This window comes from Nocardioides salsibiostraticola, assembly GCF_054783655.1.
This window is the reverse complement of the sequence record NZ_BAAGQD010000026.1, coordinates 657204-713266: the sequence shown is the minus strand read 5'-3', so window position 1 is coordinate 713266 and position 56063 is coordinate 657204. Positions and strand designations below refer to the sequence as shown.

Below are 56063 nucleotides of genomic sequence, written 5' to 3'. Positions count from 1 at the left end.
AACCCGGACGCACCGATTCCGCCCCTAGGCGCCCGCAGATAGAATCATCGCGTCGCTCCAGACCAGGGCAGGCCCGCGCCGTCCCACTGGATCGGGCCCCCGTCGATCATCGGTGACGACGGGTGCCGCCAGCACCGCTCCCAACTGCCGTACGAACCCGCGTCACGAACCCGAAGGAACCCCCTCATGACCGTCCCCCTCTGGGTGTGGGCACTGACCATCACGACCATCGCAGCCATGCTGCTCTACGACTTCGTCTTCCACACCCGCAAGGCGCACGTCCCGACGCTGCGCGAGGCGTCGGTGTGGTCCGCGGCGTACGTCGGCATCGCACTGGTCTTCGGGTTGCTCGTCCTGATCTTCGGCGGTGGCACCGCCGGCGGGGAGTACTTCGCGGGCTACATCACCGAGAAGGCCCTCTCGGTCGACAACCTGTTTGTCTTCCTGATCATCATGGGCAGCTTCCGGGTGCCCCGCGAGGACCAGCAGAAGGTCCTGCTGTTCGGCATCATCTTCGCCCTGATCGCGCGCACCGTGTTCATCTTCATCGGTGCGGGTCTGATCGAGGCGTTCTCCTGGGTCTTCTACATCTTCGGGCTGATCCTGATCCTCACCGCCGGCAACCTGCTCAAGGGTGAGGTGACCGAGGGCGAGGGCGATGAGGCCGACAACCTGATGATCAAGCTGGCCCGAAGGTTCATCAAGACCTCACCGGAGTACGACGGCGACAAGATGGTCACGACCGTCGACGGCAAGCGCATGCTCACCCCGATGCTCCTGGTCATGGTCGCGATCGGCGGCACCGACATCCTATTCGCCCTCGACTCGATCCCCGCGATCTTCGGACTGACCCAGAGCACCTTCATCGTGTTCACCGCGACCGCGTTCTCGCTGCTCGGGCTGCGTCAGCTGTTCTTCCTCATCGAGGGCCTGCTGGAACGACTGGTGTATCTGTCCTACGGTCTGGCCGCGGTGCTCGCCTTCATCGGGGTCAAGCTGATCCTGCACGCCCTGCACGAGAACGAGCTGCCGTTCATCAACAACGGCGAGCATGTCGAGGTCAGCGAGATCGGCACCGGGTTGTCCCTGACGTTCATCATCGGCATCCTCACGATCACCACCCTCGCCTCGCTGTACAGCAAGAAGGGCCGGGCCAAGACCGCGATCGGCAACGCCCGCCGGCACGTACGTGACTACCTCGACCTCGACTACACCGCCGATCAGGCCGAGCGGGAACGCATCTACGCCGCCCTGGTCTCCGAGGGTGAGCAGATCACCGCGCTTGGGGACAAGTACCGGCAGATGGTGCGCGACGAACCCGAGCTGATGGCCCAGGTCCAGCAGGCCCGTCGTCTTCACGCGGAGTCACGCGAGCGGGCGGCCGACCAGCCCTAGCGAACTAGACGGTCGGCTGGACCAGTGCCGATGACTCCTCGGCCTCCTGGTCCACCGGATGCTCCGCGACCCGGTACCGAAACAGAGGGTCGCCGTACAGCCCGGCGCCCTGCAGATCGAGTTCGTCGAGGAACGCCTCCGGGAAGCCTGCTGGCTGGCAATCGAGTTCGTCGAGGTCGTGGGCTCCATGGAACGAGCGGGCATCGACATGCCGTACCAGCGGACAGTGGTGGAGGTAGCCCCTACGTGAGCGTCACTGCAACGACGAGGTCAGCCGCATGACGTTGTCGACGTACCGAGCCCGGCGGGAGCGTTGCGACCATTCCTCGATGAGGAGTTCGCGTGAGAGCGAGCGGTAGTCGTCCTCGACCTCACGGACCCGCGCGACGACCTCGGGCCCGAGCAGCATCAGGGAGATCTCGTAGTTGAGCAGGAACGAGCGCATGTCCATGTTGCTCGACCCGATGACGGTCACGTCGTCGTCGATGGTGAAGTGCTTGGCGTGAAGCACGTCCGGCGCCGGGTAGAGGTAGATGCGCACTCCGGCCTCCAAAAGCGCCCGGTAGTAGGACGCCTGGGCGTGGCCGACCATGAACTGGTCGGCCTCCTCGCCGACGAAGAGTTCCACCTCGACACCTCGTTGTGCAGCGGTGGTCACCGCGTAGAGCAGTGATTCGTCGGGCACGAAGTAGGGACTGGTCAGCGAGATGCGGCGGGTGGCGGAGTAGATCAGGGTGGTGAACAACCGCAAGTTGTTCTCGTCCGGATACCCGGGCCCGCTCGGCACCAGTTGGGCGGTCACCCCGTGAGCCGGTTCGTCTCCCCGTCCGATCCCCGCGGACGCCTCGTTGACCTGGACGCCGAGGATCTCGCCGGTCTCGGCATACCAATCGCCTGCGAACACCCCCTCCAGCGCCGCCACGATGGGGCCCCGCACCTGGACCATCAGTTCGACCCATTCGCGGCCCATCGCGTGGTTCTTGGGCTTGTTGTAGCCCGGTTCGGTCAGGTTCTGCGAACCCATGAAGCCGACCCGACCGTCGACGACGAGGAGTTTGCGGTGATTGCGCAGATCCGGTCGCCGGAAGCGCAGGTGTCGCAGGCTGACCGGCAGCATCGCCCGCCACTGGATGCCACTGATCTCCAGGCGCTTCACCATGTCCCGATAGCCCGGTATGCCCCGGGATCCGAGATGGTCGAAGAGGAGGCGAACGGTGACCCCGCGCTCGGCCGCGGCGACACAGGCGTCGAACAACGGACCGGTCACCTCGTCCCAGGCGGTGATGTAGAACTCGACGTGGACGTAATCCTCGGCGTCGCACACCGCTGCGGTCATCCGCTCGATCGAACCGCGATAGCCGGCCTCGATCTCGATGTCGTTGCCCGACAACGCCGGCAGCGATCCGAGCCGGCGGTTCAGGGCGACCACAGACGCGGCGTACGGCGGTGCGTCCGGGCCCAGAGGCAACGGCACGATCCCCTGGGTGCGGGCGCGGATGGCGGCCAACGCCTCGCGTTGCCGCTCGTCGCGGCTTCTGCCCAGTTTGGTCCGACCGAGGAAGAGGAAGACCACGAAGCCCGAGATCGGGGCGGCCAAGATGAGTAGCAGCCACGCCATACCCGAACTGGGACGCCGGTTCCCCGGGATGACCCCGAGCGCCACGACCCGCAGGGCGAAGCCGATGAGCAGCACCGCGCCACCCGCCAACGCCGGCCAGGAGATGTCAGGCATGCCGGCTGCTCATCCTCAGATCAGCTCGTGGCGTACGACGCTCTGCTCGCGCTCCGGGCCGACTCCGACGACCGAGATCCGGGCTCCGGACATGGCCTCGACGGCCTCGACGTACGCGCGTGCGTTGGCCGGCAGATCGTCCATGGTCCGGGCACCGGTGATGTCCTCGGTCCACCCGGGGAGGAACTCATAGATCGGCACCGCGTGGTGGAAGTCGGATTGGTTGACCGGCATCTCGTCGTGCCGGACGCCGTTGACGTCGTAGGCCACGCACACCGGGACCTGCTCCAGGCCGGTGAGGACGTCGAGTTTGGTGAGCACGAAGTCGGTGACGCCGTTGACGCGGGCGGCGTAGCGGGCGATGACCGCGTCGTACCACCCACAGCGGCGGGGGCGACCGGTGGTCGTGCCGAACTCCGCGCCGACCGTGCGCAGGTGCTCACCGGACTCGTCCTCGAGCTCGGTCGGGAACGGACCCTCGCCGACGCGGGTGGTGTAGGCCTTGACGATCCCGATGACCTGGTCCAGGCGCATCGGCGGGATCCCCGAACCGGTGCAGGCTCCGCCCGCGGTCGCCGAGGACGAGGTGACGAAGGGGTAGGTGCCGTGGTCGACGTCCAGCAGCGTGGCCTGACCGGCCTCGAGCAGCACGATGTCGTTGCGATCCAGCGCCTGGTTGAGCAGCAGGCCGGTGTCACAGACCATGGGGGCCAGGCGCTCGGCGTACTCCAGCAACTCCTCGACCGTCGCCTCAACCGTGGCGGCGCGGCGGTTGTAGACCTTGGTGAGGATCTGGTTCTTCAGGTCCAGGGCGCCCTCCACCTTGGCGGTGAGGATCTTCTCGTCGAAGAGGTCCTGGACCCGGATGCCGATGCGGTTCATCTTGTCGGCGTACGTCGGCCCGATGCCGCGGCCGGTGGTCCCGATCTTCCGGCTGCCGAGGAAGCGCTCGGTGACCTTGTCCATGCTGCGGTTGTAGTCGGCGATGACGTGGGCGCTGGCGCTGACCTTGAGCTTGCTGGTGTCGACGCCGCGCTTCTCGAGTCCGTCGATCTCCTCGAAGAGGACGCCGAGGTCGATCACCACACCGTTGGCGATCACCGGGGTGCAGTTGGCCGAGAGGATGCCGCTGGGCAGCAGGTGCAGGGCGTACTTCTCCTGCTTGTCCCCCTGACCGATCACCACGGTGTGGCCGGCGTTGTTGCCGCCGTTGAACTTCACGACGTAGTCGACGCGGCTGCCGAGGAGGTCAGTCGCCTTTCCCTTGCCCTCGTCGCCCCATTGGGCTCCGATGATGGCGATCGCCGGCATGGGTTGCTCCTTCGCTTGACGTCTGAGGACCTGGTCGCACCGGCTGTTTCTCGTGCGAGCAGCACAAAGCCCCGGACAAGCGCGACCGGGGCTCTTGCGACGCCACGCTACCAAAAGGTGCTTCCGATCACCGCTTCGCTCATCTGCTGTCATCCGCGGGTTAAGGTCCCGGTGATGGACCCCCTACTCGTCATCACCAACGACAGCGCCGGCTCCTCCGATGAGGAGACCCTCGGGCGCGCTGTGGCGATCCTGCGCGAGGGCACCTCGGTGGAGGTCGCCTCGACCGGCGACCCGGGTGAACTCGACGGGGTCCTGCACCGGGCCGGGTCACGGCGCATCGTCATCGCCGGTGGCGACGGAAGCGTCCACGCCATCATCTCGGCGCTGCACAAGCGGAACGACCTCGGCCGACACGTTCTGGGTCTGCTGCCCATGGGCACCGGCAACGACTTCGCGCGCGGGATCGGATTGCCACTCGACATCGAGGAGGCCGCCCGCGTCCTGCTCACCGGTTCCCCGACCCCGATGGACCTGATCGTCGACGAGGTGGGCCAGGTGGTGGTCAACAACGTGCACGTCGGAGCCGGCGCCCAGGCCAGCCGTCGAGCGAGCCGGTGGAAGTCGCGACTGGGCAAGATCGGGATCGGGAAGGTCAATCTGGGCCGGCTCGGCTACCCGATCGGCACCGCGATCACGGCCTGGAACCCCCCGTTGGTTCGCCTGCGGGTCGAGGTCGACGGCGAGGTGGTCTCGGACCTCGACGAACCCATCCTGATGGTGGCGGTCGGCAACGGGTCCTCGGTCGGCGGCGGCGCCCGGATCAGTCCGGAGGCCGACCCCGAGGACGGCATGCTCGACGTGATGATCTCCCGATCCACCGGGCCCCTCGAACGAGTGGTGTACGCCGCCCACGTGGCGATGCGCAGGCACCAAGAACGCGATGACGTCATCCACCTCAAGGCCAAGCAGATCTCCGTCAGCGGCGAGGCGTTCTACTGCAGCAGCGACGGCGAGATCTACGGCCCCGAACGGCAGCGATCCTGGCGGATCGAGCCCGCGGCGTACTCCATGGTGCTGCCGCCGCGATAACCTCCGCTGCGGAAGACAGACAAGCGGACCAGCGGAGGGCCCAGAGTGATGGCGCGCAACAAACGCGGATCGACCGGGGATTCCGGCGAACCCCACGACTGGGTGACCCGGGCCGCCGACGACGCGATCCGGCACGCCCGGGCCGGGAACCCGGACGAGACGGCGATGATCACCTGCGCGTCGGGAGCAAGCCCGTCGGGGCCGGTGCACCTGGGCAACCTGCGCGAGTTCCTGACCGTGCACTTCGTGGCCGAGGAGATCCGGCGCCGCGGACTGCCGGTGCGCCACCTGCACAGCTGGGACGACTACGACCGGTTCCGCAAGGTTCCGGCGGGGGTCCCGGCGTCCTGGTCGGAGCACATCGGGCGACCGCTCTCCGCGGTCCCGGACCCATGGGAGTGCCATGACTCCTGGGCCGACCACTTCAAGGAGCCCCTGGTCTCGGCGCTACGCGAGATGGGCGTGGAGATGGTCGAGGTCTCCCAGACCGAGGCCTATCGGGCCGGCACCTACCGCGAGCAGATCCTCACCGCCGTCCGCCAGCGCGACCACATCGAGACCGTGCTGGCTCGCTACCGAACCAAGGCCGTCCCCGAGGGCGAGTCCGCCGAGGAAGCCGCGGCCCTGGCCGACTCGGTTGCGAACGAGGAAGACGCTGACGGTTCCGCGGAGGACGATCTGGCGCGCTTCCCGTTCAAGCCCTATTGCCGTGTCTGCGGGCGCGACACGACGACCCTGACCTCCTATGACGACGACACGACGGTGCTGTCCTACACCTGCACGGCCTGCGACTACTCCGGCTCGACGAACCTGTCGGTCGACAGCGAGGGCAAGCTGGTGTGGAAGGTCGACTGGCCGATGCGGTGGGTCTTCGAGGGCGTCGACTTCGAACCCGGCGGGGTGGACCACGCGAGTCCCGGGTCCTCGTACACCGTGGGTAAGGACGTCGTGAAGGACATCTACGGCGGACGGGCCCCATCGTTCGTCGGGTACTCCTTCGTGGGGGCCGGCGGGCAGACGAAGATGTCGTCGTCCTCGGGCGGCGTACCGACCGCGACCGATGCCCTGCAGATCCTCGAGGCGCCGATCCTGCGCTGGCTCTATGTCCGCCGCGCGCCCAAGCAGGCGTTCAACGTGGACTTCGGCCCCGACGTCGTGCGGTTGTACGACGAGTGGGATGCGCTGACCAAGAAGGCCGCGGATCCCGAGCGACGTGACGCCCAGGTGCTGGCCTTCGAGCGGGCCTCGGCCACCGGTGTCGCCGGTGTACTGCGGACCCCTGCCGTCGTGGTGCCCTTCCGGCTGCTCTCCTCGGTGGCCGACGTCACCGCCGGGAGCGCCGAGCTGGTCAGCCGGATCGCCGCCTCCGTGGGCCACGCCCACGACGCGATCGCGGACCTCGAGCCGCGGTTGTCGAAGGCGATGACCTGGATGACCGACTACGTGCCCGCCGAGGACCGGACCACGGTGCGTGAGTCGCCGGATGTGGAGCGGTTGGCCGCGCTGAGCGAGGACGAGGCGTCGTGGCTGCGGCACCTGCTGGACCGGATGCCGGCCGAGCTCGACCTCGAGGCGACCACGTCGCTGATCTACGGCGTACCCAAGTTGGCCCGTGGTCTCGGCCTGGACGACGCCCCCACCGACGAGGTCAAGGCCGACCAGAAGGCGTTCTTCAAGCTGCTCTACAACCTGCTCGTCGACGCCGACCGCGGCCCCCGCCTCCCCACGCTCTTCCTGGCCCTCGGCGCCGACACCGTCCGCCCCCTCCTCACTCCGGCGTGAGGGACCTTGTTACTGACCGTCGTTACTACTACCGGACCGTTGTAACAGTCCGGTAGTAGTAACGACGGTCAGTAACAAGCGAGGACAGGGCTCAAGCGCCACGTCCCACTACGCGGTCTCGCCAACCCAGACGCGAGCGAATATCAGCGGCCGACCGAGCAAGATGATCGGCGAGGTCGGGGCCGAATCGATCGGTGCTCAACTGCCACTCCTTACGTAAACGGACTTTGGCGGCACTGCGCTGGGGCTCCCAGTAGTCCTCCCAGAAGATGCGCGATACACCGAGTCCCTCGGCTTGAATCAGGCGTTCGCGCTTCTTCTCCTCCCAGATAATTTCCTCAATGGAGCCATGGGCGACACCGCCTGACTCCACGCCGCGGTACTTGATCCGGCCGTCGATCTCGAAGATGTGATTGCCGACCCGGATATCGCCCCACACGACGCCACTACTCAAGCGAATCGGGAACTGCGGATCGGGCTTCCCGATGCCCAGATCGTCCACGAGGATGCGGCCCAACGACTCTGCCGGATTCTCCGCTCGCCCGTCGGCGAAGTCGACGCCACTGCGCACTCCAGTGATGTGTGGCCAGTAGGACATCGGCAAGTAAGCCTCGATCAAGGCGGCGCGTGAGACTCCGCGTCGTATGGCGGCGTCCGCGGCCAAGATGCAGGCCACCTCGCCGTGCTCGCGGCCAATATCGACAACGGTTCGCGCCATGTTGAGCACAGACAGGTCGTCGATGCGCTCGACCTGACTTGATTGATAGTGGGCGTAATGGTGCTTCACGTCAAAGCGGGTCCACGCACTCGAGTACCCCGGCCGAGTGATGTGCACGAACTTCGGTGGTCGCCGTAGCAACGGGAGCCCCCACTCCAGTGCCGCCGAGTCGTGGCTCAGCACCCACCCGCGCTCCATCTTCATGACCGCCGCGCGAGCTTCGAGCCTGGGCCGACCTCGATACGCATCGAGGCCACCCCAAGCAGCCGCGTCGGCGTACACCCCACGTCTGACGGTGACCAAGTCGCCGGAGCGCAACAAGATCGTCAGCCGTGAAGGAGTGATGCCGCAGTCGAGGACGTCCCGGCGGCTAACCAGACCACCCTGAGAGGCCAGCTTGGCAATGAGTCGTGTGTTCACACCTCATCGTCAGTGCCCGCGGCGCACAGGATCGCCCACGGTGGCGGAGCCTGTGGAGAAGCTCCCGAGTGGGCCGACCTGTGCGTTGTTACTGACCGTCGTTACTACTAGGTGACAGTTACAACGGTCCGGTAGTAGTAACGACGGTCAGTAACAAACCGCGTCCAGCGCTCAGTCGAGGAGGGCGTCGAAGGCGGTGGGGCTGGAGTCGCGCAGGAACTCCGAGCAGCGGTCCCACTCCTCGGTCTCGCCGATGGCCTTCGCGGTCTTGGCCAGCAGGGCCAGGCAGGTCAGGAAGCCGCGGTTGGGCTCGTGCTCCCACGGAACGGGACCGAAGCCCTTCCACCCGTTGCGGCGCAGCATGTCCAGCGAACGGTGGTACCCGACGCGGGAGTAGGCGTAGACGGTCACATCGTCGGCACCCCCATCGGCGGCCTCGGTGGCCAGCGCAGCCCACGCGGCGGGCGAGGCCGGGTGGCGGCGTACGACGTCCGCGGGCGTCGCGGAGTCCAGCTCGGCTTGGGCGGGGTCGACGGGCAGGTGGGTGGCGGGCGGACCGGCCATTAGATCAACGTGGCTCATGTCGCCCAGTGTGCCCCGCCCGCGCCCCTCGAGCACCGGCGGGCCGGTCGCGGGTCGTGTGCCCCAGAACGACATAGACGTCGTTCACGGGCACACGACCCACACTCCGGTCAGCCACCCACCCCAGAGGCGGCCGCCAGCGGTGACTCCTAGATGGCCTTGCCGGCCGAACGCAGGTTCTCGCACGCCTCGACGATGCGGGCGGACATCCCGGCCTCGCCGGCCTTGCCCCAGGCGCGGGGGTCGTACTGCTTCTTGTTGCCGACCTCCCCGTCGACCTTCAGCACCGCGTCGTAGTTGCGCAGCATGTGGTCGGCCACCGGCCGGGTGAAGGCGTACTGCGTGTCGGTGTCGACGTTCATCTTGATGACACCGAAGTCCACGGCGTCGCCGATGTCCTGCGCCGATGAACCCGAACCGCCGTGGAAGACGAGGTCGAAGGGCTTGGCACCGGTCTCGAGGCCGAGCTTTGCGACCACGGCCTCCTGAGCGGCCTTGAGGATCTCCGGGCGGAGCTTGACGTTGCCGGGCTTGTAGACGCCGTGCACGTTGCCGAAGGTCAACGCGGCCATGTAGCGGCCGTGCTCGCCGATCCCGAGCGCCTCCACGGTCGCCAGGGCGTCCTCGGGGGTCGTGTAGAGCTGGTCGTTGATCTCGTTGGCGACACCGTCCTCCTCGCCGCCGACGACGCCGATCTCGACCTCGAGGATGATCTTGGCCTCGGCGCATTTCGCGAGCAGGTCGCGGGCGATCTCGAGGTTCTCCTCCAGGGGTACGGCGGACCCGTCCCACATGTGCGACTGGAACAACGGGTCCAGACCACGGGAGACCCGCTCACGGGAGATCTCCACCAGCGGCCGGACGAAGTCGTCCAGCTTGTCCTTGGGGCAGTGGTCGGTGTGCAGGGCGATGTTCACCGGGTAGTGCTTGGCCACCTCGGCGGCGTACGCCGCGAACGCGACCGATCCGGCGACCATGTTCTTCACCGAGGGGCCGGAGAGGTACTCCGCACCGCCGGTCGAGACTTGGATGATCCCGTCGGACCCCGCGTCGGCGAAGCCCTTCAGGGCGGCGTTCAGGGTCTGGGAACTAGAAACGTTGATGGCAGGGAAGGCGAAGGCTCCGGCCTTGGCGGCGTCGAGCATCCGCGCATAGGTCTCCGGGGTTGCGATGGGCACGATGGACTCCTCGGGGTGACGTCGTATGACACCAATCACCCTAGACCTCAATCCGCTCAACCGGCTGCGCGTGTCGACGATGCGACCTACGGTCGTTCTTTTGTTCTCGTCAGGTGATCTCCAAACGGCCCCCGTGTCACACCAAAGCAAACCCCTCGACGAGGTGGACCGAGTGACACGGCGCCGGCCATCACTGCCACCGCTGGTCCAGACCTGCCGTGACCTTCTGACTCCGGGGGCGTTGTCATACAAAACCCGCCCTCGAATATCAGGAGCCACCTCGGTCATGCTTCACACCACACGTCGCGGCACGCCGCGCTCCGCTACGGCGCGGGCAGGCCTTGCTGCTGCCGCGCTGTCCCTCGCCGTTCTCGGCACCACCCTGGCCCCCGGCAGCACCAGCGTCGCCTCGTCCTCGGCGGGCAACGTCGCCGAGGCCTTCGCACCGCAACTCGTGCTGGTCCAGACGCCGACGCGCGCGGACAAGGACCGCCTCCAGACCCTGGGCCTGGACCTGACCGAGCACGCCGGACAGGACTACATCGAGGTCGTGGCCCACACCGCCAGCGACGTCGCCACCCTGGTCGACAACGCCTTCGACTACACCGTCACCATCCCCGACCTGGTCGCCCGAGACATCGAGATCGGCGAGATCAACAAGCGGTACGCCGCCAGCGTGAACAACAAGAGCCCGCTGCCCTCCGGTCGGGTCGCCTACCGCACGCTGCCGGAGTACAACTCCGACCTGGCGAAGCTCCAGAAGAAGAACCGCAACATCGCCCGCACCTTCCGGCTGCCCCACAAGAGCCTGGACGGTCGCGACGTCATGGGCGTCGAGATCGGCAAGGACATCCGCAAGCCCAACAAGGGCCAGCCGACCTTCCTGCTGATGGGCGTCCACCACGCCCGCGAATGGCCCTCCGGTGAGTTGGCGATGGAGTTCGCGACCGATCTGGTCAACAAGTACGGCAAGAACAAGCGAATCACCGATCTGCTGAGTCGGGCCCGCGTCATCGTGGTGCCCGTGGTCAACGTGGACGGGTTCAACCTCTCCCGCACCGACGGCGACTACATCGACCTGCGGGACCTCAACGACGTGGACCCGCTGGACGGAACCACCAGCATCCTGGCCACCCCCGGCCGCGCCTACATGCGCAAGAACTGCCGGATCGTCGACGGTCAGGACACCCCGGACAACACTTGCCAGGCCCAGCTCTCCACCCCTGGAGGGTTCGGAGCCGGCACCGACCTGAACCGCAACTACGGCGGGCTGTGGGGCGGCCCCGGCGCCGCCGGTGGCACCCCCGACGCCCGCGTCGACCCGACCTACCGCGGAGCCGGCCCGTTCTCGGAGCCCGAGACGCAGAACGTGCAGCGGATCGTGCAGTCGCGTCAGGTCACCATGTTGATCTCGAACCACACGTTCTCCAACCTGGTGCTGCGGCCCAACGGCGTCTCCCCCACCACGCTCTACAGCGACGGGCTGCCCGTCGGTGACGCACCGGACGAGGAAGCCCTGAAGGACCTCGGCGCCCGGATGACGGCCAACAACGGTTACCAGAACATCCACGGTTGGCAGCTCTACGACACCACAGGCACCACCGAGGACTGGTCCTACAACGCCACCGGTGGTTTCGGTTACACCTTCGAGATCGGCCCGGACGAGTTCCACCCGCCGTTCCCCGACGTCGTCAACGAGTACCGCGGCGCGGGCAAGTACGCCGGCAAGGGCAACCGCGAGGCCTACCTCGTCGCTCTCGAGCACGCGGTCGACAAGGAGTTCTCCGGGTCCATCAAGGGCAAGGCCCCCAAGGGCGCCATCCTGCGCCTGAAGAAGTCGTTCGACACCCCCACTTGGGAGTCGTCCTTCAAGGACTACGTCAACACCCCCATCAAGGTGTCGGGTCGCCAGCAGAACGCGAAGAAGTGGACGCGCAAGGGCAAGAAGTACCCCATGCGCAGTTACAGCTGGATCATGAACCCCTCCACGCGACCGGCCGTCCAGCCGCGCAGTTACCAGGTGCTCGACACCAAGCCGTTCAAGACCCAGACCGACGAGGGCACCCTGACGCCCGCCACCTCCAGCGTCGATCACGAGTTCGTGCTCAACAAGACCGCGAACAACCTCGACATCGAGCTCGACTGGAACACCCCGGACGACCTCGACCTCGAGGTCTACCGACGGGTCAACGACGAGCTGGTCCAGGTCGCCACCTCGGGCAACTCGCCGGGCGAGAAGGAGTCCGCGCAGGTCGTGGACGCCCCTCGTGGGACCTACGTGCTGCGCGTGGTCAACTTCGCGTCGGTCTCACCGACGTACACGCTGACCACCCAGGCCTTCGGCGCGACGATCAAGTCGACCCCGGGCAAGCGCGAGAGGTACACCCTGACCTGCGAGCGCAAGAACGGGAAGGTGTTGCAGTCCCGCAAGTTGTTCATCGACCGCGGTGACGTCAAGACCGTCAACTTCGGCAAGTGCCGTCGCAAATGGTGACCGACTGACCGATCCACTCGATCAGATCCACTCGATCAGATCCACTTGATCCGGGCCCGGCTCATCCTCTCCAGGGTGAGCCGGGTTCGGCCGTTCCCGGGGTCCCTGCCCCGTCCAGGTCTGCGACGTCCGTCAGGTTCGCGTGGGTGCGGATCCAACTGTGCATCGTGATCGCCGCGGCGGCGGAGGCGTTGATCGAGCGCGTCGATCCGAACTGCGCGATGGAGAAGGTCCCATCACACGCCTCCCGCGCCGACTCCGAGAGCCCCGGCCCCTCCTGGCCGAACAGGAAGCACACCTCACGAGGCAGGGCCATCGTCTCCAGCGGCCTACTGCCCGGGAGGTTGTCGATCCCCAGCAGCGGTACGCCGCCACCCCCGGCCGCGCTCGAACCCGTCTGGGCCAGGTGCTCGACCAGGTCCTCGGGAGTCGGGTGGTGGTGGATGTGTTGGTACCGGTCGGTGACCATGGCGCCGCGTCGGTTCCAGCGGCGATTGCCGACGATATGCACCTGCGCGGCCAGGAACGCGTTGGCCGAACGAACGATGGTGCCGATGTTGAAGTCGTGCTGCCAGTTCTCGATCGCGACATGAAAGCCGTGTCGCCGGCTGTCCAGGTCGGCCACGATGGCGGTCATCGTCCAGTAGCGGTAGCGGTCGACCACATTGCGCCGGTCCCCCTGGGCAAGCAACTCCGCGTCGTACCGCTCACTGCCGGGCCCCTCGGGCCACGGGCCGGGCCACGGACCGACCCCGACCTCGGGTGGGCCGTGCGGCATCGGATCGTACGGCGCCCGCGAGTCGGCCAGCGAGTCACGGGGGGAAGAATCGTCAGCCACGCGCGTGAGACTACTGCGCCTGATAGGCGCCGACCGGTACGGTTGCGGCGTGACGTTGTTGGCGCTGCTTCCGGATCTGCACGCCCTCGTCGTGGACCCCCTTCTGCTCGGCATCAAGTGGCTCGATCCGCAGTGGCTGCTCGACCAGTTCGGGGAGACCTTCTTCTGGGTCAGCCTGGCCATCATCTTCGTCGAGTGCGGGTTGTTCTTCCCGTTCCTCCCCGGTGACACCCTGCTGTTCGCGATGGGCCTGTTCATCTCCGGCGGCAGCATCGACATCTTCCCCGGCAGCCCGCTGCTGGAACTGGGGGTCGCCTTCCTCCTGATGACCGCCGCGGCCATCGGCGGCAACATCGCCGGCTACGAGATCGGCCGCGCCATCGGTCCCCCGCTCTACGAGCGTGAGGGGCGCATCCTCAAGCGCAAGTACTTCGACCAGACCCAGGCCTTCTTCGACCTCCACGGCAACAAGGCACTGGTGATCGGTCGGTTCATCCCGTTCGTCCGCACCTACATCACCGTGGTCGCCGGCGTGACCCGGATGGACCGTCAGCGGTTCATCCGCTGGAGCTTCATCGGGGCCGTCCTGTGGGTGGCCAGCATCCTGGCCCTGGGGTACTTCCTCGGCCAGACCTTCCCCACCCTCGGGGAGAACATCGACAAGGCGATCCTGGTCATCCTGGCCTTTTCGATCATTCCGATCGCCTACGAGTGGCTCAAGCACAAGCGGGCGGCCAAGAAGGGCATCGACCACGAGGTGCCCGGTCCCACGACCCCCTCGGACATGAAGGTCGAACCCGAGAACTGATCCCGGACCGCCTCAGATCGTGGCGGTCGCCTCGCGCGCGGCGTCCAGATCCGCCTTGGTCAGCACCGCACGCACCTCGAGGTCGACGTCGGCCAAGGGGTTGTCCTCGCCCACGCTCCGGTCGATGGCGCACAGCACCACCTCGACGATCGCGCCCGCGGCACGCAGTTCGCCGACGGCGTCGCGGACCGCTCCACCGGTGGTGATGACGTCCTCGACGATGGCGATCCGCTTGCCCGCGAAGGGCGGGCCCTCGGCGAGTTTGGCGGTGCCGTAGGCCTTGGCCTCCTTGCGCACGAAGAGGGTCGGCATCCCCAGGATGCCGCTCACCGCGGTGGCGATGGGCACCCCACCGAGCTCGAGCCCAGCCAGCATCTCGGTCCCCGGCGGCACCAGCTGGATCATCTCGCGGGCAACCCGGGCCAACAACAACGGATCGGCCTCGAAGAGGTACTTGTCGAAGTACTCGCTCGCGACCTGTCCCGAGCGGAGGGTGAACTCTCCGGTCAGGCGGCAGCTGGCGTCGATGTCGGCGGCGAGGGAGTCGTCAGTGGTGGTCACCGCAGAAGGCTAGCCGCTCACGACTACCCTGCGAACATGCTCTCCCAACGTCTCCAGGGGATCGACCCGACCATCTTCAGCCAGATGTCCTCACTGGCGGTCCAGACCCAGTCGATCAACCTCGGCCAGGGGTTCCCCGACGTGGACGGGCCACCGGAGGTCATCGAGGAGGCCGTCAAGGCGCTGCACACCGGCGCCAACCAGTACGCCCCCGGCCGGGGGGTCGCCTCCCTGCGCGCCGCCATCGCCGCTCACCAGAGGCGTCACTACGGGATCGAACTCGATCAGGACACCCAGGTCGTGGTCACCACCGGCGCCACCGAAGGCATCGCCGCGGCGCTGCTGGGGCTGGTCAACCCGGGCGACGAGGTGGTGCTGCTGGAGCCGTACTACGACTCCTACCCCGCGATGATCCAGATGGCCGGGGGGGTACGCCGCCCGGTCACCCTGCGGGCCCCGGACTTCCGCCTCGACGCGGACGCTTTCCGGGCCGCGATCACTCCCGCCACGCGGATGATCCTGCTGAACACCCCGCACAACCCGACCGGCACGGTGCTGACCCGCGAGGAACTCACGGTCGTGGCGGAGGTCGCCATCGAGCACGACCTCATCGTGGTCACCGACGAGGTCTACGAGCACCTCGTCTACGGCGTCGAGCACATCCCGTTGGCTACCCTGCCCGGGATGGCCGAGCGCACCCTGACCCTGTCCAGCGCCGGCAAGTCCTACTCGTTCACGGGCTGGAAGGTCGGCTGGGCCACCGGTCCGGCCCACCTGGTCGATGCGCTGATGGCGGCCAAGCAGTGGCTCACCTTCACCTCCGGCTCACCGCTCCAACCCGCGATCTCGCGGGCCCTCAACGACCACCCCGACTTCCCCATCGAGCTGGCCGCGGAACTGCGAGGGCGACGCGATCTGCTCGCCGAGGGCCTCCGGGCAGCCGGACTCGAGCCGACCATCAGCGACGGGACGTACTTCCTCTCCACCGACGTCGAACACCTCGGCTGGAAGGACGGCAACGCGTTCTGCCTCGGGCTGCCGGACCGTGCCGGGGTCGTCGCCATCCCCGCGCAGGGGTTCTACGACAACGCCGACGCCGGCCGCCACCTGGTTCGCTGGGCGTTCTGCAAGCAGCCCGAGATCATCGAGCAGGGCCTGGCACGACTCGCCGAGGCCCGGCTCACCTACTAGCGGGGTCCCCGCCAGGGGACAGTTAGACGGTAGGACCTGAGGAGCGCTTGAACCACTGGTTCGCTCCGCCGGTGAAGTAGAGGACCACCACCGCCACCGAGGCGACCAGGGTGATCAGCGAGACGCCGGACAAGATGGCCAGCAGGCTGAACAGCGCCGTGACCACCGAAGAGATGACCACCAGCACCCTGGCCCAGTTCTTCCCCTTCATGGCCCAGACCGCGAAGATCATCGTCGCCAGGGTCCACGCGATCAGGACCACGAACGCGACCACCAGGAACACCGCGATGCCGTCGCCGGTGAGGCCCTCCATGCCCTGCTGGTTCTGGATCTCGTTGTTGATCTCCCGCACCATGTCGTCGCGCGCCACCAGAACCGCGATCAGGCCGAAGGTGAACAGGACGAAGCCGAGGCCGGAGAAGATCAGGGTGATGACCGAGGCCGCGGTCACCGTGCCGGGGCGCTTGTTCGGGTCCGTGGTGCCGTACGCCGGGGGTCCGCCGTACTGCTGCGGGGAGGCCTGCTGGCCGTAGGGTGACTGGCCGTAACTGCCCTGTCCGGAGGGCGCCTGGCCGTACTGCTGGCCCGCGGGCTGGGGGCCGCCGTGCTGGGGCGCGGTGTACTCCGGTGGTTGCCCCTCAGAGGGCGACGGAGCGGGTGGCTGGCCGTAGGGGTTCGTGGGCGGCTGTCCGCCGTCGTTGGGGCCGTACGGGTTCTGGGGGTCGCTCATGGGTCAACTGAATCACGGAACAGGTCGGAACCACGACACCGTCTGCGGCCGGACCAGCAGGGCGACGGTCACCACGGACAGTGCCAGGGGGACCAGCAGCACCGCGCTGGCCAGCACCCCCACCAGGCAGAGCGCCGCGGAGCCGGCCGCGGACGCCATCAGGGCGATCCGGGCCCACCGAGCGCGCTGGAAGGCGAAGACAGCGAAGGTGATGGACACCAGACACCAGACCAGCAGGATGCTCGACGACACGATGCTGGCCGAGGCGACCTCCCCATCGCTGAGACCTGCGGCGGCGAAGTTCGGGTCCTGGGCCCGCAACTCGTCGAACAGCGCCTCGGGGACGGTGGCCATCACGAGGATGACCGCACCGAGGAGGAGCACCGCCAGGCCACAGACCCCCCAGGTGATCGAGCAGGCCCACACCAATGGGGCCGGTCGCGCAGCGGGTGGAGAAGCCTGGGACAGGTTCCCCGATGGCGTACCGGTCTGGGTGAGGGTCGCCGATGAGCTCGACCCGGCCGACCCACCACTCAACCCGCGACTCGACCCGCCACCGGGGGAACGGCCGAAGCCGACCATCGGCCGCGGCCCACCCTGAGCGGCGGCCTCGACCTGGGGTGCCGTGGGCCGCGCGATGCCGTCGAACCAGTCGCGGGCGGGCTGGAGATAGAGCCACACGACGGCGGCCGCCACGAGCGAGGCCATGAACCCTCCGGCGGCCAGACCGCCGATGAACAGCGGGACAGCCAGGATCGCCAGGATCAGCCGGGCACTCTTCGATCGCTGCATGGCCTGATAGCCCAGGATCGCGGTCGCAGCCGCAGTGGCCCCTGCCAGCATCGTCAGCACCTTGATGAGGTCCAGCGCTCGGTCGACGCTCAGCCCCAGGCCCTGGCCCGGCGGCTCCGCGAGGAACTCCTCCACCCCACTGCGCGCCTCCAAGGTGTGCAGTCCGGCGATCCGATCGAACGCCGTGAGCACGACCACCACTGACCCGGCGATGATCAACCAGGAGGCCCAGGTCACCTCGCGCGGGCGTGGCAGCGTCTTGGAGGACCCATCGGTTGGGCGTTTCGGTGGTTCGGGCTTGTCTGACATCCCCCTCATTCCACCAGAGCGGACCCAACGCTGATCCGCAGACCCGGCAAGTCGTCGCCTGCCTGCTCGACCAGCACCCGTCCTCCGTCGACCACCTCGCCGCCGATGAGCATCCGCGCGAGCGGGTCACCGATCGCGGTCTGGATGAGTCGGCGCAGCGGCCGAGCGCCGTACGCCGGGTCGTAGCCGGTCTGGGCCAACCATTCTCGGGCGCCCTCGCTGACCTCGATGGTGATCCGACGGACCGCCAACCGCTGTTCCAGCAGGTCGAGTTGGAGGTCGACGATGCGAGCCAGGGCGTCACGCCCGAGGGTCTCGAACTGGACGATCTCGTCGAGCCGGTTGAGGAACTCGGGCTTGAAGTTCGCTCGCACCGCGGCCATCACGGCCTCGCGCTTTTTCTCCGCATCCAGGCTCTGGTCCACCAGGAAGGAGGACCCGAGGTTGCTGGTCAGGATCAGCAGGGTGTTGCGGAAGTCGACGGTGCGTCCCTGCCCGTCGGTGAGCCGACCGTCATCGAGGACCTGGAGGAGCACGTCGAACACCTCGGGGTGGGCCTTCTCGACCTCGTCGAGCAGCACCACGGAGTAGGGGCGGCGACGGACCGCCTCGGTGAGCTGCCCGCCCTCGTCGTACCCGACGTAGCCGGGAGGCGCCCCGACCAACCGGGCCACGGAGTGCTTCTCGGCGTACTCGCTCATGTCGATGCGGACGATCGCCCGCTCGTCGTCGAAGAGGAAGTCGGCCAGGGACTTGGCCAGTTCGGTCTTTCCGGTGCCGGTGGGGCCCAGGAACAGGAAGGACCCGGTGGGTCGGTTGGGGTCGGCGATGCCGGCGCGCGAGCGGCGTACGGCGTCGCTGACCGCCTCGACCGCGTCGTGCTGGCCGATCAGGCGCTGCCCGATGACCTCTTCCATCTTCAACAGCTTGGCCGTCTCGCCCTCGAGCATCCGGCCGACAGGGATCCCGGTCCAGGCCTCGACCACCTCGGCGATCTGGGTGGCGCCGACCTCCTCGCCGACGAGCTTCTCGGCCGGCGAGGACTGCTCGGCCGCGGCGGCCTGCTCGATCTGCTTCTCCAAGGCCGGGATCTGGCCGTAGAGGATCTCGCTGGCCTTCTCGAAGTCACCCTCACGCTGGAGTCGTTCGCTCTCGACCCGCAGGTGATCAAGCTGGCGGCGCAACTCGCCCTCCCCCTCGAGCAGGGCCTTCTCCTGCTCCCAGCGTGCGTCGAGGCCACGCAGTTCCTCCTCGCGGTCGGCCAGGTCGGCCCGCAGCACGGCGAGCCGCTCCACCGAGGCGTCGTCGCTCTCCTTGGCGAGCGCGAACTCCTCCATCTTCAGGCGGTCCACGATCCGGCGCAGCTGGTCGATCTCCTCCGGGGAGGACTCGATCTCCATCCGCAGCCGTGAGGCGGACTCGTCGATCAGGTCGATGGCCTTGTCGGGGAGTTGGCGACCGGTGATGTAGCGGTCGGACAGGGTGGCCGCGGCGACCAGGGCGGCGTCGGTGATCCGGACCCCGTGGTGGGCTTCGTACTTCTCCTGGATGCCGCGCAGGATCTGGATGGTGTCCTCCACGGTCGGCTCACCGACGAAGACCTGCTGGAAGCGTCGCTCGAGGGCAGGGTCCTTCTCGATGCGTTCGCGGTACTCGTCCAGGGTCGTGGCGCCGATCATGTGCAGTTCCCCGCGGGCCAGCATCGGCTTGAGCATGTTGCCGGCGTCCATCGCGGAGTCACCGCCGGCTCCGGCCCCGACGACGGTGTGCAACTCGTCGATGAAGGTGATCACCTGACCACCGGCGTCCTTGATCTCCTCGAGGACGGCCTTGAGGCGCTCCTCGAACTCCCCGCGGTACTTCGCCCCGGCGACCATGGCGGCCAGGTCCAAGGAGAGCACCCGGCGACCCTTCAACGAATCGGGCACGTCGCCCGCCACCACGCGCTGGGCCAGGCCCTCCACGACGGCGGTCTTGCCCACCCCGGGCTCTCCGATCAGGACGGGGTTGTTCTTGGTGCGGCGACTGAGCACCTGCACCACGCGACGGATCTCGGAGTCGCGCCCGATGACCGGGTCGAGTCGTCCGTCCTCGGCGGCCCGGGTCAGGTCGATGCTGTACTTCTCGAGCGCTTCGAAGGTCGACTCGGCCTCCGGGCTGGTGACCCGGCGGTTGCCGCGGACGGCCGTGAGGCTCTCGCGCAGGCCCGATTCGGTCAGGCCCGCGGTCTTCAGCACCCGGGCGGCGGAGGAGTCGGTGCCGGCCAGGGCGATGAGGAGGTGCTCGGTGGCGACGTACTCGTCCTTCATCGAGGTGGCCAGATCGAGGGCGGCGGCGAGAACTCGGGTCAGGGCAGCGGAACCGGAGGGTTGCTGCACGGTCGCCCCACTGGCCGTGGGCAGCACCCGCAGGGCCTGTTCGGCCTGGGCGGTCAGGTCGTCGGCGCCCACGCCGGTCTTGGCGACCAACGCCCGCGCGGTCCCCTCCGCCTGCTGCAGCAGCGCGACCAGCAGATGGATGGGCTCGGTGTGGCTGTTCCCTGCCGTGGTGGCGGCGAGTTGAGCAGCCTCGATGGCCTCGCGACTCCGGGTGGTGAACTTCTCCGCGCCGAACTGGCTCATGGGTTCTTCCTCTCTACCGATCTGTATCTGGTGCGGGCGACGCCCATCCCACGACTGACTTGATACTTCCAACCTTGGGAAAGTTGAGTCTATTCCACTCAAGTCTCGACATCACCGTCGGACCTCATCATTCTCGGCCGGTGATGCCCGTTCGCTGTTGCTCGCGGCGATTTGGAACTACTGTCTGACATGACAGACAGGGCCCCCGCCCTGACTGTTCAGCAGCCCGGTTTCTTCCCCCCCACGAAGGAGCGTCATGACCTGGCAGATCGGAATCGTCGCCAACGGCGGCATCGGCATCACCTTCCTCCTCATCGCCCTCGCCATCATCACCCCCCTGGTGCGGAGCCACCAGGTGCGCTCCCACCCCCTCGGCGCGACCACGGCGGCGATCTTCCTCACCGGTGCGTTCCACCACGGCATCCTGGCGACCTACCTCCTCCTCCCGCAGGTCGGCTTCGCCAGCACGAGCGGGATGGACCTGCGACTGGGCTGGGGGTGGCCGTTGGTCCTGTGGGACGTCCTCGGCCTGTTGGTCGGCGTGCACTACTACAAACTGCGCCACCACCTCTCGCCCGACCTGGATCAGGCCCGACTGATGGAGGACATCCGCGCCCGCGATCAGCAGGCCATGGAGAGTCACGACACGATGCTGCAGAGCCTCGTGGTGGCCAAGATGGCCTTGGACCTCGACGACCCGCAGCAAGCGAAAACCGTGTTGGAGGCCTCGATCAACTCCGCCAGTGGGATGATGACCGAACTCTTGGGTACTGGGCCGACAGCAGGCACGCTGCGACGCCATTCACCAGCAGATGTGATGCTGTCCAAGCGCAGAACCCGCCTCCCACGATGAAAGGCATCCTCCGTGACGACCCAGCCGTCGGGCACCGCCTCGAAACGAGTCGTGATCATCGATGACACCGAGGATCTGCGGGAGCTGCTGAAACTCGCGCTGGGCCGCGGCGGCTTCGATGTGGTGGCCGAGGCCGGCGACGGCAAAGCCGGGATCGAGGTCGTGCGCGACGCGCGACCCGACGTCATCCTGATCGACCTCGCCATGCCCGTCATGGACGGCATCGAGGCACTTCCCACCCTGAGAAGGCTCTGCCCGGCGGCGAAGATCGTGGTGCTCTCGGGGTTCGGCGCCCAACAGATGTCGGCCCGGGCGTTGGCTGCGGGAGCCGATGGCTACGTGCAGAAGGGCGCCCCGCTCAACACCATCCTGCAATACGTCCGCGACATCACCTCCGGCCAAGGTCACCGGCCGGGCAGTAGGAAGCTCTCGGTCGTCCCCACCTCCAGCGCCCCGGCCGCCGAGACCCTGCAGGAGCGCCCGGCGGAGTTCACGCCCCCGGCCGTCGGCCCTCTGGCGCACAGCCACCCGGACCCGCAGCCGACCCCTACCGCGACGTCCCCGATGACCGCTGCCCGCGGACACGACCACGTCTCCGCCTGGGAGGCCCTGGGTCTCGCGCCGTACGGCGTGATCGAGGTCGCCGACGAGCCCCTCTTCCGACTGGTCCACATCAACGGGGTGGCGGCACGCCTACTCGGCACCGAGACCGCGGGGGCCCCGTTGTCCACGGTCGCCCCCGAACTGTCGACCATGGTGGCCTTCCACCGACTCGACCCCGATGCTTCCTTCGAGGTCGACCTCCCGCACGCCCGCGCTCGAGCGACGCTGCGGCGTACCGGATGGTCGGTGTTGATCTACCTCGATGCCGCCGCCGAGGACGTCGGGATGCTGCGGCGCGCCATCGCCACCACGGCTCACGAGATTCGTGGACCGGTCGCCGTCCTGTGCGGGATCGCCGAGACGATCGGCTGGAGCGCCCAGACCATCACCTCCGAGCAGCGCGACCGGCTGATGGCCTCGGTCGGTCGTCAGGCCCGCATGCTCGACAGCATCACCGCCGACCTCCTGACCGCCGCCCAGATCCAACGCGGCACCCTGCGCATCGACCTGCAGGTCGTCGACCCCGCCACCATCGTGGAGAGCGCGATCAGCGACCGGTACGACGTGTCGGTCGAGGTCGAGGACTCCCGGCAGGTCCGGGCCGACCCACTGCGCCTCGAGCAGATCCTGACGAACCTGCTCAGCAACGCCCACAAGTACGGCGCGGCGCCGTACTCCATCACCGTCCGCGGCGAGGGTGACTCGGTCTGCATCGAGGTGCGGGACGAGGGCGCCGGGGTGCCTCTCGAGTTCGCCGACAACCTGTTCAAGGAGTTCTCCCGGGCACCCGACGCCGTCGCGACCGGCACCGGACTCGGCCTCTACGTGGTCAAGACCCTTGCGGAGGCCCAGAGCGGGTCGGTGAGCTACCACCCGGGCGAAGAGGCTGGCTCGGTCTTCGTCGTCAAGATGCTCGCCTGCTGATCCCCGACTGCTGTCCCCCCCCCGGGACGTCTGATCAGGCGGACGGATCGCTGTCGGCGGCCGGTGGCGTGGCGTGCTCAGGCAGGTCCGAGACCGCGACATCCTCCTCGAGCAGACACAGTTTGACGAAGTCCTCGCCGAACGGGGTGAGGTGGATGCTGCGCCGGATCACCTTGGCGAACTTGACCGAGTGCATGGCGGCCAGCACGTCGGGCTGGGCCTCGACGACCTGGTACACCATCGGATCCGACAGGGCCTCCCTGCTGAACCAGACGAGTCCCAGCCGATGCAGGTTGTTGAGGTACGACGGCACCTGGTCGAGGTAGCGCGCCCCCGACCGCGCACCGATCATGGTCAGACCCGGGGCGATCAGTTGGCTGCTGACCATTCCGATCGGACCACCGGTGCGGACATCGACGCTGGGTTGCGGACCGCTGCGGATCAGCAGGAGCATGATGCGGGCCTCGTCGGGCGCCATCTCGCTGAGGATCCGCTCGTAGGCGGGGTGGCCCTGTTCGGTGCTCCACACGTCGCGGGACCGGGAGAGCAGTTGTTGTCCCTGCTCCCGCAAGGTGGGCGGTAGTGGCTTAGAGGACGAGGAGCCGACCCGGAACCCGTTCACGCCCTCGGGGGTCTCCCCGAGCCCGCCCAGGGACTCACCGGCCACCAGAAGCGCCTTCGCGGCCGGCACCCCCTCCGACATCGACCGGGCCAGGTCACCGACGACGACCGCGGCCTTGCCGAGGTCGCGGGCCAGGTCCTGGGCCTCATCGGGGTTGACCACCGCGCGACCCACGCGCAGCCAGGCTTTGGCCGATGTCCTCGCACTCCAGCCGGTCGTGTGCCAAGCGGCGGAGGCGGCGACACGGGCCAGCCCGGGGATCGAGTCGACGGCGGGACGGACGGGTTCCACTCGTCGGCCGACCGCACTCTGGCGCGACTCCTGGGGATCGTTCACCGGCTCAACCACCCTGCACCCCGAAGATCCACAGGTGCAGGAATCCTCCGGCTGCGCCCATGATGGCGCCGTGGGCGTAGAGCATCCACTCGTCCTCCTTGATCGCTGATCGCATCATGTCCACGAAGTCTCTCGGCGGTAGTTCCTTGGTGCGGGTGGCGACCAGGACCCGGATCTTCTCGGCCTGTTTGGCGGAGAAGTCCTTGTCCTTGAAGGGGGTCAGGGTCCGGCCCACCGCTTCCTTGGCCACCGAGTCGCGGATGTTGTCGAACTTCTCCGCTCCCAGCGCGACCCGGACCGCGCCGCGCAGGGGTCCGGCGGCCTTGTCGATGGCCGGTCGCAGGGCCGTGGCCAGCATCTGTCGGGTCCTGTCCCCCCGGGGGCCGTCGAGCAGGAAGTCCCCGATGCGTTCGAGGGTGATGACGTCCTCGGCGATGATCCGGGCGTACACCTCGGCGGCCTCGTTCTGTCGACGCAGGAACAGTCCGTGCACGGGGATGAAGCCGAGCAGCATCTTGCGCTCGGGGGGCTCGAAGATCAGCCACATCCCCAGCGAGTTGGTGATCCACCCGACGGCCACGCCCATGACCGGCAGCACCCATCCCTGGTGGATGATGCTGTCCGCGACGGCGACCGGGATACCGAGCAGGAAACCGAAGATGAACCCGAACCAGACCATCAGGTTCAGCTCTCGTTGACCGAAGTCGCGGAAGATCCGCACGACCAGGGCGGGGTTCTTCTGGAAGTGGTCGATGACCATGATTTTCGGGTCGAGCAGTTGGTCGATGTGAATGCCGATCTCGTCGGTGACCCGGCCGACCACGGACGGCAGTTGGGACTGCACCCGGTCATAGACGGTCTGCTTGACCGGCCCCGGGAGGTCCCTCCACAGCCGCGGGTGCTCGCGGCTCATCACGTCGTTGACCAATTCGGGGATCTCGGGGCGGAAGACGGTGACGATGTGTTCGGCGATCTGATCGGGTTCGAGCTGTTGGTAGAACTCCCCCGGGGTGCCGAGCTTGGCGATGGCCTTGTCGACCGCGATCGACCCCATCTTCGCGGCCCGGGCCGGCACGATCCCCTGCCAGCCGATCCCGCCCTGGATGAGCCCGGGGATCTCCTGCAACTTGCGGGGCAGGATCGAGGCGAGCTCCTTCATCCCCGGCACCTTGACGCCGTGGAACCGCACCGGGCTGAACAACATGAACAGTCCCGACCAGTTGATCAGGAACCCGATGACCCCGGTGAAGATCGGGATCGTCAGGAACAGAAGCCAGTCGATGTCGTTGAACCACTCGGTGACCCACTCGACCATGCCGTCACTCCCTCACCCGCCACCCGTCTGCTTTGACAGGCTGCGTCGAGGATAGTGCCTACCGGCGGTAACAGTGAGGGTTAACCACATCACGCCCGACCACTCGACCTCGCTGGTCGAGGGGTGGCGAGCTCCAGCGAGGAGCCTCGAAACCACCGGGCCCCGGTGCGGACCCGGCCATGTCAGGAACCAGGTTTCGAGGCTCGGGCCTGGCGGCCCTCACACCTCAACCAGCGTCCCGTCAGGGTGCCTCAGCGGCCGCGTCGCCACACCACGATGGATTGACCCATCGGGGGCGGGCGCAGCGCGGGCACCCGGCTGACCGGCGCCTCGGCGCGGCGGTCGGAGACCGCCGCCCGCAGGGCCTCGCGGGTGGCCGCGAGCTCTGCCTGGAGTTCCTCGTTGCGGGCCGAGAGCGCGGTGGCGCGGTTCTCCAACTCGAGGATTCGGCGTACTCCCTCGATGCCGATGCCCGAGGAGGTCAGCTCGGCGATCTCCCGCAACCGGTCGATGTCGGTCGAGGAGTAGCGGCGACCGCCGCCGCCCGTGCGACCGGGCATGATCAGCCCGAGTCGCTCGTAGGTCCGCAGGGTCTGCGGGTGGAGACCGGTCAGTTGCGCCGCCACGCTGATCACGTAGACGGCGGCGTCCGGGCCAGGCCCCTCCATGTCCCTCATGACTCGAACCCCCTCATGAGTCGAACAGGTTCGCCCGTAGGGGTTTGCCCACGGTCGCCTCTCGGTAGGCGTGGACCGCCTCCTTGGCGGCCTCGTTGAGGGTGGCCGGAACCTGCACGACCACGGTCGCCAGCAGGTCACCGCTCGACCCGTCGGCCTTGGTGACGCCGCGGCCGCGCACCCGGAAGGTGCGACCGTTGGGCGTCCCGGCCGGCAGGCGCAGGGTGACCGGGGCCCCACCGAGGGTGGGGACCTTGATCTCGGCGCCGAGGGCGGCCTCGTCGAAGGAGATGGGTACGTCGAGGGTCAGGTTGTCCCCGGACCGTTCGAACACGCGGTGCGGGCTGACCCGGACCACCACGAACAGGTCCCCAGGAGGGCCGCCGCTCTCCCCTGCCGAGCCCTTGCCTCGGACCCGGATGCGCTGGCCGTCCTTGACCCCGGCCGGCAGCCGGGCCTGGATCGTGCGCGCGGAGAGCCCGCGACCGTTGCCGCCGCAGGTGGGGCAGTGCTGGTCGTAGACCAGTTGTCGGCCCCCGCAGACCGGGCAGGTCTCGTTGAGGGAGAAGGCACCGCCCACCGAGGAGACCACCGAGCCGGCGCCCTCACAGTGGGAGCAGATACGCGGCTTGGTGCCCGCCTTCCCGCCGGTGCCGTTGCAGTCGGGGCAGGGTGCGTCGGAGGTGAGCCGCAGCGACACCGTCACCCCGTCGACGGCGTCGACGAAGCTGATGGTGGCCGAGGTCTCGACGTCGGCACCCTTGGCCGGGCGCGGTTGCTGCGGGCGGCGTTGGCCGCCGCCGCCGAAGATGTCGCCGAACATGTCGCCGAACCCACCACCGCCGGCCCGGTCCCGCAGCAGGTCGTCGACCGAGAATCCGCCGCCCGCGCCCGTGGGGCGGCCGAAGCCGCCGCCACTGGCGTAGAGCGAACGCATCTCGTCGTACTTGCTGCGCTTGTCGGGATCGCCCACCACGTCATACGCCTCCGCGACCGCCTTGAACCGGTCATGCCGCGCATCGTCGCCGGGGTGGGTGTCGGGGTGGTTCTCGCGCGCGAGCTTGCGGTAGGCCTTCTTGATGTCAGCGCTCGCCGCATCCTTCTTGAGACCGAGGACCTTGTAGAAGTCCTTCTGCGCCCAGTCGGCCCGGAAGCCGTCCTTGTCACTCATGCTTTTGTCACCCCTCTCCCTGTGTTTGGTTGATCAGTCTTCGACCGGATCGGCGACGAGCACCTGAGCGGCGCGTACGACGCGCGCTCCGATCTTGTAGCCAGCCTTCGCGACCACCTTGCACGTGGTCACGGTGACCTCGGGGTCCTGTCCCAGATGGGACAGCGCCTCGTGGAAGGCCGGGTCGAAGGCGTCGCCCGGAGCGCCGAACTTCACCAGGCCGGACCCGGCCACCACACGCTCCAACTGCTCGGCGATGGACTTGAAGCCCGGGTCCAACTCGCCGTGCTCGCGGGCGCGGTCGATGTTGTCGAGGACCTCGACGATCGGGACGAGCGCGGCGTACGTCGCGTTCTCCTTGATCAGGTCGCGGTCCCGGTCGACGCGGCGCTTGTAGTTGACGAACTCGGCCTGCAATCGCTGCAGGTCGGTGGTCCGTTCGGCAAGCGCCATCTGGGCCACGGTGAGTTCATCGGACTCCGCGGTCTGCTCATCGAGCAAGTCCGACGGCTCGAGCGGCGCCCCCTCCTCGACCATGTCGGCGACTCCGCTGATGTCTCCATCAGCCTCGGTCGCAGGCTGAGTTGCCGGCTGGGCCTCGCCGTGCTCTGGTTGCGAATCCATGGTGACCTCCACCTCGGTCTCGTTGGGCATCTCTGCGGCGGCGTCCCCGAAGGAGCCGCCGTGGGAGGCCTCCGGAGAGACCCCGTCCCCGGGGGGAGGCTGACCGGCAGCCTCCCCCTGGGGCAGATCGGGGGACTGCGTCACTTGGACTCGTCCTCGCCCGTCTGGTCGGCGGTCTCGTCGGCCTTGGCGGACTCCGCAGACTCTGCGGACTCGGTGGGCTCGTCGTCCACGATCTCGGCGTCGACGACGTCGTCGTCGGCTTCACCGGTGGCTCCGGTGGCCCCACCCGCGGCGGAGGCGTCGGCCTCGGCTGCGGCGTACATCGCAGCGCCCATCTTCTGGCTGGACTCGTTGACCTTCGCCAGGGCGGCGTTGATGGAATCCGCGTCGGCCTCTTCGTCCTCGAGGACGGCCTTGAGGGCGTCGACGTCGGCGGTGACCTCGGTCTTGACCTCGTCGGGCAGCTTGTCTGCGTTGTCCTCGAGGAACTTCTCCGTCGAGTAGACGAGCTGCTCACCCTGGTTGCGGGCCTCCACGCTCTCGCGACGCTTGGCGTCCTCGTCGGCGTACTGCTCGGCCTCCTTGACCATCCGGTCGATGTCGTCCTTCGACAGGGCGGACCCACCGGAGATGGTCATGGACTGCTCCTTGCCGGAGCCCTGGTCCTTGGCGGACACGTGCACGATGCCGTTGGCGTCGATGTCGAAGGTGACCTCGATCTTGGGCACCGAGCGAGGCGCCGGCGGCAGACCGGTCAGCTCGAAGTTACCGAGCGGCTGGTTCTGCGCCCACATCTGACGCTCACCCTGGGCGACCTTGATCTCGACCGAGGGCTGGTTGTCATCGGCGGTGGTGAAGATCTCCGAACGCTTGGTCGGGATCGTGGTGTTGCGCTCGATGAGGTTGGTCATCACGCCACCCTTGGTCTCGATACCGAGGGAGAGCGGGGTGACGTCGAGGAGCAGCACGTCCTTGACCTCGCCCTTGAGGACACCGGCCTGGAGGGCCGCGCCCACAGCGACGACCTCGTCGGGGTTGACGCCCTTGTTGGGCTCCTTGCCGCCGAGCAGAGACTTCACGACCTCGGTCACGGCGGGCATCCGGGTGGAGCCACCGACCATCACGACGTGGTCGATGTTGGCGATCGCCACGCCACCGTCCTTGAGGACCGCTTGGAACGGGGTCTTGGTGCGGTCGATCAGGTCCTGGGTCAGCTTCTGGAACTCCGAGCGGCTCAACTTCTCTTCGAAGTGCAGCGGGCCGGACTCGCCGTGGGTGATGTAAGGCAGGTGGATCGTGGTCTCGCTGGAGGACGAAAGCTCGATCTTGGCCTTCTCGGCCGCTTCCTGGAGGCGCTGCTTGGCGATCTTGTCGGCCGCGAGGTCGACGCCATTGTTGGCCTTGAAGCGCTTGACCATCCACTCCACGACGCGGTCATCCCAGTCGTCACCACCGAGGTGGTTGTCACCGGAGGTCGCCTTGACCTCGACCACACCCTCACCGATCTCGAGCAGGGACACGTCGAACGTGCCGCCACCGAGGTCGAAGACGAGGATGGTCTGGTCGTCGCCCTTGTCCAGGCCGTAGGCCAAAGCAGCCGCGGTGGGCTCGTTGACGATGCGGGAGACGTTCAGGCCCGCGATCTCGCCGGCTTCCTTGGTCGCCTGGCGCTGGGCGTCGGAGAAGTACGCCGGGACGGTGATCACGGCGTCGGTGACGGGCTCACCGAGGTAGGCCTCGGCGTCGCGCTTGAGCTTCTGCAGCACGAAGGCGCTGATCTGCTGGGAGTTGAAGTCCTTGTCGTCGAAGGTCTGCTTCCAGTCCGTGCCCATGTGACGCTTGACCGAGCGAATCGTCCGGTCGACGTTGGTGACGGCCTGGCGCTTGGCGACCTCACCGACGAGAACCTCGCCGGACTTGGCGAAGGCCACGACCGACGGGGTGGTGCGGGCGCCCTCCGCGTTGGCGATGACGGTGGGTTCGCCACCCTCGAGGACCGCGACGACGCTGTTGGTGGTGCCGAGGTCGATGCCGACTGCTCGTGCCATGTGTGTGTTACCTCCGCGTGTAAGACGTATGGGGATGTGCTGCCACCGATTGTGGCAAAGAAGTTGAGTCGATTCAACTCAAGTCTCTGACAGGCTCAACTAGGGGGTCTCCGCGTTTGTTCCCGGCAGTTCTCCGACCCCGCGAAAGCGTTGCAACAGCGCGCCCGTGGCGGGCACCGCCTCGGCGCCCGGTCGCATCAGAACCCCGATCACCCGCTCCCCCAGATCGGGCCGTTCGAGCACCCGCACCCCCGGGTGGCGGTAGGCGGCCAGGGCCGACGCCGGCAGGACCGTGACCCCCAGCCCGCGGGCCACCAGATTCTGGACGACCACATAGTCGTCGGTCGTGTGCCGAAGCACCGGGGTGAATCCGGCCTCCTCGCAGCATTGGACGAGATGGCCGCGGCAGCGCACACAGCCCCCGATCCAGTCGGCCCCCGACAGGGAGGCCAGAGGAGCCCGCTCGGTCATCGTCGAATCCGGCGGGACCACCAGGTGCACCGGTTCAGCGATCAGGGGAACCCACCGGAGAGGGCCGAGGCCCTCGGGTGGGCCGTCATACCCGAAGGCCAGGGCGAGATCCGCATCGCCCGCGCTCACCGCGGCGATCGCCTCGGGCGGTTCGGCGACCTCGAGCCCGACCTCGATGGCCGGGTGATCCGCGGCCAAGGTCTCCAACGCGACCGGGACGATCGTCGCCGCCGCCGAGGGAAAGGCCACCAGTCGCGCCCGTCCGGCCCGTAGTTGCCCCAACGCCACGAGTTCCTCGGTGGCTGCGTGCAGTTCGGCGGCCAGTACGTCGGCCCGCTTGGCCAACATCTGGCCCGCCTCGGTCAACCGGACGCCAGAAGGGCCGCGCAGGAGCAGCGGGGAACCGGCTTCGCGCTCCAGATGCGCGAGGTGCTGACTCACCGCCGGCTGGGTCCAACCGAGTTCGCGGGCGGCGGCACTGATCGAGCCGGCCCGGACCACGGCCCGGAAGATGAGAATGCGTCGGCTGTCCATCATGGCTCCAACTATTGCTTATGGCTCCTCCTAGAAGAAGGGGGATTCCTAGGGTCCACGATCCGCGGGAGGCTGGATGCATGTTGACCATCGGCCTCGTCGGAGGCATGTCCTGGCACTCCACCGAGGCCTACTACCGCCGCATCAACGAGCAGGTGGCCGCGCGTCGGGGCGGCCACTCCTCCGCGAAGATCTCTCTGCAGTCCGTGGACTTCGCGCAGGTGCGCGACTGCCAGCTGCGTGAGGACTGGGCGGGCTCGGCCCAGATCCTGGCCGACGCGGCCCGCCGCTGCGAGGCGGGAGGTGCCGATCTGATCGGTCTGTGCACGAATCTGATGCACAAGAACTTCGACGCCCTCGAATCCGCCGTCGACGTCCCGGCGATCCACATCGCCGACGCCGTAGCACAGGTGGCCCGCGCCGCAGGGATCACGCGGCTCGGCCTGCTCGGGGCCCGGTGGGTGATGGAGGAGACCTTCTACGCCGACCGCCTGGCCCTGCACGGCATCGAGGTCGTGGTGCCCGACGAGGCCGGGCGGGACATGATCGATCGGGTGGTGTTCGAGGAGATCACCCAGGGCCGGTTCCTCGACGCCTCGCGGGCGGCGTACATCGAGGTGATCGAGCAGCTCGGCGCGGCCGGGGCGGAGGCCGTCGTGCTGGCCTGCACCGAAATCGGCCTCCTCGTGCCGCCGGGGTCCTCACCTCTCCCCCTGATCGACTCCGCGACCGCCCACGCCGACGCCCTGGTCGACCGCGCGCTCGCTGAACCGGGCAATCTGGCCGACGCTCAGGCTGGGGCGTCCGCCGGGGCCCTGCTCGATCGCGCCGCCGGCAGGTAGCAGGCACCGCCCAGTCCCCCGAGGATCCCGAGGGCCAACAGGGCGACCCCGGTCGACGTCATCCCCGCGAGCACCCCCGCGAGGGGAGCCATCACGGCGAAGACCGCGAAGGAGGACATCGACCCCAGCGAGAGGACGGTCGCTCGGTTCTGCGCACTGGCCTCGCGATGGACCAGCGCCGCCTGGAGCGGACCGGTGCCGCCGAAGACGCCGTACGCCACGACGTAGCCGGTGACGACTCCGACCGGACCGATGGCCAGCCCGATGCCGACCACGCCGACCGCGGTGAGTAGGTGGGTCACCATGGCGGCTCGGGCCAGTCCCAGGCGACGGGAGAGTCGGCCACCCAGCGCGGCGCCGGCCGCAAAGGCCCCCCACCCGATCGCCGCGGTCGGACTCATCAACGCCCCGGCGCGATCCGGACTGCCCAGCAGTTCGGCCAACCGCAGCGGGACCAACTGCTCGAAGCCGATCATCAGCAGGCTCATCGCGGCCTCGGCGCCCAGCAGCGCGAGCAGCACGCGGTTGCGTAGCGCGAGGGTCAATCCCCCGACGACGACCTGACGCACCTCGATCACGCCCTGCCACGGATTCGCGCCCGTCGTACGCACCCGGGGCGATTCGCGCATCAGCAGGACCACAGCGACCAGGTGGATCACCCCGAGGATGGCCCACAGGAGCATGGGCAGGCGCAGGGCCGACCCCGGCAACGGGTCCCACCACACCAGCGCACCGGACAGCAGCGCCCCCGACGCGATCGCGGCGCCGAGGACCGTGCCGGCGCGGGAGAGTTCCTGATCGACGTCGGCTCCGGGTCGTTCCACGTGGACGGTGTCCACGAACCACGCCTCGAGCGGGCCGGAGTCCAACGCTCGGTGGATCCCCTGGAGGATCGAGGCGACGACGAAGACCCAGAACGACGACGCGAGCAGATAGATCACCGAGGAGACCACTCCCACCACCGCGGCCACCACCAGCAGGGAGCGGCGCCCGTAGGTGTCGGCGAACCCGCTGGTGGGTAGTTCCAGCAGGAGGATCAGCACCGCACTGACCGCTCCCGAGGTCAGGACCTGGGCCACGCTGAGCCCCTGGTCGAGCTTCCACAACCCCAGGAGCGCCACCACCAGTCCGATCGGGAACCAGCGGGTGAAGGTGAGGAGCAGGAAGACCCGGTAGGCGCTCATCATCAGGACCCGGAAGCCTGCGGGGTGACCGTCCCTGGCCGAGGGAAGGTGTGGAGCTGGACCACGAACGAACCCGCTTCGGCGTCCTCGGCGTCCTCTTCGGTCTCCTCCAACACCTGCTCGAGTGCAGCCAGCAGCGCTCGGGCCCGGGCCGGGGTGAGGGTGAATCCCCAGTCCGAGGTCGTGGTGGTGGATCGCCAGGCCTCCGGAAGCAGACCGAACTCCTCCACGGCCCGCTGCAGCTGCTCGGTGTGTACGACGGCGATGGCCTGGGCGAAGGCGTCCAGCGCGTCGCGCTCCTGGGGCGAACGCGGATCCGACGTGGTGCGGGTGGACTGGTGAGCCGCCCGCCACCAACGCTCGCGCCCGTTACCCCGCTCAGCATCGTCCTCGATGAAGCCGTGCTTGGCCAGGTGCCTGAGGTGGTAGGACGTCGCGCCCGAGTTCATGCCCAACCGGGTCGCCAGCGAACTGGCGGTGGCCGACCCCTCCGAGCGCAGGAGGCCCAGGATGCGGAGCCGGGTGGGGTGGGACAGCGCCTGCAGTCCCGCTACGTCGGGGGTGACACGCGACAGGTCCATGACCTCAGACTAAAACCGCAAAGACATCTTTGCAAGGATTTGCTTGCGGTCATCTTGTCGTCGACAGGGTGCGACTACTCCTGCGCTGGCTGGGGTCGCTGGCGCCACATCCGTAGCCCGACCTCGATCAGACCCACCTGGGGCAGGCTCGGTACCTCCGCCAGGGGGAACCATCGCGCCTCGTCGGTCGTTCCGTCGATCTCCTCGGTCAGATCGCCGCCGATCACGGTGGCGGTGTAGATCACCCGCACCGCCTTCATCGAGCGGCCGCGGGCGTGGCGCCGACGCTCGGGTGGGATGACGTAGGAGTGGACGCCGAGCAGCGGACCCAGCTCGACGTCGTACCCGGACTCCTCGCGCACCTCGCGGATCGCCCCCTCCTCGGCGCTCTCGTTCAACTCCACCCCGCCACCGGGCAGGGTCCAGCGCGGCTGGTCCGCCTCGTTCCACAATGCGAGCAGCACCCGATCGTCGTCGACGATGACGGCGTACGCCGCCAATCTGGTGTCGTAGTCGGTGTAGTTCACCCCGCCATCATGACGAACGAACCATGCGCCCGCCGACCGCATCGGCCACCTCGCCATCCAGGAGGGTTCGTTCCGGGCCCGGAATAGTCCGAGCGCGACGATCCTTAGGCCCTGCATGACCGTTCCTACCGTGACCCTCAACGACCACACGACCATCCCCCAACTCGGCTTCGGGGTGTTCCAGGTGCCCGCGGAGGACACCGCGGCCACCGTCACCTCCGCGTTCGAGGCGGGCTACCGCCACATCGACACGGCGCAGATGTACGGCAACGAGGCCGGCGTCGGTGAGGCCATCGCCTCCTCGGGCCTCTCGCGCGGAGACCTTTACGTCACCACGAAGTTGAACAACAACAACCACCGCCCCGACGACGTCAAGCGCTCCTTCGACGAGTCGCTGGCCAAGTTGGGTCTCGACCACGTCGACCTGTTCCTCGTGCACTGGCCGCTGCCCACCAAATACGACGGCGACTACGTCTCGACGTGGAAGGCGATGGCCGAGCTCGTCACCCAGGGCGGCGCGAAGTCGGTGGGCGTGTCGAACTTCAACCCCGACCACCTCGACCGCATCGTGGCTGAGACCGGAGTCCTTCCGGTGGTCAACCAGATCGAGGCCCACCCCTACTTCACCAACGATGTGACCCGCGAGGCCTCCCTGGCGCACGGGGTCAAGATCGAGGCATGGTCCCCGATCGCTCAGGGCAAGATCCTGGACGACCAGGCCATCGGCGAGATCGCGAAGAAGCACAGCAAAACGCCCTCGCAGGTCACCCTGCGCTGGCACATCGAACGCGGCGACATCGTCTTCCCCAAGTCGATGAAGGCCGAGCGGATGGCGGAGAACTTCGACCTCTTCGACTTCTCGCTCAGCTCCGATGAGGTTGCCACCATCACCGCCCTCGGCGGCGGCACCGATGGCCGGATCGGTCCGGACCCGGCCGTGTTCGACATGATCCCTGACTGAGCCGGAGGGAGTTTCACCGGCCGGCCGGTGAAACTCACGCTTGGACGATGAAACTTTGTCGTCCAAGCGTGAGTTTCCTCGTCCAAGGTTCACGAACCGGTGAGTTGGTGGCCCCAGATTTCGAGCAGATGGGCCAGCCGGGAGCGTTCGAGGTCGCTGAGACCGGCCACCAGACGGTGTTCGTTGGCCACATGTCGTTCGACGAGCGAGTCGCAGGTGCGCAGGCCCTGATCGGTCAGGCGGATCAGTCGCGAGCGCGCGTCCGACTCCGAGACAGTGCGCGTAACCAGGCCTGCGTCGACCAGGCGGTCCACTCGCTTGGTGATCGCGCCGGAGGTCACCATCGTGGAGGCCGCCAACTCCCCCGGTGTCACTTCGTACGGCGCCCCCGAGCGTCGCAGTGACGCCAGCACGTCGAAGTCGCCGTCGCTTAGCCCCGCCTCGGCGAAGACCGGTCGCAACTCCTCCTCCAACACCGCTGCGAGGCGGTGTAGGCGGCCGATGATTCCCATCGGCGACACGTCCAGGTCGGGTCGCTCCTGCGCCCACTGCTGCAGAATACGGCCGACGTGATCCGGGTTGGCGCTCATGAAGCAGACATTACTTGACACGGAAGATATATTCTCTTCCATGGAAACTATTGGGTGGCGGATCGTTGCGATCACCGCCATCGCGCCGGCCGCGTGGGGGACGACGTACATCGTCACCTCCGAGCTCCTACCGCCCGACCGGCCCCTCTTCGCGGCGACCATGCGCGCCCTGCCGGCGGGACTGATCCTGCTCGCCTGGCGTCGCCGGCTACCCACGGGTGACTGGTGGTGGCGCTCGATCGTCCTGGGGGTGTGCAACATCGGGCTGTTCTTTCCCCTGATCTTCCTCTCCGCCTATCGACTGCCGGGAGGGCTGGCCTCGACCATCCAGGCCACCTCGCCGCTGGTGGTGATGGGGGTCGCCTGGCTCCTGCTGTCTGAACGTCCAGGAGCCGCCCGGATCACCGCCGCCCTCGTCGGGCTGCTCGGAGTCACTCTCCTGGTCCTGCGCAGCCCCGGTCAGCTCGATCCCCTCGGAGTGCTGGCCGCCTTCAGCTCGGTGGCCGTCTCCGCGCTCGGCTTCGTCCTGATCAAGCGCTGGAGCGCTCCGGTCGACCTCGTCACGCTCGTCTCGTGGCAACTGATCGTCGGCGGCCTGCTCCTCCTCCCCCTCGGTCTCCTCATCGAGGGGCCTCCCCCGGCCCTGGACCTCGGCGCCGCGGCCGGACTGCTGTGGATCGGCGGAGCGGGGACGATCCTGGCCTACATCTGCTGGTTCCACGGCCTGCGCTCGATGCCGGCTGGCGCCGTCGCCCTGGTCGGTCTCCTCAACCCCGTGGTCGGCACCGTCCTGGGCATCCTCATCGCCGCGGAGGTCTTCGGTCTCGCCCAGGCCCTCGGCGTCGCGCTGGTGCTCGGCGGAGTGCTGGGCGGTCAGCCCGCTGTCGCGCAGGCCGTACGCCGCTGGCGAACCAGGGGTCCCACCGAGGGCCTGGGCGAGACCGCTGACCCCGACGAGCCCAGGAGGCCGACCGACCTCGACGACGTCACGGCGCCACCGTCAGGCGACGCACCAGATCATCCGCTTCTGCTTCGGTGAAGGCGCCGGGGATCTGCAGAACTCCGCCCTCGATGGGCGCCGCCACCACCATGGCCCGGACCACGAACCCGTCGACCACGACAGCCAACCGGGCCCCGGTGTCGGCCAGTCCCTGCGTCACCTGACCCAGCTCGGCGGCCGCCTCGTCGTCCAGGGTGAGGGTCAGCAGCGGGCTGCCGGACTCATCCACGTCCACCCGAGCCTCCTCCACCGTCGTCGCCAGAACCGCCGGCTCCAGGAGGTAGCGCAGCTCTCGGGCGTCGCAGGAGACCTGGACCTCCTCGGCCGGAATCTGGGCCAGCGACGGGCTCGCGGCGCAGTCCAGTGCCTCGAACTGCTCGCGGAACTCCCCGAGAACGGTGGTCCCGGGACTCGACAGACCGCTGGCGCGTACCTCCCTGAACTGCACCTCCGACGGTCCCCGCGGCGCTTCGGACGCAGAGGGCGTCGACCCCTCCGAGGGGGCCTCGACCACCGACGCGGACCCCGAGGGGACTGTCGGGTCCTCATCTGCGTCGCCAGAGCAGCCGACGAGCAGCGCAGCACCGAGCAGTACGACGGGCACGAGCGGAAGTCTCATGACCCAAAGTGTGCCCGCTGACCCCCGATCGTGTCGCGACCGTCGGCCAACCACAGGCCCGAGGCCACCCGTGTGACGTATCGAACCTTCACGCACGGCCCGACTCGACGGACAATGATCCCCATGCCCACGTCCGAGACCTCGACCGTCTCGGACCCGGCGGAGTTCCGGTTCCGGGACATCGCGGTCACGGCGTACGGGCCCACCATCGTGAACTCGATCGGCCACGGCGCGGTGCTTCCGATCCTGGCTCTGCGGGCCCGGGATCTGGGGGCAGACGTCAGTACGGCGGCCTTCGTCGTGGCCCTCCTGGGTGTCGGCATGCTCCTGGCCTCCCTGCCCGCCGGGGCGCTGGTCGCACGCATCGGGGAGCGACGCACCCTGTTCCTCGGCGGTCTCGTCGACGCGGTCGCCATGGCGACCGCCGCGCTGAGCAACTCCGTGATGATGCTCAGCGCCGCCGTGGTGGTCTCCGGGATGACCTGGACGGCGTTCATGCTGGCCCGGCAGGGCTTCATGATCGACGCGGTCCCCACCCGCCTGAGGGCCCGTGCCCTCTCGGCACTCGGCGGGTCCCACCGGGTCGGGATCTTCGTGGGCCCGCTGCTCGGCGCAGGCCTGATCGCCGTGACCGATCTACGCTCGGTCTTCGTCCTCGCGGCCTTCACGTCGGTGGCTTCGGGCCTCCTGGCCCTGCTGATGCCGGATCTCGGGACCGAGTCCCGCACCGCTCAGCGCAGCACCGGTCACCTCAGCGTGTGGTCGGTCCTCAGGCAGAACCGCCGCACCCTGCTCACCCTGGGCGTCGCGGTGATCGTCATCTCCGCCTCCCGCTCGGTGCGCAACGGGTTGCTTCCCCTGTGGGCCGACCAGGTCGGGATCTCGGCCAGTACGACGTCCCTGATCTTCTCGTTCGCCGCCCTGATCGACATCGCATTCTTCCTCCCCGGCGGCTGGTTGATGGACACCCGCGGCCGGATGGTGGTAGCCGTCCCGGTGGTGGCCTCGGTGGCGGTGGCGGCGTTCCTCCTGCCCCTGACCGACTCCGCGACCGGCATCGCGGCCGTGATGGCCCTGATCGCGGTGGGCAACGGGCTGGGTTCGGGGATCGTGATGACCCTCGGAGCCGATGCGGCACCCATCGCCGGACGGGCTCAGTTCCTCGGTGGGTGGCGCCTGTGTGGGGACGTCGGTCTGTCGGGCGGGCCGCTGCTGGTCGGCGCGGTTGCCGTCTTCGCGCCGTTGGCGACCGCCAGCCTGCTCATCGGAGGTCTGGCCGTGGCCGGCACCGCCTGGGTGGGCTACTGGACGCGCCGGGCCGATCTCGACCGTGAGTCGCGCGACGGGGTCATCCCCCGCTGATGGTCACCTTGATCTCGTTCGATGTCAGCCCCGAATCGCTGTCGACCATCCGGAAGCGGTTGACGCCGGGCTGACCGGTCTGGACGAAGGTACGGAACGTCTCGTTGCTCACCGACGCGGTGACCGGGAAGTCGTCCCACCCGCCGTTGCTGAACTGCTGGACCTGCAGGATCGAACCCTCGCCGCCTGGGTAGACCCCGCTGAGGTCGATCTGGCCCATCGGCACGACCTCGGTCTGCAGGACCGTCAGGGTGATCGGGGTGGCCGGCTTCTTCTTGGTGGGCCGGTCCTCGGCCTCGCTCTGCGTCGGAGTGGGTTGCGGGGCCAGGGTGACCAAGGGGCCCTCATCGCGCTGGGTCGGCTCGGGGGTGGGAAGGAACATCGATTCCTCCGACGTCGACCCACCCGAGATCGACTGACCGTCCCCGAGGCCCAGAGCGCGGGTGCCGATCATCGCGGCGCCGCCCAGGACGAGACCGATCACGACCGCCACGCTCACGAGGGCCAACAGGCCCACCGCAACGGGGTGTCCCTCGCGGGTCGGTTGTCCTACTTCTGGCTCGGCCACGACTCCATTGTCACGGAATCGAGCAAACCGGCCAACTCTCGTGGTGTCCGGCCGATCAGCGAGGCTCGAGCACCACGACGGGGATCTCCCGGTCGGTGGTCTCCTGATAGGTCGCGAAGTCGGCGTACAAGTCCACGAGCCGTGGCCACAACTCAGCCCGCTCGGCCGCGTCCGCCTGGTGCGCTCGCACCGGTCGCGCTCGCTGCTTGGTGATGTGCACGGTGGTGTCCGGGGTGGCCAGCAGGTTGAAGTACCACTGCGGGTTCTTCGGGAGTCCCCCCTGGGAGGCGACGACCACCAGGTTCTCGCCGTCCCGCAGGTAGAGCAGCGGCGTGGTGAAGGCGGTGCCCGACTTGCGGCCCACGTGGTCGAGCAGCAGGGTCGGCACCGGCTTGCGGAACCCGGCCCCGATCCGCCATTTGCTCCCGATCCGACCGTTGGTCAACCGGAACACCTTGACCTGCGCCTTGGCCATGTACTTGATGATCGTGACCACCTGCGGCTTGCCCATCGCCTCTTGCCGCTTGGCCCGCTGCTCGGGGGTCAGAGGCTTCTTCGTACCGGCCATCAGAGGCCCCGCTTCCAGATCACTTGTTCGTGCAGCCGGCAACTGCGCCAGCCGTCAGGGGTCAGCACCATCTGGTGGCGGTAGACGCCGCCGATCTCGACGATCTTCTCGCCCCCGTGTCCGTCGTCGGCAGGCATCGGGTTGTAGAAGTACGCCGCCACGGTGGCGGTGTCGGCGGGCTCACCGAACTCGATGTCGATCTGGCCCAACTGGTGCATCCGGCGCGGGAAGAAGGCCGGCAGCATCTCCATCAGCCAGGGCTTCACCTCGGGGTAGCTGGCCTCGATGCCCCCCGACTCCACGTAGTTGATCGCCGCGTCGTGGGTGAACACCGTGTCGAGCAGGTCCCACTCGTCGAAGTCGATAGCGCGCGTATAGCGCGTCAGTACGTCGGAGATCTCGGCTCGGGCGATGAGGGTCTGAAGGTCCACGGGACGAACTCTGGCACAAAACTGAAACACGTTCTAGTCTGTGACCATGAGATTCACCTACGCCGAAGCCATGACCCAGGCCCAGTACTACGCCCCCCTGGCCCAGGCGGCCGAAGCGGCTGGGTACACCTCGATGACCGTGGCGGACTCTCTGATCTACCCCCAGGAGTCGGACTCGAAGTACCCCTACACCGACACCGGCGACCGGGAGTTCCTCGAGGGCAAGGAGTTCATCGAGACGATGATCATGTGCGCCCACCTCTTCGCGGTCACCTCGACGCTGCGGTTGACGCCCTTCGTTCTCAAGCTGCCGGTGCGGCCTCCCGTCCTGGTCGCCAAGCAGGCCGCGTCGGTCGCCTTCCTGTCCCACAACCGTCTCGGGCTGGGCGTCGGGCTGTCCCCGTGGCCCGAGGACTTCGACGCCCTGGGCGTCGATTGGGCCAAGCGCGGCAAGCGGATGGATGAGTGCCTCGACATCGTGCGGGGCCTGACCACTGGCGAGTTCTTCGGCTACGACGGCGAGTTCTACCAGTTCGACACCCTCAAGCAGTCCCCTGCTCCCACCGAGCCGATCCCCCTCCTGGTCGGTGGCCACGCCGACGGCGCCCTGCGCCGAGCGGTCCGCAAGGGCAACGGGTGGATGCACGCCGGTGGCGACGGCGAGGAGCTCGACCGCCTGCTCAAGCGACTCGCCGAGATCCGAGCCGAGGAGGACGACACCCGCGACGACTTCGAGGTGCACGTGATCTCCTACGACGCCTACGACCTCGACGGGATCAAGCGGCTCGAGGACAAGGGCGTCACCGACTGCATCGTCGGCTTCCGCGTGCCCTACATCATGGGCGCGGACACCGAACCGCTACAGAAGAAGATCGACGATCTGAACAAGTTCGCCGACAAAATCATCTCGAAGGCGGACTGACCAGATGGCTGACCAGATGTCTGACCAGCTGAGCGCGTCCTACGACATCACCCGACCCCTGCAGGAGGCGATCGCCGAGGCCGAGGAGCTCATCAGCAACGCCCCGTTCATCCGCACCGAGGCCGACCGGCTGGAGGGTTATGACTACCTCTCGGGCCGGATCCGGATGGCCATGCAGATGGCCTTCGACCACGACCTGGATCGACCGCTGTTCATCAACTCCACCCATCAGTTCTCCCGCCAGGGTCTCGACAACCCGGACGCGGTGTACCTCAGCGCCTACCTGCGCGAGGGCGTCGAGTACGTCGTCCGCGGCCATCGCGGCACCAGCGCCGATCTCTCCTTCCAGGTGATGGGCGGCTCCTACTCCGCCGACTCGGCGGCGACCTCGCTGATGGCCTTCGACGACCGCGAGCTCGAGGTCGCATCAGACGGCTCGTTCGAGTTCACCTACACCGCCGAGCCGGGGGCGAAGACCCTCATCGTCCGCGAGGTCTTCAGCGACTGGGACGCCGAGGTGCGTGGCACGATCACCATCGAACGGGTCGACACCCTGGGGCAGCCCGCACGTCCCCTGACCCGGGAGCTGATGGCCAAGAAGTACGACATCGCCGCCCGTACCCTGACCGGCAGCATCCAGACGTGGTTCGCCTTCCCCCAGTGGTTCCAGTTCAAGGAACCGGTCAACACCCTGACCGCGCCACAGTCGACCCCCGGAGGGCTGGCCTCCCAGCGCTCCTCGATCGGGCACTACGAACTGGCCGAGGACGAGGCGATGGTCATCACCGTCCCCGCGTGCTCCGACTGCACCTATCAGGCCGCACAGATCGGCTCCGACTGGTACGCCTCCACCGACTACGAGACCCACCAGACCTCGCTGACCACCTCCCAGGCCGACATCGACCCCGACGGCCTGGTCCGGTTCGTGGTCGCCGAGGCCCCTCCCTACGCCGGCGCCCCCATCGCCAACTGGCTGGAGACCACCGGTCACCGCACCGGTTCGATGATGCTGCGGTGGCAGCACCTGACCCGGGATCTGACCCAGGAGGCCGACGGCCCTCAGATACAGGTGGTCGCGCTGAGCGACGTACCGTCCCTGTTGCCGCACACCTCGCCGTTGTCGGTCGAGGAGTACGCCGCCCGGATCGCTGCGCGACAGCGCGCGGTGGCCCGGCGGATGATCAGCTGATTGCTAGCTGGCCACGAGGTGCGGCCGGACCCGGAGTACCCGAGGACCGATGGCCATGTGCGCGACCACTTCGCGATCGGCCATCGGGGTGGCACACAGGTCGGCGAATTCACCGCCGTCGTGTTCGACGGTCCAGGACCAGGCGAGCGTGGGGTCGACGCGGCCTCGAGCCAGACGGTCGATGACCGCCCAGACCTTGGATTCCGGTACGCCGTGGGCGCGCACGAGGAGTTCGACGTCGGCGCAGGTGGTCAGGCGCGGGTCTGCGGCGACCGCCTGGAGTCGACGGCGGGTGTCACAGGCGGGGGGATTGGTCAAAGCGACGCAGAGCGCCCTGACCCAGGACTGCAGAAAATGCATCATTGGGGGGGTCTTTCGTGGGGGGAGCCCCAGAATGACAGATTTCCCGTCGGCGGGGAACAGTTTGTGGTTTCTTAGAAGCACACCAACCCACAGCGTCTCGCACATCAGATGCCGCCCCGTCCGGCTCCGTCGGGACCGGCACATGATTCCCGCATTATCGGGTACGAGACACCTGAGGCCCTGATTCCCCGATCGGACGCCTCCCGGCAACACCGGCACATCACCCCTGTTCCATCCCCCCACCCCCCCAGTGACGGACCCATGAACCGAACCACCCCGGCGGCTCGCACACTCGCTGTGCTGCTCGCCCTCTTCCTCGGGCTGACGCTCGCCCTCACCGCCACGTCGAACTCCGCCGTCGCAGCGGAGCAGGGACGCGTCCGCGGGGAGATCCTGCAGGTGGGCGGCGGACCGGCGCCCACCGTGAAGGTCCTGTGGTTCACCCGGGACTGGACCTACCTCGGGGCTCGCACGGCCCGGGGAGGGGGGTACTCACTGTCACTGAACGACGGCAAGTACTACCTCCAGTTCATCGACCAGACCCCCTCCTACGACGTGACGAAGAACCGGCCGACCACGGTGCGGGTGATCGTGCGGGCGGGACGCACCACCATCAAGACCGTCAAGCTGCGCCGCGGGGCCTCGCTCGGTGGGCAGATCCGCGCCGGAGGCCGCGTCGCGAAGGGCGCACGGGTCGTGGCGGCCAACACCTTGGAACAGTCCTTCGAGACCAAGGCCGACAAGCAGGGCCGATTCGCCCTCGGGGGTCTACCTCCGGGCAAGTACTCCGTGTTCACCTACGACCGCAAAAAGTCTTTCGTCGCCAAGAGCCTCTACCTCGGAAGGATCAAGGGCTCCCGCTTCCGGAGCGTGAAAATCGTCCTGAACAAGCGCGCCGGCAACCTGCTGGTCGACCTGTACGCCGGTGACTCCCGCCTGCGAGGCAGGCCCTACATCACCGCAGTCAGTCGCACGACAGGGCAGTTCTGGACGGCTCGCGCGAAGCGGGGATCCATCACCTTCCGCGGCCTCTACCCCGGCAAGTACTACCTCCAGGTCCCCGGTGTCGACAACTACTTCCCGGCCCGACTGACGGTGCCCGGGGCCAAGGTGCGTTCGGGTCGTACGGCGTTCGGCAGTGTCCGCCTCACTCGCCGCGGTGCCTGGGTCGAGGGCACCGTGGTCGACGGATCGGACACCTCGCACCGGCTCTACGGAGCCACCGTTCGGCTCCTGGACTCCTCCGGCCGCGAGGTCGGCCGCACCACCTCGGGCAGGGACGGTCGCTTCCTCTTCGACGGCCAGATCGCAACGCAGAGCGGGATGACCGTGATCGCCGGTCCCGGGCCCGACTCGATCTACCTGGACAACTGCGTCTACGACCCGGCTCAGGTCGGATCCATCGGTGCTACGGCCGGGCAACGCACCGAGCTCGGGAATGTGGCGATGCCGCGCTCTGCGGGCCCCGAACAGCCCAGCCAGTGCCGCCCCGCAGAGCCCCGGGGCGAGCCCGAGACCGAACCCGACCCGGCCGCCGCCCCCGCGCTGGCTTCCTGAGCAGAACCGACAGCGAAGAAGACCATGAGCGAACTTCCCCCCATCACCCCGACCACCCCTGCGGTCCCCAGCCACGCCACGGAGTACATCCGCACGCCGGACCCGGCGCTCAGCGCGTACGCCGATCAGTACCTCGAGCAGGTCACTGCGATCCCCGAACAACGGGCCACGGTGGGCTGCGTGATCCCCGCCTACAACGAGGCGGAAACGATCAGTGGGGTACTGGACTCGCTGCTGATGCAGACCCGATTGCCCGACGTGATCCACGTGATCATCAACAACACCAGCGACGACTCGGTGGAGATCGCTTCCCACTACGCCGGCCCCCACAAGCGGATGACTCCGACAGGAGAGCAGCACACCGAGATCTACGTCCACGACATCGGCAAGAACCCCGACAAGAAGGTCGGTGCGCTCAACTACGGCTACTCACTGGTCGAGACGATGGACTTTCTGCTCGGGGTCGACGGGGACACCACCCCCGAGCCCGACGCCCTCGAAGCGCTGGTGGCCGAGATCTCCAGCGACGACCGGATCGGCGGCATCTCCGCGATCTACTCGATCGACGACAGTGCCCTGGACGGCCCGATGGCCAAGTGGCTCATCGCCGGTCAACGCGCCCAGTTCAGCGCCTTCAACATGCAGAACCTCCTTCGCGGCCGCAACATGGCCGTGCTGGGAGGTCAGTTCTCCATCTTCTCCACCACGGCCCTGCGCGATGTCCTGCGCGAGAGCAAGCAGCGCACGCCATGGGTCAAGGACAGCGAGGTCGAGGACTCGCTGCTGTCTCTGCAGATCAAGAGCGCTGGCTACCTGACCAAGATCAGCGCCTCCGCTCGCGCCCATGTGGGCGGCATGAACACCCTGCGAAGCCTCGACGCCCAGCAGGTGAAGTGGAACTTCGGCGCCATCGACCTGATGTGGCCCGGCCAGCGAGGCGACACCCGAGGCCAACCGCTCCACCCGAACCTGCGGCTGCGGTGGTTCGAACACATGTCGATGATCATCAACATCGTCACCCGGTTGATGTTCCTCCTGCTCCTGATCGGCTCGCTGACCATCGACGCGTTCGTCTTCCAGGCCTGGTGGGCCATCCCTCCGGTCGCCGCCATCTTCTTGAACTACCGGGTGGCCCGATCGATGGCGTTCGCCAACCGCCGCGACTACTTCTTCGCGATGACGCTCGTCCCGGCGGAGATGTACATGTGGACCAGGATGGGCCACTTCGTGCGCGCCTGGCTGAAGTTCTTCAGCCGCCAGCAGTCCGACAACTGGGCGGCGCAGGCGAAGGCCGAGCGGGGCAAGGGGACGTCGTACCTCTATCCCTATCTTGCGCTCGCCCTCTTCCTGATCGTCGCCGGCGCGATCTGGGTCCAGTTGGGCGTCGCCCTGCGCTCGGACATGCTCTCGGTGGGGTGGCCCATCCTCGGGATCATCACCGTACTGCAGACTGCATGGATGGTCCTGAAGGCAAGCCGCCGTTACCGAGGCTTCAAGGCATGAGGCGTCGTTCGTCCCGCAATCTCGCGTCCCTGGTCGGCAGCGCCCTGGTCGGCGCCGTCCTCCTCAGCGGTTGCTCGCTTCTCCCCGGGAGCGATCCGGCGCCGGCCCTCACGACCGTGGAGCCGACAGCGGTCACGGAGTTCGCGGTGGACTCACAGTTCACCCGCGACGGCACCTTCCAGTCCCACATCTCCGTCAAGGGCGCACAGGGAATGGACTTCGTCTACACCCTCTACCCCACCAAGTCGACGCCGCGCACCAACGAGTGGTTTCCCCGCGGGAAGAAGTACTTCTCCTTCACCTTCCAGGCCTACGACCTGTCCCGCGAACTCCGCGACCCGTTCGACAGCAAGCGTGAGGTCTACCTCGACACGATGAAGGTGACCTCGTCGACGATCAAGGCCGACGGCAAGGGCAAGAACCAGCCCTACCGCCTCGACGCCAAGGCCTCGGCGGTCACGTTCGACCCCGAAGCGGTGCAGAACAAGTACGGCATGCTCATCACCTCACCCAAGGGCGCGTTCGAGCTGCGCAACCAGGCGATCAAGGCCACCCCGAAGGACACTCGGGGCATCGAGCTGACGTTCACCGCTGTGGTCTACATCGAGGAGCGGGCCGGGTCGAACTCGTTCATCAAGCGGGCCGTCGAGCAGGTCGTTCCGATCGCCATCTTCGAGTCCGACGAACCGACGACGGTCGCCAAGATCCCGGTCAACGCCAACTAGTCGAGCGGCGGTCAGATCGCGTTGTCGGCCATCCGGTAACCCACGCCACGCACAACCTCGATGTATCGCGTGGCGGGGCCGTCGTCGCCGAGTTTGCGCATCAGGCCCAAGACATGACGCTCGACCTCGCGCTTGTCGGCCTCGTTGACGAAGTGAGAGGTGACGAACTGTTCTCCTCGCATGACCAGGACCAGGTCGGCCTTGCTCCGCACCCGTCGGCCCGATCGCAGCAGCGAGATCAACAGGTCGGCTTCCACCTGGGTCAACTCCAAGGAGCGGCCCTCGAAGCTCACCCGGCCTGAGGCGAGCTCGACGGTGAGGGCCGCGAACCGGATGAAGTCGCTGTCCGTGCCTTCCTGCGGCGCAGGGGCGCGAACCGGTGAGCTCGGTTCCACAGCCCGAAGGGGGGCCGGCGCTTGTGCTTGTGCTTGTGCTTGCGGAGCCTGATCGGCCACCAACGGCTGAGCCGCCGGGGTCCGCAGGGGCATGGTCCCGTCAGCGATCAACTCCCGCGAGGCTGCCGCCGCCCAGGACTCCGGGTCGGGCTGCGGAACAGCGGCGGGCCGATCCGTCGCAGGGCCGCCGCTCGCGCCCACCCCGTAGGACGCCCGGCGAAGCATCGAGTCCGCGCGGGCCCTCAACTCACGGGGACGGAAGGGCTTGATGAGGTAGTCGTCGGCGCCCGCCTCGAACCCGCGGATGACATCGACCTCTTCGGTCAGGGCGGTGATCATGATCAGGTAGGTGTGGCTGAACTCGCGGATCCGCTTGACCACCGCGAACCCGTCGAGACCAGGCATGTTGACGTCCATCGTGGTCAACACCGGCTTGTGCTCGCGCACGGCCTCGATCGCCTCGAGACCGTTCTCGGCGAGAATCACTTCGAAGCCGGACTGCTGCAGCACCAGTTCGATGAGCACGCGCACATCAGGGTCATCCTCGCCGACCACAGCCTTCATGGCGTCACTCATTCGGTCATCCTAGGGGTCAGCAAGGGGTTTGCGCCGCCAATGTGTCACGCGGCGGAGTCACCATCCTGCAGACACCGCGAGTTCCAGTGACCGCTCGACCCAGAGCTCGCCCGCCGGCGGTCCGCCGTTGCACGGCCCGTCGCTCTCGGCGGGAGGCTTGATCCAGAGCCACCCGTCGAGCCCGTCCTCGTCCTGCACGAACTCAGGCGGGGACCCCAGGGCCTGGCCGGAGGGGTTGCACCACTCGGAGACCGGCTCCCCGCTCCGCGTCGAGGCACCGTTGCGGCCGGTGTCGATGACGTAGTGGGCGTCGTCGAGCAACGCGCTGAGGGTCTGGGCGTAGGAGCGTTCGGCCAACTGCGGTTGGTAGTTCGCCACGTTGGTCGCAAACCCTCGGACCCGCTCCACCCCCACCTGTCGCAGGAGATCGGCCATGTCGGCTGCTGGGACCCAGGCGGAATGTCCCGCGTCGACGTACGTCGTCACCTCGGCCTCCGCGAGGATCCCGACCGCCTGTTCGATCAGTTCCACCCGGGTGGACTCCGCAGCACACGAGGTCGCGGAGGCCAGGGCATCCGGTTCGAGGACGACCACGCTGGCCTCCCCCGCCGCCGTCGCGATCGCCTGCACCCACGGCAGGTAGGTCTCCTGGCTCAGACCGCCGGCCGAGAACTCGCCCGTGCAGTCCCGGTCGGGGATGCCGTAGAGCACGAAGACCGGGATCGTCGGCACCTTCGGCGAATCGCCCTCAGAAGACCCAGCGGACCCGGTCGCCTCGGCCACGATCCCCTCGACGTACGCCGCCGCCTCGGCCTCGGGAAAACGCTCCGGCGTGAGCCAGATCCCGGTGGGGATCTCGCTGAGACGGCGCAGCCGCATCGAGTCGGCCTCTCGCTCCTCGGCTTCGGCCCGCACTGCTGCCGTCTCCAGCGCTGGGTTCGCGACCACGGTCTGGACCCGCTCGGGAGTAGGTGCGACGGGTGCGACGGATCCCGAACAACCGCCCAGAAAGACCAGCGCACCCAGGAGGACGACGAGGCGAGAGGGCCGGAGCACGTGCCCATGATGCACGACGTTCCTCGGTCGGCACCGGGTCGGGATCCGGATCAGCACTAGCCGAAAAGTGGAACACGTTCTAGTCTGGCGGCACCGTCACCCTCGACCTCGAAGGAACCCGACCTTGAGCGCCACCCTCGGCCTTGCCGCCGCCCATGACACCTCCATCGAGGAACGCTACGAGGCTGTGCCTCTGCTCAAGGACAAGGTGATCGTCCTGTCCGGCGTCGGTCCGGGTCTGGGTCGATCCCTGGGCGAGGAGGCCGCCAAGATGGGCGCCGACCTGGTGCTGGTGAGCCGAACCGCGAGCCGCCTGGAGAAGATGGCCGAGGTCGTCCGCTCCCACGGCCGCCGCGCCCTGGTCGTGCCGACTGACATCACCGACGAGGCCGCCCGCGCGTCGCTGGTCGAGCAGGCGATGGCGGAGTTCGGCCGGGTCGACTGCCTGATCAACAACGCCTTCGCGATCCCCCCGATGGACCCGATCACCCAGATCAAGGTCGAGGACCTGGCGGCGGTCAACGAGACCAACGTGTTCGCGCCGCTGCGGCTCTCCGCCCTGTTCGCCGACGCACTGGCGGCGTCCAAGGGGTCGGTGGTCATGCTCAACTCGTGTGTGCAGTTCAGCTCCCAACCCGAGTTCGCCGGCTACAAGCTGTCCAAGGGCACCCTGGCGCACCTCGCCTCGTCCCTGGCCACCGAGCTCGGGCCCCGGGGCATCCGCGTGAACAGCGTCGCGCCGTCCTACATCTACGAGGACGTCAACCGTGGCTACTTCGACTACCTCGCCGCGGTGGAGGGCAAGACCCACGACGAGGTGTACGTCGAGAAGGCCGCCCCGACCGACCTGCTGCGACTCGCCTCCTCCGAGGAGGTCGCCCGCGCCACGCTGTTCCTGGCCAGCGACCTCGCCTCGGCAGTGACCGGTCAGACCCTGACCGTCGACTGCGGCGAATTCCACGACTGATGGAGATCCTCCGATGAGCGCCGACAACATCATGACCCGCGAGCGGCCCGACGTCGGCTCCTACGACGAGATCGTCGCGGCGGCGGTGCGCACCACAGGGATGAGCGACTTCGGCGGCAGCAACCACGAGGAGGGTCTGCGCACCCTGACCGAGGACCTCGCCTCCCCCGAGGCAGGGCTGACCCCGCGCGGCAACTACTTCCAACGCTCGGAGATCAAGAGCGCACTGGTGGGGCGGCTGCTCACCCAAGCACGATTCAACGAACACCCCGAGCACGCCGAGGTCCCGATCGAGCGCCCGATCTTCGTGATGGGCCTGCCCCGGACCGGCACCACCGCCCTGCACCGCCTCCTGCACGCGGATCCCGACACGCAGGGACTGGAGATGTGGCTGACGCAGTACCCCCAGCCCCGCCCCCCACGGGAGACCTGGGCCGACGACCCGATCTTCAACGCCATGCAACAGGCGTTCTCCGCCCACCACGTCGAGTCCCCCGAGTTCATGGGGATCCACTACATGGATGCCACCTCGGTGGAGGAGTGCTGGCGGCTGTTGCGTCAGACCGGCAAGTCCAACTCGTATGAGTCCTTGGCCAACGTGCCGCGCTACACCGAGTGGCTGGCTGCCCAGGACTGGACCGACGCCTACGCCCGGCACAAGCAGAACCTGCAGCTGATCGGACTCAACGACCCGGCCAAGCGGTGGGTGCTGAAGAACCCCTCCCACATGAGCGCCCTGGACGCGCTGATGGCGGTCTACCCCGACGCGTTGATCGTCTACACCCACCGCGACCCGGTGGTGTGCATCGCGTCGTCGTGCTCCTTGTCGGCAGCGACCACCGAGCAGCACTCCACGACGTACGTCGGTGAGGTGATCGGCCAGACCCAGCTGGACCTCTGGTCCCGCAGCTATCACGCCTTCCACGATGCGCGTCCGGCCTACGACCCGGCGCAGTTCGTCGACGTCGCTTTCTCGGATCTGGTGTCTGACCCGATGGGCACCGTGCGGGCGGTGTACGACGGGTTCGGGCTCGAGTGGACGCAGGCGGCCCAGGCCGCGGTGGCCGAGATCGACCGTGAGTCGAAGCAGGGCGAGCGCGCCCCCTCGCACCGCTACGACCTGGCCGACTACGGACTCACGGAGACCCAGGTCCACGACGCCTTCGCCCGGTAGTCCCTGACGAAGTGGTTGCAAGAACGCTCCCGCGAACACCACTTCGTCAGGGACTACCGCGGACCGGAAACCATCCCCAGGGACCCTCCCACCACGGTCCTCCACAGAACGGTCCCGAGCCAGACTGAAGCAGTCCAAGACGCGTCAGCCTGAGGCATGACCCTTTACGGCACTGATCTCGGACTGCAACTGCCCTCGACGTGGCGGCGACGCTGCGACCCGGTGCGCGGGGTGCTCGTGGCGGCTCGACCGGACCGCCTTCCCACCAGCGGGCGCAGTCCCGAGTTGACCCTGCGATGCGCCATCGCCGACGGGACGCTGACCGACTGGCGGGCCGAGGCGATGGTCGAGCTCTCCGAGAAGCTGGTGGACTTCGCGTTGGAGGACGCCGACGACTACGACCTGTTCGGTCACGACGTGGCCTACCGACGCTTCGCCTACCGCGAGACCGTGCACGACGTCCTGTGCGACCAGTGGGCCTGGTTGCATCAGGGTCTCGGGATCACCCTGACCTGCTCGGTGGCCCGGGAGGACTACCCCGACTTCTGCGATCTCTTCGAGGTCGTCGCCGAATCGGTTGATCTCGACCGGCGGGTGGCGTGATGATGCGGGTGGCGGTCAGACGCGGGTCAGTCAGATCCGAGGATTGCGCGAGACGTAGACGCCGCCCACGACCGCGATGCCGACCACCGCCAACGAGAGCCAGATCGACGTCGGGGTGTCGAAGACCTGCGCAACGAACACGATGAACACGACGACCGCGAGCGTGGCGATGCTCAGCACGGTGTACTCGCGGTTCCGCAGCGGTCGGCGGCTCATCGGCGCAGCACCCGCACCTTGGCGCCCTTCTTGGGCACGCTGGTGATGTTGCGGACCTTCGGTTCGTCGGCATCGACGGTGACCACGTCGTAGGCCGTGAACACCTCGCGCAGGACCGCGATGCCCTCCATCATCGAGAAGCCGGCACCGATGCACCGGCGGGTTCCGCCGCCGAAGGGGATCCAGGTGTTGGTCGGGGGATTCTGACCCAAGAAGCGATCGGGCCGGAAGGCCTCGGGGTCCGGGTGGTTCTCCTCTGCGGCGTGGGTGACGATGATGCTGGGTCCCACCGTGGCCCCGGCCGGCAGATCGATCCCGCCGATGGTCGCGGGCTTCATCACTTCCACCACGACGGAATGCCCGGTCGACACAGTCATACGGCCCAAGGCACGCTTGGGCCCTTTACTCCGGTTCAGCGAACCCACTAAGTTAGCGCTTCATCAACGCCCCCCACACACATTGGCGTGGCAAATGTCCGATCTGTAACCCTTGTGAGCGCCGCGGATGGAACAGTAGAGTTCCGGCAAGCCGCCTCTCGAACGGAAACTATGGACCTCGATCAAAAACCCTTTCCCTCTCTTTCTGATTCCTTGGAGATGGGAGCAGCCGCCGCAGCGCCGATGATTTCTGAAATCATCCGATCGACGTCTATGAACCATACGATGGGCTCATCACCAATCGCTGACTTACTAACGTCTGTCGACGAAACCCTAAGCCACGGGCAGACTGCGACGCTACAGAAGGCGTTCCTTTTACTTCTCACCGACGCCATGAAGAAACTGACCGGAGAGTCGCCCGAACTTCCATATTTGCTGTTTGCCGTGCGATCAACGATGCCTCACCATGATGAACGATGGAAGATTAAGGCTCGCCTAATAATCACCGAAATGTTGGCGATCACCCATCGAAAGAAATACGCCGAGCAATGTCTCCAAATTATGAACTTTCTGCCTTCAACTGGTCTGCAGATCGACGCGACAAAACTGATTAGAAGCTCCGAAATTATAGGCCCCCGCGGCTACCTTCCTACATTCCTTTGTCTAGTGCAAACGGCGCCAGCGTCCGCGGTCGACTGGCTATCGGAGCGCACCTCGCCGGAGCGTGGAGCGGTCTTCGAAACTGCGATCCGAACGCTCTTGAAATCCCCTCACATACCCTGCTTCACGTTGGCTCCTGAGATTCCGCGAGGCGTTTCTGTGCATGCACTGCTTGCCGCGATCATTCAGAGAATGTCTAACGACAACCGGCGTGAGGAGTTTGAAACGATACTCCTAACCGTAATCGGCGGGGGCGAGGTCATGTCTCAAAACGCCCGAGTCGGCGAGCGGCCTGCGCACAGAACCGAAAGTCTGCTTCGTGACGCCAAGGTTCACATGACCGAAGCCCACGAGGCCAAAACCACCACTCGCCTATTCTCATTGGTGTATACCCGCGACGCCTCGGTTCTAAAAGTAGATGATTGAATTGTCAGTCACACCGGGTGTCATGGCGAATCGGATGTCCCCTCCACTATTTGCGACCCTTTTACGAGATGCCGTGCACGACCGACGTCACGAGTTAGATCCCGCTGTCGGCCTCACTCATTACTGGGACCCCTCCTGCCTCGGATATTCCGTAAAGGGATATCGCGAACTCATAGAAAATTTTCCAACCTTTCCGAATGACGTACAATCCAGCGTGCATACCGAGTTGCTGGTTGGAGCACTTTTTTCCGTCGGACTTATCGGGTCGGTTGCGGTCCTGCCCGCTCATTTGGAAGAATTCGCTTCACTGGCGGAAGGATCCGTGCGCAAGTATTCGTATTCGCGCAGGAGCGTCGGAGCATTCATTGAGCAGCATCAGAACGATCTAGGTTCTCTGGCTAAGATTTTCGCTAATGCTGCCCACCTTCCAACCGGAGACGAAACATCTAGGGTCATTAAGGACCTCGGCAACTTAAGCCCTGCCTCTTTCGTAGTTCTCGAGTCTGTGGCTGGAGACCCGCAGGCTCGGCTCGCCTCATTACTTTCCGGTGAGAATCCGCGAATTACTCTCAAAGGTCCTCCGCTCCCGACCGCTTTCGCAGTTGAATCTGATCCGTTCTTTGCTTTCTACGAATCGTTGCGGACCATGCGGAAATCGTCTAGACATCGACCTTCCAACATCGCTGACGCGGTAGCCCTCAGAATCCTTGTGGAACTTAATTCGGGCGAACCTCCTTACCCCAGATTCTATACCAGTACGAGAACATTGCGTCGACTCTTTGAGTCACATAGATGGGTTCGCGATTATTTCGATTACGAATACGAGGACGGGCGCGGAGGAAGCAAATCTCGAACCATCTGGCGGACGGCGCCGTACTACTACCTTCGCTCTCTATTTCCCGCACTGCGCTTTGACAAACCTGAAGCCAAAGCGCCCTCAATAGGCCCGTCTATCGACGAGCTGGACGACTTGGCCCAACTTCTCAATACCGCCATATTCAAGCCTGCTGACATGAGTGGAATCATGTCTGAATACCGATTCAGCAACGGCGACCGACTCGATGACTTCGTAGGCGCTTTTCTCAATATTGGAAGCGCTCGGTCCTGGCTGAAGTTGCCACTTGACGACGTCGTGAAGCGGGCCGTTGTGGGTGCAACCGAACTCGATCAAATCCGCAAGGATCCAAACATCGTGGAAGCGGCCCTAACTCGGCTATGGCGTTCCGCCGAAGACGCGGGCGCGCAAGTGGCCGAGGCTTCCTTTTCCATTGATCTAGCTACCGTGATTGTTGAGAGACTTGGACAGTGGCGCGCACGCGAACAAGGACACGTTGATCTCACCTTGAAGACCACGCTTGTGCAGGATGACTTAGTGGCATATCGGTGGGGGAATGATTTTGACAGCCGCTTTATTGAAAGCGTTATTGAAGTTATGGAGAACGGCTCAGCTCCGTCTAAACTTCTTGAAAGAGTCTCAATCCCCGTGTTGCGAGATGACTCACGGGCAGCCAAGACTGTCATGGCGGTTCTGTATTCGTTGGAGGCGTTCGAGGCCGTCGGCGAACTGTGGGCAATCATCCGATCAAGTCATGCCGATCAAACCGCACCGCAACTGATCGCCTTGGCGGCGAAGGTGCGACAAACGAAACGAGCAGGGTGGAACGATGGCTTGCGGCAAGCCCAACAAGGACTTGAACTTCTGTGGAGGGCAGCCTCAGAGTTGGAGTGTCGTGACCTTGCCCTTGGCTTTGGAACCGCACTCTTGCATGCTCAACCGTCTCCCGGGAGCTATTTGCCGGATCGTCATCCTCCACTGAAGAATAGTGCTCTTGATCAGGTCGCTGGCGCCTTGGTCCGAGATTTAACCAAGGCTACTCAGCCTGACATGGGGCGATACGCCTTCCAATTAAACTTCGCACTGGTGCTGGATATCGGCGGATACTTGGGAGAGGATGTCGACGCCAGTTCTCTTGCACTGGAGCTGACACGTCTCATGTTGAGCGAACGAAGATTCTCAAAGCAATACCGCTTTGCAGACACCCTTGCCTACAGGGAGGCGCGCCGGGCGATCAGGCGACTTAAGGTTGATGGCATCTCGAGTGGGGCGTGTGCGGACCTTACCGCTTCCCACGCACGATTAGCGGTTCTGGCGGGCCAGACTCGTTCGACCGTGATACGAAGCCATCGCGAGGAGGTCGCTCTCGCGTTGCGAGAGTATGGGTGCGCAACTCACCTTACGAAGCCTACTTCCGGAGCCACCGAATGAAATGGCGTGACGCGATACGGGAAGCAACCTTCTCAGGCGCTGCCAGATGGATGGGCAGGTCCTCGGTTGGGGAGATCGAGGTGTTGGTTTCTCAGTACGAGCGAATGCTGAAGGCTTCTCCATCGGGAGGGAAGAAGAAGATTGGCTATGCCCTAGCGGAGGAGACCCGACTTACGGTCGAGGAGTGGGCGCGCGTAATCGGAACCATCATTAATGCGCCCGCGGACGACCTCGAGCCAACCATAAGAAGACTCTGTCAACAACTCATCCTCGAAGGTCCCGATTGTGACATCAGCGAACCCCCGTACGGTCGCGTTGTCGTGCTCGAAGACCTTCTGATGCAGGTAGAAGTAGCAGGCTTGAACTCAGCCACCGGCACATCGACCATCATAGAGATGATGGATGTCGATGACGGAGAGGCACTTGCAGTGAAAGAGAGAGCGCTTGAAGCCTTGCGGATTGGAGCGACCGTCGCCTCCGTTTCAGTTCCGCTTGGAAAGTACGTCATGTGGGGAACCTTCGACCTAGTCGAGGACGACCCGTTTTCCGGTTGCGAACGGGCTGACATACCAGATTCCTTGGGACTCGATCCGATCTCGCCAACACAAATCAGAGTGGCCATGGTGTATGAATTGCCACTCGGAGTCGTCGCAAAGTATCCAAGAATTATCGAGGCTGCAGCATCCATGCCGTGGAATCCGTACTTTAAGGTATCGGTCGCCACCGACGATCACGGGTGGACGGACCCAATACCCAATCGGCAAGCGTCGCGGCGTCCCGAGGTGGTCCACCGACCCATCGGTCTCGAATCAGTATTGGGCTCTTTCCGGACCATTCCCCCTCGCTAACATCCATAGTTGGCCGCTCATGACATTCGCGGGGGCATCATGCGTATCGGCGCAGCACCCGCACCTTGGCGCCCTTCCTGGGCACGCTGGTGATGTTGCGGACCTTCGGTTCGTCGGCATCGACGGTGACCACGTCGTAGGCCGTGAACACCTCGCGCAGGACCGCGATGCCCTCCATCATCGAGAAGCCGGCACCGATGCACCGGCGGGTTCCGCCGCCGAAGGGGATCCAGGTGTTGGTCGGGGGATTCTGACCCAAGAAGCGATCGGGT

At 66.8% G+C, this 56063-nt stretch carries 55 protein-coding genes; 24 read left to right on the top strand and 31 right to left on the bottom strand.

Annotation, left to right across the window (positions count from 1 at the left end):
- The first annotated feature begins 186 nt into the window (after positions 1-186).
- On the top strand, positions 187-1395 hold the full coding sequence (locus ACYVLV_RS17745; protein WP_460812158.1) for a TerC family protein: 1209 nt from the start codon (positions 187-189) through the stop codon (positions 1393-1395).
- A 58-nt stretch (positions 1396-1453) separates the two neighbouring features.
- Positions 1454-1645 carry a hypothetical protein gene (locus ACYVLV_RS17740; RefSeq protein WP_460812154.1) on the top strand — a complete coding sequence of 64 codons (192 nt, stop codon included), beginning with the start codon at positions 1454-1456 and terminating at the stop codon, positions 1643-1645.
- A 3-nt stretch (positions 1646-1648) separates the two neighbouring features.
- Here ACYVLV_RS17740 and cls read toward each other — a convergent pair whose 3' ends face one another.
- Together cls and ACYVLV_RS17730 are read right to left on the bottom strand one after the other, a co-directional pair.
- A complete protein-coding gene (cls, locus tag ACYVLV_RS17735; RefSeq protein ID WP_460812152.1) occupies positions 1649-3127 on the bottom strand; it encodes a cardiolipin synthase in 1479 nt (492 codons plus the stop codon).
- 15 nt (positions 3128-3142) lie between these two features.
- Positions 3143-4438 (bottom strand): adenylosuccinate synthase, encoded by a 1296-nt coding sequence (locus ACYVLV_RS17730; RefSeq protein WP_460812150.1) that lies wholly within the window; start codon positions 4436-4438, stop codon positions 3143-3145.
- A 174-nt stretch (positions 4439-4612) separates the two neighbouring features.
- Between ACYVLV_RS17730 and ACYVLV_RS17725 the strand changes: the two genes are divergently transcribed.
- Positions 4613-5530 (top strand): diacylglycerol/lipid kinase family protein, encoded by a 918-nt coding sequence (locus tag ACYVLV_RS17725; RefSeq protein ID WP_460812148.1) that lies wholly within the window; start codon positions 4613-4615, stop codon positions 5528-5530.
- Positions 5531-5578: 48 nt separating this feature from the next.
- On the top strand, positions 5579-7312 hold the full coding sequence (gene lysS / locus ACYVLV_RS17720; RefSeq protein ID WP_460812145.1) for a lysine--tRNA ligase: 1734 nt from the start codon (positions 5579-5581) through the stop codon (positions 7310-7312).
- A gap of 91 nt (positions 7313-7403) precedes the next feature.
- On the opposite strand, the gene ACYVLV_RS17715 is transcribed toward lysS, so the two are convergent.
- The 3 genes from ACYVLV_RS17715 to fbaA form a co-directional block, all read right to left on the bottom strand.
- Positions 7404-8450, bottom strand: a complete 1047-nt coding sequence (locus ACYVLV_RS17715) for a type IV toxin-antitoxin system AbiEi family antitoxin domain-containing protein (protein ID WP_460812142.1) — start codon at positions 8448-8450, stop codon at positions 7404-7406.
- 171 nt (positions 8451-8621) lie between these two features.
- A complete protein-coding gene (locus ACYVLV_RS17710; RefSeq protein ID WP_460812140.1) occupies positions 8622-9032 on the bottom strand; it encodes a DUF3151 domain-containing protein in 411 nt (136 codons plus the stop codon).
- Positions 9033-9181: 149 nt separating this feature from the next.
- A complete protein-coding gene (gene fbaA / locus ACYVLV_RS17705) occupies positions 9182-10210 on the bottom strand; it encodes a class II fructose-bisphosphate aldolase (RefSeq protein ID WP_460812138.1) in 1029 nt (342 codons plus the stop codon).
- Between the two features lie 286 nt (positions 10211-10496).
- Here fbaA and ACYVLV_RS17700 point away from each other — a divergent pair, with 286 nt between their 5' ends.
- The gene (locus ACYVLV_RS17700; RefSeq protein WP_460812136.1) at positions 10497-12704 is read left to right on the top strand and encodes a M14 family zinc carboxypeptidase; all 2208 of its coding nucleotides are present in this window, start codon (positions 10497-10499) and stop codon (positions 12702-12704) included.
- Positions 12705-12765: 61 nt separating this feature from the next.
- Here the strand turns inward: ACYVLV_RS17700 and ACYVLV_RS17695 are convergent, their stop codons facing one another.
- Positions 12766-13482, bottom strand: a complete 717-nt coding sequence (locus tag ACYVLV_RS17695; protein WP_460812250.1) for a TrmH family RNA methyltransferase — start codon at positions 13480-13482, stop codon at positions 12766-12768.
- A 109-nt stretch (positions 13483-13591) separates the two neighbouring features.
- Between ACYVLV_RS17695 and ACYVLV_RS17690 the strand changes: the two genes are divergently transcribed.
- Entirely contained in the window at positions 13592-14350 is a 759-nt protein-coding gene (locus tag ACYVLV_RS17690; RefSeq protein WP_460812133.1) for a DedA family protein, read from the top strand.
- A gap of 12 nt (positions 14351-14362) precedes the next feature.
- Here ACYVLV_RS17690 and pyrE read toward each other — a convergent pair whose 3' ends face one another.
- Entirely contained in the window at positions 14363-14911 is a 549-nt protein-coding gene (pyrE, locus tag ACYVLV_RS17685; protein ID WP_460812130.1) for an orotate phosphoribosyltransferase, read from the bottom strand.
- Positions 14912-14947: 36 nt separating this feature from the next.
- Between pyrE and ACYVLV_RS17680 the strand changes: the two genes are divergently transcribed.
- Positions 14948-16102, top strand: coding sequence for a pyridoxal phosphate-dependent aminotransferase (locus ACYVLV_RS17680; RefSeq protein WP_460812128.1), 1155 nt, complete (start codon positions 14948-14950; stop codon positions 16100-16102).
- 22 nt (positions 16103-16124) lie between these two features.
- Here ACYVLV_RS17680 and ACYVLV_RS17675 read toward each other — a convergent pair whose 3' ends face one another.
- The 3 genes from ACYVLV_RS17675 to clpB are packed head-to-tail and all read right to left on the bottom strand — an operon-like array spanning position 16125 to position 20554.
- Positions 16125-16832: a hypothetical protein gene (locus tag ACYVLV_RS17675; protein ID WP_460812125.1), complete on the bottom strand. Its 708-nt coding sequence runs from the start codon at positions 16830-16832 to the stop codon at positions 16125-16127.
- Positions 16833-16844: 12 nt separating this feature from the next.
- Positions 16845-17933: a hypothetical protein gene (locus ACYVLV_RS17670; RefSeq protein ID WP_460812123.1), complete on the bottom strand. Its 1089-nt coding sequence runs from the start codon at positions 17931-17933 to the stop codon at positions 16845-16847.
- Positions 17934-17938: 5 nt separating this feature from the next.
- On the bottom strand, positions 17939-20554 hold the full coding sequence (gene clpB / locus ACYVLV_RS17665; RefSeq protein ID WP_460812121.1) for an ATP-dependent chaperone ClpB: 2616 nt from the start codon (positions 20552-20554) through the stop codon (positions 17939-17941).
- 256 nt (positions 20555-20810) lie between these two features.
- Between clpB and ACYVLV_RS17660 the strand changes: the two genes are divergently transcribed.
- The gene (locus ACYVLV_RS17660) at positions 20811-21407 is read left to right on the top strand and encodes a sensor histidine kinase (protein WP_460812119.1); all 597 of its coding nucleotides are present in this window, start codon (positions 20811-20813) and stop codon (positions 21405-21407) included.
- 12 nt (positions 21408-21419) lie between these two features.
- Positions 21420-22934: an ATP-binding response regulator gene (locus tag ACYVLV_RS17655; RefSeq protein WP_460812117.1), complete on the top strand. Its 1515-nt coding sequence runs from the start codon at positions 21420-21422 to the stop codon at positions 22932-22934.
- 34 nt (positions 22935-22968) lie between these two features.
- Here ACYVLV_RS17655 and ACYVLV_RS17650 read toward each other — a convergent pair whose 3' ends face one another.
- The 7 genes from ACYVLV_RS17650 to ACYVLV_RS17620 all read right to left on the bottom strand — a co-directional run bounded on the left by ACYVLV_RS17650 (position 22969) and on the right by ACYVLV_RS17620 (position 30738).
- Entirely contained in the window at positions 22969-23892 is a 924-nt protein-coding gene (locus tag ACYVLV_RS17650) for an Abi-alpha family protein (protein WP_460812114.1), read from the bottom strand.
- 4 nt (positions 23893-23896) lie between these two features.
- Positions 23897-25207 carry a hypothetical protein gene (locus ACYVLV_RS17645; RefSeq protein ID WP_460812111.1) on the bottom strand — a complete coding sequence of 437 codons (1311 nt, stop codon included), beginning with the start codon at positions 25205-25207 and terminating at the stop codon, positions 23897-23899.
- 251 nt (positions 25208-25458) lie between these two features.
- A complete protein-coding gene (locus ACYVLV_RS17640; RefSeq protein WP_460812109.1) occupies positions 25459-25884 on the bottom strand; it encodes a heat shock protein transcriptional repressor HspR in 426 nt (141 codons plus the stop codon).
- A gap of 13 nt (positions 25885-25897) precedes the next feature.
- A complete protein-coding gene (gene dnaJ, locus ACYVLV_RS17635) occupies positions 25898-27055 on the bottom strand; it encodes a molecular chaperone DnaJ (RefSeq protein WP_460812107.1) in 1158 nt (385 codons plus the stop codon).
- 33 nt (positions 27056-27088) lie between these two features.
- Positions 27089-27823 (bottom strand): nucleotide exchange factor GrpE, encoded by a 735-nt coding sequence (gene grpE, locus ACYVLV_RS17630; RefSeq protein WP_460812105.1) that lies wholly within the window; start codon positions 27821-27823, stop codon positions 27089-27091.
- Positions 27820-29730, bottom strand: a complete 1911-nt coding sequence (gene dnaK / locus ACYVLV_RS17625) for a molecular chaperone DnaK (protein WP_460812103.1) — start codon at positions 29728-29730, stop codon at positions 27820-27822. The genes grpE and dnaK overlap by 4 nt, the downstream gene beginning before the upstream one ends.
- 99 nt (positions 29731-29829) lie before the next feature.
- Positions 29830-30738: a LysR family transcriptional regulator gene (locus ACYVLV_RS17620; protein ID WP_460812100.1), complete on the bottom strand. Its 909-nt coding sequence runs from the start codon at positions 30736-30738 to the stop codon at positions 29830-29832.
- A 77-nt stretch (positions 30739-30815) separates the two neighbouring features.
- Between ACYVLV_RS17620 and ACYVLV_RS17615 the strand changes: the two genes are divergently transcribed.
- Complete coding sequence (locus ACYVLV_RS17615; RefSeq protein WP_460812097.1) at positions 30816-31577, top strand: aspartate/glutamate racemase family protein; 762 nt, start codon at positions 30816-30818, stop codon at positions 31575-31577.
- On the opposite strand, the gene ACYVLV_RS17610 is transcribed toward ACYVLV_RS17615, so the two are convergent.
- From ACYVLV_RS17610 to ACYVLV_RS17600, 3 genes are all read right to left on the bottom strand, one after another.
- The gene (locus ACYVLV_RS17610; RefSeq protein WP_460812095.1) at positions 31526-32761 is read right to left on the bottom strand and encodes an MFS transporter; all 1236 of its coding nucleotides are present in this window, start codon (positions 32759-32761) and stop codon (positions 31526-31528) included. The two genes, ACYVLV_RS17615 and ACYVLV_RS17610, sit on opposite strands and share 52 nt — an antisense overlap.
- Positions 32762-32763: 2 nt before the next feature.
- Positions 32764-33342, bottom strand: coding sequence for an ArsR/SmtB family transcription factor (locus ACYVLV_RS17605; RefSeq protein ID WP_460812092.1), 579 nt, complete (start codon positions 33340-33342; stop codon positions 32764-32766).
- Between the two features lie 74 nt (positions 33343-33416).
- Entirely contained in the window at positions 33417-33869 is a 453-nt protein-coding gene (locus tag ACYVLV_RS17600; protein WP_460812090.1) for an NUDIX hydrolase, read from the bottom strand.
- Between the two features lie 115 nt (positions 33870-33984).
- On the opposite strand from ACYVLV_RS17600, the gene ACYVLV_RS17595 reads away from it, so the two are divergent.
- Positions 33985-34830 carry an aldo/keto reductase gene (locus ACYVLV_RS17595; protein WP_460812087.1) on the top strand — a complete coding sequence of 282 codons (846 nt, stop codon included), beginning with the start codon at positions 33985-33987 and terminating at the stop codon, positions 34828-34830.
- An 89-nt stretch (positions 34831-34919) separates the two neighbouring features.
- On the opposite strand, the gene ACYVLV_RS17590 is transcribed toward ACYVLV_RS17595, so the two are convergent.
- Positions 34920-35420: a MarR family winged helix-turn-helix transcriptional regulator gene (locus ACYVLV_RS17590; RefSeq protein WP_460812085.1), complete on the bottom strand. Its 501-nt coding sequence runs from the start codon at positions 35418-35420 to the stop codon at positions 34920-34922.
- A 40-nt stretch (positions 35421-35460) separates the two neighbouring features.
- On the opposite strand from ACYVLV_RS17590, the gene ACYVLV_RS17585 reads away from it, so the two are divergent.
- A complete protein-coding gene (locus ACYVLV_RS17585; protein ID WP_460812082.1) occupies positions 35461-36459 on the top strand; it encodes an EamA family transporter in 999 nt (332 codons plus the stop codon).
- On the opposite strand, the gene ACYVLV_RS17580 is transcribed toward ACYVLV_RS17585, so the two are convergent.
- Positions 36407-37039 carry a SecDF P1 head subdomain-containing protein gene (locus tag ACYVLV_RS17580; protein WP_460812079.1) on the bottom strand — a complete coding sequence of 211 codons (633 nt, stop codon included), beginning with the start codon at positions 37037-37039 and terminating at the stop codon, positions 36407-36409. The two genes, ACYVLV_RS17585 and ACYVLV_RS17580, sit on opposite strands and share 53 nt — an antisense overlap.
- Before the next feature lie 123 nt (positions 37040-37162).
- On the opposite strand from ACYVLV_RS17580, the gene ACYVLV_RS17575 reads away from it, so the two are divergent.
- Positions 37163-38401 carry an MFS transporter gene (locus ACYVLV_RS17575; RefSeq protein WP_460812076.1) on the top strand — a complete coding sequence of 413 codons (1239 nt, stop codon included), beginning with the start codon at positions 37163-37165 and terminating at the stop codon, positions 38399-38401.
- Here the strand turns inward: ACYVLV_RS17575 and ACYVLV_RS17570 are convergent.
- Genes ACYVLV_RS17570 through ACYVLV_RS17560 form a run of 3 tightly spaced genes read right to left on the bottom strand, consistent with a single transcriptional unit; the run spans position 38388 to position 39968 of the window.
- A complete protein-coding gene (locus ACYVLV_RS17570) occupies positions 38388-38969 on the bottom strand; it encodes a hypothetical protein (RefSeq protein WP_460812073.1) in 582 nt (193 codons plus the stop codon). The two genes, ACYVLV_RS17575 and ACYVLV_RS17570, sit on opposite strands and share 14 nt — an antisense overlap.
- 55 nt (positions 38970-39024) lie before the next feature.
- Positions 39025-39537, bottom strand: coding sequence for a nitroreductase family deazaflavin-dependent oxidoreductase (locus tag ACYVLV_RS17565; protein WP_460812071.1), 513 nt, complete (start codon positions 39535-39537; stop codon positions 39025-39027).
- The gene (locus tag ACYVLV_RS17560; protein WP_460812069.1) at positions 39537-39968 is read right to left on the bottom strand and encodes a nuclear transport factor 2 family protein; all 432 of its coding nucleotides are present in this window, start codon (positions 39966-39968) and stop codon (positions 39537-39539) included. Before ACYVLV_RS17560 ends, ACYVLV_RS17565 begins: the two co-directional genes overlap by 1 nt.
- A gap of 46 nt (positions 39969-40014) precedes the next feature.
- On the opposite strand from ACYVLV_RS17560, the gene ACYVLV_RS17555 reads away from it, so the two are divergent.
- The gene (locus tag ACYVLV_RS17555; protein ID WP_460812067.1) at positions 40015-40890 is read left to right on the top strand and encodes a TIGR03619 family F420-dependent LLM class oxidoreductase; all 876 of its coding nucleotides are present in this window, start codon (positions 40015-40017) and stop codon (positions 40888-40890) included.
- 16 nt (positions 40891-40906) lie between these two features.
- Positions 40907-42079 carry a hypothetical protein gene (locus tag ACYVLV_RS17550; RefSeq protein WP_460812064.1) on the top strand — a complete coding sequence of 391 codons (1173 nt, stop codon included), beginning with the start codon at positions 40907-40909 and terminating at the stop codon, positions 42077-42079.
- Between the two features lie 3 nt (positions 42080-42082).
- On the opposite strand, the gene ACYVLV_RS17545 is transcribed toward ACYVLV_RS17550, so the two are convergent.
- Positions 42083-42397 carry a hypothetical protein gene (locus tag ACYVLV_RS17545; protein WP_460812061.1) on the bottom strand — a complete coding sequence of 105 codons (315 nt, stop codon included), beginning with the start codon at positions 42395-42397 and terminating at the stop codon, positions 42083-42085.
- A gap of 306 nt (positions 42398-42703) precedes the next feature.
- Between ACYVLV_RS17545 and ACYVLV_RS17540 the strand changes: the two genes are divergently transcribed.
- The 3 genes from ACYVLV_RS17540 to ACYVLV_RS17530 are packed head-to-tail and all read left to right on the top strand — an operon-like array spanning position 42704 to position 46227.
- Positions 42704-43999 carry an MSCRAMM family protein gene (locus ACYVLV_RS17540; protein WP_460812059.1) on the top strand — a complete coding sequence of 432 codons (1296 nt, stop codon included), beginning with the start codon at positions 42704-42706 and terminating at the stop codon, positions 43997-43999.
- Between the two features lie 24 nt (positions 44000-44023).
- Positions 44024-45502 (top strand): glycosyltransferase family 2 protein, encoded by a 1479-nt coding sequence (locus ACYVLV_RS17535; RefSeq protein ID WP_460812056.1) that lies wholly within the window; start codon positions 44024-44026, stop codon positions 45500-45502.
- Positions 45499-46227 carry a hypothetical protein gene (locus tag ACYVLV_RS17530; protein WP_460812053.1) on the top strand — a complete coding sequence of 243 codons (729 nt, stop codon included), beginning with the start codon at positions 45499-45501 and terminating at the stop codon, positions 46225-46227. Before ACYVLV_RS17535 ends, ACYVLV_RS17530 begins: the two co-directional genes overlap by 4 nt.
- Before the next feature lie 11 nt (positions 46228-46238).
- On the opposite strand, the gene ACYVLV_RS17525 is transcribed toward ACYVLV_RS17530, so the two are convergent.
- Together ACYVLV_RS17525 and ACYVLV_RS17520 are read right to left on the bottom strand one after the other, a co-directional pair.
- Positions 46239-47198: a response regulator transcription factor gene (locus tag ACYVLV_RS17525; protein WP_460812050.1), complete on the bottom strand. Its 960-nt coding sequence runs from the start codon at positions 47196-47198 to the stop codon at positions 46239-46241.
- Between the two features lie 57 nt (positions 47199-47255).
- Entirely contained in the window at positions 47256-48254 is a 999-nt protein-coding gene (locus tag ACYVLV_RS17520) for a glycoside hydrolase family 6 protein (RefSeq protein WP_460812047.1), read from the bottom strand.
- Positions 48255-48378: 124 nt separating this feature from the next.
- On the opposite strand from ACYVLV_RS17520, the gene ACYVLV_RS17515 reads away from it, so the two are divergent.
- The 3 genes from ACYVLV_RS17515 (at position 48379) to ACYVLV_RS17505 (ending at position 50998) form a co-directional block, all read left to right on the top strand.
- Positions 48379-49221, top strand: coding sequence for an SDR family oxidoreductase (locus ACYVLV_RS17515; protein ID WP_460812045.1), 843 nt, complete (start codon positions 48379-48381; stop codon positions 49219-49221).
- A 13-nt stretch (positions 49222-49234) separates the two neighbouring features.
- Positions 49235-50395, top strand: a complete 1161-nt coding sequence (locus ACYVLV_RS17510) for a sulfotransferase family protein (protein WP_460812042.1) — start codon at positions 49235-49237, stop codon at positions 50393-50395.
- A 156-nt stretch (positions 50396-50551) separates the two neighbouring features.
- Positions 50552-50998 (top strand): hypothetical protein, encoded by a 447-nt coding sequence (locus ACYVLV_RS17505; RefSeq protein ID WP_460812040.1) that lies wholly within the window; start codon positions 50552-50554, stop codon positions 50996-50998.
- Positions 50999-51028: 30 nt separating this feature from the next.
- On the opposite strand, the gene ACYVLV_RS17500 is transcribed toward ACYVLV_RS17505, so the two are convergent.
- Together ACYVLV_RS17500 and ACYVLV_RS17495 are read right to left on the bottom strand one after the other, a co-directional pair.
- Positions 51029-51214, bottom strand: coding sequence for a hypothetical protein (locus tag ACYVLV_RS17500; RefSeq protein ID WP_460812038.1), 186 nt, complete (start codon positions 51212-51214; stop codon positions 51029-51031).
- Positions 51211-51552, bottom strand: a complete 342-nt coding sequence (locus ACYVLV_RS17495; RefSeq protein ID WP_460812036.1) for a cytochrome P450 — start codon at positions 51550-51552, stop codon at positions 51211-51213. The genes ACYVLV_RS17500 and ACYVLV_RS17495 overlap by 4 nt, the downstream gene beginning before the upstream one ends.
- A gap of 210 nt (positions 51553-51762) precedes the next feature.
- On the opposite strand from ACYVLV_RS17495, the gene ACYVLV_RS17490 reads away from it, so the two are divergent.
- From ACYVLV_RS17490 to ACYVLV_RS17480, 3 genes are all read left to right on the top strand, one after another.
- Positions 51763-52677 (top strand): hypothetical protein, encoded by a 915-nt coding sequence (locus ACYVLV_RS17490; RefSeq protein WP_460812034.1) that lies wholly within the window; start codon positions 51763-51765, stop codon positions 52675-52677.
- A 73-nt stretch (positions 52678-52750) separates the two neighbouring features.
- On the top strand, positions 52751-54943 hold the full coding sequence (locus ACYVLV_RS17485; RefSeq protein ID WP_460812032.1) for a hypothetical protein: 2193 nt from the start codon (positions 52751-52753) through the stop codon (positions 54941-54943).
- On the top strand, positions 54940-55791 hold the full coding sequence (locus ACYVLV_RS17480) for a hypothetical protein (RefSeq protein ID WP_460812030.1): 852 nt from the start codon (positions 54940-54942) through the stop codon (positions 55789-55791). The genes ACYVLV_RS17485 and ACYVLV_RS17480 overlap by 4 nt, the downstream gene beginning before the upstream one ends.
- Positions 55792-55828: 37 nt before the next feature.
- Here ACYVLV_RS17480 and ACYVLV_RS17475 read toward each other — a convergent pair.
- The coding region (locus tag ACYVLV_RS17475) for a cytochrome P450 (protein ID WP_460812028.1) at positions 55829-56063 on the bottom strand (235 nt) is incomplete at its 5' end.

Excerpts from the sequence above, each read along its gene's own strand:
- ACYVLV_RS17745 (WP_460812158.1), top strand. The coding sequence starts at position 187 with ATGACCGTCCCCCTCTGGGTGTGGGCACTGACCATCACGACCATCGCA.
- ACYVLV_RS17740 (WP_460812154.1), top strand. The coding sequence starts at position 1,454 with ATGCTCCGCGACCCGGTACCGAAACAGAGGGTCGCCGTACAGCCCGGC.
- cls (WP_460812152.1), bottom strand. The coding sequence starts at position 3,127 with ATGCCTGACATCTCCTGGCCGGCGTTGGCGGGTGGCGCGGTGCTGCTC.
- ACYVLV_RS17730 (WP_460812150.1), bottom strand. The coding sequence starts at position 4,438 with ATGCCGGCGATCGCCATCATCGGAGCCCAATGGGGCGACGAGGGCAAG.
- ACYVLV_RS17725 (WP_460812148.1), top strand. The coding sequence starts at position 4,613 with ATGGACCCCCTACTCGTCATCACCAACGACAGCGCCGGCTCCTCCGAT.
- lysS (WP_460812145.1), top strand. The coding sequence starts at position 5,579 with ATGGCGCGCAACAAACGCGGATCGACCGGGGATTCCGGCGAACCCCAC.
- ACYVLV_RS17710 (WP_460812140.1), bottom strand. The coding sequence starts at position 9,032 with ATGAGCCACGTTGATCTAATGGCCGGTCCGCCCGCCACCCACCTGCCC.
- ACYVLV_RS17700 (WP_460812136.1), top strand. The coding sequence starts at position 10,497 with ATGCTTCACACCACACGTCGCGGCACGCCGCGCTCCGCTACGGCGCGG.
- ACYVLV_RS17695 (WP_460812250.1), bottom strand. The coding sequence starts at position 13,482 with ATGCCGCACGGCCCACCCGAGGTCGGGGTCGGTCCGTGGCCCGGCCCG.
- ACYVLV_RS17680 (WP_460812128.1), top strand. The coding sequence starts at position 14,948 with ATGCTCTCCCAACGTCTCCAGGGGATCGACCCGACCATCTTCAGCCAG.
- ACYVLV_RS17675 (WP_460812125.1), bottom strand. The coding sequence starts at position 16,832 with ATGAGCGACCCCCAGAACCCGTACGGCCCCAACGACGGCGGACAGCCG.
- ACYVLV_RS17670 (WP_460812123.1), bottom strand. The coding sequence starts at position 17,933 with ATGTCAGACAAGCCCGAACCACCGAAACGCCCAACCGATGGGTCCTCC.
- clpB (WP_460812121.1), bottom strand. The coding sequence starts at position 20,554 with ATGAGCCAGTTCGGCGCGGAGAAGTTCACCACCCGGAGTCGCGAGGCC.
- ACYVLV_RS17660 (WP_460812119.1), top strand. The coding sequence starts at position 20,811 with ATGACCTGGCAGATCGGAATCGTCGCCAACGGCGGCATCGGCATCACC.
- ACYVLV_RS17645 (WP_460812111.1), bottom strand. The coding sequence starts at position 25,207 with ATGGTCGAGTGGGTCACCGAGTGGTTCAACGACATCGACTGGCTTCTG.
- ACYVLV_RS17640 (WP_460812109.1), bottom strand. The coding sequence starts at position 25,884 with ATGAGGGACATGGAGGGGCCTGGCCCGGACGCCGCCGTCTACGTGATC.
- dnaJ (WP_460812107.1), bottom strand. The coding sequence starts at position 27,055 with ATGAGTGACAAGGACGGCTTCCGGGCCGACTGGGCGCAGAAGGACTTC.
- dnaK (WP_460812103.1), bottom strand. The coding sequence starts at position 29,730 with ATGGCACGAGCAGTCGGCATCGACCTCGGCACCACCAACAGCGTCGTC.
- ACYVLV_RS17620 (WP_460812100.1), bottom strand. The coding sequence starts at position 30,738 with ATGATGGACAGCCGACGCATTCTCATCTTCCGGGCCGTGGTCCGGGCC.
- ACYVLV_RS17615 (WP_460812097.1), top strand. The coding sequence starts at position 30,816 with ATGTTGACCATCGGCCTCGTCGGAGGCATGTCCTGGCACTCCACCGAG.
- ACYVLV_RS17610 (WP_460812095.1), bottom strand. The coding sequence starts at position 32,761 with ATGAGCGCCTACCGGGTCTTCCTGCTCCTCACCTTCACCCGCTGGTTC.
- ACYVLV_RS17605 (WP_460812092.1), bottom strand. The coding sequence starts at position 33,342 with ATGGACCTGTCGCGTGTCACCCCCGACGTAGCGGGACTGCAGGCGCTG.
- ACYVLV_RS17595 (WP_460812087.1), top strand. The coding sequence starts at position 33,985 with ATGACCGTTCCTACCGTGACCCTCAACGACCACACGACCATCCCCCAA.
- ACYVLV_RS17590 (WP_460812085.1), bottom strand. The coding sequence starts at position 35,420 with ATGAGCGCCAACCCGGATCACGTCGGCCGTATTCTGCAGCAGTGGGCG.
- ACYVLV_RS17585 (WP_460812082.1), top strand. The coding sequence starts at position 35,461 with ATGGAAACTATTGGGTGGCGGATCGTTGCGATCACCGCCATCGCGCCG.
- ACYVLV_RS17580 (WP_460812079.1), bottom strand. The coding sequence starts at position 37,039 with ATGAGACTTCCGCTCGTGCCCGTCGTACTGCTCGGTGCTGCGCTGCTC.
- ACYVLV_RS17575 (WP_460812076.1), top strand. The coding sequence starts at position 37,163 with ATGCCCACGTCCGAGACCTCGACCGTCTCGGACCCGGCGGAGTTCCGG.
- ACYVLV_RS17565 (WP_460812071.1), bottom strand. The coding sequence starts at position 39,537 with ATGGCCGGTACGAAGAAGCCTCTGACCCCCGAGCAGCGGGCCAAGCGG.
- ACYVLV_RS17555 (WP_460812067.1), top strand. The coding sequence starts at position 40,015 with ATGAGATTCACCTACGCCGAAGCCATGACCCAGGCCCAGTACTACGCC.
- ACYVLV_RS17550 (WP_460812064.1), top strand. The coding sequence starts at position 40,907 with ATGTCTGACCAGCTGAGCGCGTCCTACGACATCACCCGACCCCTGCAG.
- ACYVLV_RS17540 (WP_460812059.1), top strand. The coding sequence starts at position 42,704 with ATGAACCGAACCACCCCGGCGGCTCGCACACTCGCTGTGCTGCTCGCC.
- ACYVLV_RS17535 (WP_460812056.1), top strand. The coding sequence starts at position 44,024 with ATGAGCGAACTTCCCCCCATCACCCCGACCACCCCTGCGGTCCCCAGC.
- ACYVLV_RS17530 (WP_460812053.1), top strand. The coding sequence starts at position 45,499 with ATGAGGCGTCGTTCGTCCCGCAATCTCGCGTCCCTGGTCGGCAGCGCC.
- ACYVLV_RS17525 (WP_460812050.1), bottom strand. The coding sequence starts at position 47,198 with ATGAGTGACGCCATGAAGGCTGTGGTCGGCGAGGATGACCCTGATGTG.
- ACYVLV_RS17510 (WP_460812042.1), top strand. The coding sequence starts at position 49,235 with ATGAGCGCCGACAACATCATGACCCGCGAGCGGCCCGACGTCGGCTCC.
- ACYVLV_RS17505 (WP_460812040.1), top strand. The coding sequence starts at position 50,552 with ATGACCCTTTACGGCACTGATCTCGGACTGCAACTGCCCTCGACGTGG.
- ACYVLV_RS17500 (WP_460812038.1), bottom strand. The coding sequence starts at position 51,214 with ATGAGCCGCCGACCGCTGCGGAACCGCGAGTACACCGTGCTGAGCATC.
- ACYVLV_RS17495 (WP_460812036.1), bottom strand. The coding sequence starts at position 51,552 with ATGAAGCCCGCGACCATCGGCGGGATCGATCTGCCGGCCGGGGCCACG.
- ACYVLV_RS17490 (WP_460812034.1), top strand. The coding sequence starts at position 51,763 with ATGGACCTCGATCAAAAACCCTTTCCCTCTCTTTCTGATTCCTTGGAG.
- ACYVLV_RS17480 (WP_460812030.1), top strand. The coding sequence starts at position 54,940 with ATGAAATGGCGTGACGCGATACGGGAAGCAACCTTCTCAGGCGCTGCC.